We start from the raw sequence: 56296 nt of genomic DNA on the forward strand, positions 1-56296 counted from the left end.
ATGCGTCGGCTGGGTGGCGAGCTGGCGGGCCAGCGCGCCGGCCTCCTCCGCCAGCTTGTCGTCGTCGACCGCTTTCCAGATCATGCCCCAGGCTTCCGCCTGCTCGGCGGACAGCTTGTCGCCCAGCATGGCGAGGCCCATGGCGCGGGCATGGCCGACCAGACGCGGCAGGGTCCAGGTGCCGCCGCTGTCGGGGATCAGCCCGATCTTGCAGAAAGCCTGGATGAAGCTGGCCGAGCGGGCCGCCAGCACGATGTCGCAGGCCAGCGCGATGTTGGCGCCGGCCCCGGCGGCGACACCGTTCACCGCGCAGATCACCGGCATCGGCAGTTCGCGGAGCGTGCGGACCAGCGGGTTGTAGTTGGTCTCGATGGAGGCGCCGAGGTCGGGCGCCTCCTGCCCCGGAGCCACCGCGCGGTCGGACAGATCCTGCCCGGCGCAGAAACCGCGGCCGGCGCCGGTCAGCAGCAGGCAGCGGACCGACTTGTCCTCGCGCACGGCGGCCAGCGCCCCGCGCAGCTCCTCATGCATCGTCGCGGTGAAGCTGTTCAGCCGGTCCGGCCGGTTCAGCGTGATGGTGGCGACGCCGTCGGCGATGTCGAGGAGGATGGTCTTGTCGCTGCTCCCCATTTTCTCGCTCATTGAGCGGCCTCCAGCACCGGAACGCGGCTCTGCACCACGCGGAAGCGGTTGGCGACGAAGGCGAGGTCGCACAGCGCGGCATTGGCCGCCGGGTTGGCGCCGGTGCCGTGGAAGTCGCTGAAGGCGGCCGACTGGTTGACGAAGACGCCGCCGGTCAGGTTGACCGACAGGGCGACGCCGGCCTCGACGAACAGGTCGGTCGCCTGCTCGATCAGCTGCGGGTCGGTGCTGTAGAGGCCGGTGGTCAGCGCTCCCTTGGTCCGGGTCAGGCGGGCGGCGCGCTCCAGGCTGTCGGCGGTGCTGTCGGTCTTCACGATGATGGAGATCGGGCCGAACAGTTCATGGCCGTACTTGTCCTCATCCGTCGCATCCATGGTCAGGATCAGGGGCGTGCGGATGCGGGCGTCCGGGAACTTGGGATGGGTGATGGCGCGCGACGGCAGCACGACGGTGCCGAGCTTGGCCGCTTCGTCGATGCGGGCCAGCGTGGCGTCGGACTGGATGGCGCCCAGCACCTCCACCGCGCGTTCCGGGTCGGACAGGAACTTGTCGACGCCACCGGCCAGCGCCGAGACGACCTGATCGAAGCTCATGCGGTCCGCGCCGGCCTGGATGCCGTCCTTGGGCACGAAGATGACCTGGGTCGTCGTGCACATCTGGCCGGAATAGAGGCTGAGCGTGAAGGCGAGGTTGCGCACCATGCCCTTGGGATCGTCGGTGCCGTCGATCACCACCGTGTTGACGCCGGCCTTCTCGGTGTAGACCTGGGCCTGACGGGCGTTCTGCTCCAGCCAGTCGCCGAAGCCGGTGGAGCCGGTGTAGTCGATCACCGCCACCTCCGGCCGCAGCGCCAGATCCTTGGCGACGGTGTCGCCGATGGCCAGCGTGACGAGGTTGGGATCAAGCCCGCACTCCGCCAGCACCTCGCGGGCGATCTTCACGGTGATGGCCAGCGGCAGGATGGCGGTGGGGCCGGGCTTCACGATCACCGCGTTGCCGGTGACGAGGCTGGCGAACAGCCCGGGATAGCCGTTCCAGGTCGGGAAGGTGGCGCAGCCGATGACCAGCCCGACGCCGCGGCCGACCACCTCGAAGCGCTTGTCCATCACCAGCGGCGGGTTCTTGCCCTGCGGCTTCTCCCAGCGGGCGGCCGGGGTCTGGTCGGTCATCGCCTTCCAGCCATAGGCGACGGCCTCCAGCCCGCGGTCCTGGGCGTGCGGGGCGCCGGCCTGGAAGGCCATCATGAAGGCCTGACCGGTGGTGTGCATCACCGCGTTGGCGATTTCGAAGCTGCGGGCGTTCAGCCGCTTCAGGATTTCCAGGCAGACGCCGGCGCGGCCGTTCGGCCCGGCCTTGCGCCAGCCCGGCATCGCCGCCTTGGCCGCCTTCACCAGCGCATCGACGTCCGACACCGGATAGCTGATGCCGAGGTCGAAGCCGAAGGGCGAGCGCTCACCGCCCACCGTGCCGGTCACGCCGGGCTGGTCCAGCTCGAAGGGCTTGTCGCGGTAGGCCGCGAAGGCCGCCTCGCCATCGGCCGCCGCCGTCTCGCCATAGGTGCGCGGGCTCGGCATTTCGGGGAAGGCCGACCAGTAGGCGCGGCTGCGGCAGGCCTCCACGGCCTTCTGCAGCGTCGCCTCATGCGTTTCGAACAGCGCTTGCGGGGTGGTGGTCATGGCGGGGCGTTTCCTTATTGTCGTTGGCTGGTCGGCGTTGGGTTAGGCGGCGTCGAAATCGATGACGACCCGCTCGGTCAGCGGGCGCGACTGGCAGGTCAGGACATAGCCGGCCTCGACCTCCCACGGCTCCAGGGAGTAATTCTCGGCCATCTCGACCTTGCCTTCGCGCACCTTGGCGCGGCAGGTGCAGCAGACGCCGGACTTGCAGGAATAGGGCAGGTCGGCGCCATGCCGGTGGGCGGCGTCGAGGATGCTGTCGCCGTCGTAAGGCAGGGTGAATTCCTTGCGCTTGCCGTCCTGCAGGATGGCGATGGTCGCGGCGTCGGTGGGCGTGTCGGTCGCCACCTTCCTGACCGCGGGGCGGGCGGCGGTCGTGGTGCCGAACAGCTCGACATGGATGTTGGCGGGCGGCGTGCCGCAGGCGGCCAGCGCGTCGCGCACCTCCTCCACCATCGGCTGGGGGCCGCAGAGGAAGGCGGCGTCGATGTCCTCCGCCTTCAAGGGGCCGGCGCACAGCTCGCGCACCAGACCGGCGCCGATGCGGCCGCCCAGCAGCCCGGCCTCCTCCGGTTCGCGGCTCAGCACATGGTGGATCACCAGCCGGCCCATGTAGCGGTTCTTCAGGTCCTCCAGCTCTTCCCGGAAGATGATGGAGGTGACGGTGCGGTTGCCGTAGACCAGCACGAAACGGCTCTTCGGCTCCTGCGCCAGCACGGTCTTCAGGATCGACATCACCGGGGTGATGCCGCTGCCGGCGGCAAACGCGACATAGGTTCGGGATGCCGCCGGGTCGATGGGGGTGTGGAAGCGCCCCATCGGCGTCATCACCTCCAGCACGGCGCCCGGCGCCAGCGACTGGTTGGCGTGGGTGGAGAACAGGCCGCCATCGACCTTCTTCACCGCCACGCGCAGTTCGCCGTCCCCAACGCCGGAGCAGATGGAGTAGGAGCGCCGCACCTCCTCGTCGCCGATGCGGGTCTTGAGGGTGAGATACTGGCCCTGCACGAAGCGGAAGCGGTCGGCGAGATCGGCCGGCACGTCGAAGGCGATCGACACGGTGTCCGCGGTCTCCCGGCGGCACTCGCGGATGGTCAGCGGGTGGAAGCTGGGGGTGGTCATGGGGTGGTCCTCGGTCGGGCCGGGTGAGTGGTCGTCGCACTTGCCCCCACCCCGACCCTCCCCGCTGGGCGGGGGAGGGGGCCAGGAGCTTTGCGGGAATGCGGCGGAGTTCCCTCCCCTGCGAAGCGGGGGAGGGTTAGGGTGGGGGCATCGCGGCCGGCGCTTCCACTCAATGGCATTTGAACACGTCGAACGGTTCGAGGCAGGCGTTGCAGGCGTGCAGCGCCTTGCAGGCGGTGGAGCCGAAGCGGCTGATCTGGCGGGTGTCCTCCGACCCGCAGCGCGGGCAGGCGATCACCTCGTCCGGCGCCGTCAGCGACCGCTTGCCGGAGTGCGGCGGCGGGACGATACCGACCTCCGCCAGCTTTTCGCGGCCGGCGTCGCTGATCCAGTCGGTCGTCCAGGGAGGGGCGATCACCACCGAGACACGGGCGTCGAGCCCAGCACGGGCCAATGCCGTTTCCGCCTCCAGCACGATCACGCCGGTCGCCGGGCAGCCGGAATAGGTCGGCGTCAGCGCCACCGACAGCCGGCCGTCAGCATCCGCCGACACCGCGCGGACGATGCCGAGATCGACGATGCTCAGCACCGGAATCTCCGGATCCATCACCCCGGCCAGCGCGTCCCAGGCGGCCTTCACGACCGCATCGGCGCCCGGTTCCGGTCCCCAGCAGCCCGCTGCATCCGGCATTTCGGCCTCACCAGTTCGCGTCGGGATAGGCGCGCGGCAGGAACTGCATCTCGGCCAGCAGATAGCCCAGATGCTCGCTGTGCTCGCCGCGGCGACCGCCCTTCTGCATCCAGCCGTCGGCCGGGCGGTCGAGGGTGGCGTCCTCCAGCACCGCTTCGACGCGGGCGGTCCAGGCGGCCTTCAGCTCGGCCGGGTCGGGGACGATGCCGGCGGCGACAAGCGCCTGTTCGGCCTCGTCGCGCTCGAACATCTCGCCGGTGTAGGGCCAGAGCCGGCCGAGCGCGTCGGCGACCTTGGCGTGGCTGACGTCGGTGCCGTCGCCCAGCCGCACCAGCCAGTCGCCGCTGTGGCGGACATGGTAGCGCACCTCCTTCACCGCCTTGGCGGCGATGCCGGCGAGCGTGGCGTCCGTCGAGGCGCACAGCCGCTCGTACAGCTCCACCGCCCAGGCGTCGTGCAGGAACTGGCGGACGATGGTGTGGCCGAAATCGCGGTTGGGCTGCTCGACCAGCAGATGGTTGCGGTAGTCGAAGACGTCGCGCCGGTAGGCGAGGCGGTCCTCGTCGCGGCCCTTGCCTTCCAGCTCGCCGGCATAGGTCAGCAGCATGCGGGCATGGCCGACGAGGTCGAGCGCGACGTTGGTCAGCGCGATGTCCTCTTCCAGCTCCGGCGCATGGCCGCACCATTCCGACAGCCGGTGCCCCAGCACCAGCGACGTGTCGCCCAGCCGCAGCGTGAAGGCGAACAGCGCTTCCTTGAGATCCGTGCTCATCAGATGTTCTTCACGTCTGCGGGGATGTCGTAGAAGGTCGGGTGGCGATAGACCTTGTCGTCGGCCGGATCGAACAGGCTGGCCTTCTCCGACGGGTCGGAGGCCGCGATGCTGGAGGCCGGGACCGCCCAGATGCTGACGCCCTCGCCGCGGCGGGTGTAGACGTCGCGGGCGTTGTCCAGCGCCATGCGGGCGTCGGCCGCGTGCAGGCTGCCGACATGCTTGTGCGACAACCCGTTCTTCGGCCGGATGAAGATCTCGAACAGCGGCCAGTCCTTGCGATCCATGGTATCGTCCCCTCGGAATTCTTGTGTCAGCCGGCCTTCTTGAGGGCGCGCTGCTTGCGTTTGGCGGCGTGGGCGACGGCGGCTTCCCGCACCCAGGCGCCGTCGTCCCACGCCTTGCGGCGGGCCTCGATGCGCTCGCGGTTGCAGGGGCCGTTGCCCTTCAGGATCTCGTTGAACTCGGTCCAGTCGATGGCGCCGAATTCGTAATGGCCGGTCTCGGCGTTGAAGCGCAGCTCCGGGTCCGGGATGGTCAGGCCGAGGAACTCCGCCTGCGGCACGGTGGCGTCGACGAAGCGCTGGCGCAGCTCGTCGTTGGAGAAGCGCTTGATCTTCCAGGCCATGTTCTGGGCGGAGTGGGCGGACTGCTCGTCAGACGGGCCGAACATCATCAGCGACGGCCACCACCAGCGGTTCAGCGCGTCCTGCGCCATCCGTTTCTGGTCGGCCGTGCCCTGGGCCAGCGCCAACATCAGCTCGTAGCCCTGGCGCTGGTGGAAGCTCTCCTCGCGGCAGATGCGGACCATGGCGCGGGCATACGGCCCGTAGGAGCAGCGGCAAAGCGGCACCTGGTTCATGATCGCCGCACCGTCGACCAGCCAGCCGATGGCGCCGATGTCGGCCCAGGTCGGGGTCGGGTAGTTGAAGATGCTGGAATATTTGGCCTTGCCCGACAGCAGCTGGCCGATCAGCTCGTCGCGCGACACGCCCAGCGTCTCGGCGGCGCTGTAGAGGTAGAGGCCGTGCCCGCCCTCGTCCTGCACCTTGGCGAGCAGGGCCACCTTGCGGCGCAGGGTCGGCGCGCGGGTGATCCAGTTCCCTTCCGGCAGCATGCCGACGATTTCCGAATGGGCGTGCTGCGAGATCTGGCGGACCAGCGTGCGGCGGTAGCCCTCCGGCATCCAGTCGCGCGGCTCGATCTTCTCCTCGGCATCGACGCGCTCCTGGAAACGGCCCTGGAGAGCGGCTTCCTGCTCCGTCACCAGCCGGGGGGACGGTTGAGCGCCCTGCTCGGTCTTGGCATCCAAACCCTGCGTGTACATCGGCATCCCCGAGATGGATTGCGCGTCCAGCGAACAATTTCTGAAGGAAAAATATGATACAGATCAACGACTGTAAAGAGGATTTGTGTGTCGCTTTAGGGGTGGATTGGTGGATGCGGAAAGTCTGACTTAAAATCAATGGGTTGAGTTGGTAATCCCGGCTGGCTTTGGGGTGTGTGGTGCCGGGAAACGTGCGTGCTTCCCCGTCCGCCGATACACGGACGGCTCGGTCTTGCAGATTTTGTGCAATGCGGAAGAGGGCGGAGGAGGAGAGAAGGGCGCTGCCGGGGAGATAGCCGACAGAAGCACTCCGGCTTACGCGACACGGCGGCCTGGGGCCGCCGTGCGCGCGTTCCGGAGTCATCCTGGTTTGGAAGCCATGCGCATCCCGCAGCCTTGCGCGGGAGTGGGCGTGACGGTCAGCCCACCTCGACCATCAGCGTGGTCGGGTAGCCGGCGTCCTTCATGCGGGCGATCAGCGAGTCGACATGGGTCTGGTTGCGGGTTTCCAGCACCACGTCGACCTCCGCCATCTTCACCGGCACATTGTGGAACAGGCGCTGGTGGTGGACCTCGACGATGTTGGCGCCGGCCTCGCCCAGCAGGCGGGTGACGCGGGCGAGCGCGCCGGGGGCGTCGGTGATGCCGATGCGCAGGCGGACGATGCGGCCCTCATAGACCAGCCCGCGCATCAGCACCTGCGCCATGATGCGGGAATCGATGTTGCCGCCCGACAGCACGATGCCGACCTTGCGGCCGCGGTAGCGCTCCGGCTCCTCCAGAACGGCGGCGAGCGCCGCGGCGCCGGCCCCTTCGGCGACCTGCTTCTGCACGGTGGCGAGGCGGTAGACCGCTTCCTCCAGCCGCGCTTCGCCCACCTCCACCACGTCGTCGACCAGGGAGCGGATGATCGGCAGGGTCAGGGCGCCGGGCGCCTTCACCGCGATGCCCTCTGCCACCGTGGCGCCGCCGCAGGTGATCGGCTGGCCGGCCAGCGCCTGCCGCACGGCGGGGTAGAGGCTGCACTGGACGCCGATGATCTCAAGGTCCGGCCGCAGCGCCTTGGCCGCCGTCGCCATGCCGGCGATCAGCCCGCCGCCGCCGATGGGGATCACCAGCACGTCGAGATCCGGCACATCCTCCAGCAGTTCCAGCGCCGCGGTGCCCTGGCCGGCGGCCACCAGCGGGTCGTCGTAGGGATGGACGAAGGTCAGCCCGTCGCGGGCCGCCAGATCATGGGCGAAGGCGGCGGCCTCGCTCAGCGTCTCGCCATGCAGCTCGACGGTGGCGCCCAGATTCTCGGTCCGCTCCACCTTGGTGAAGGGGGTGAAGCCGGGCATGACGATGGTGGAACGGATGCCGAGCCGCGTGGCGTGGCAGGCCACCGCCTGGGCATGGTTGCCGGCGGACATGGCGATGACGCCGGCGTGGCGCTCCGCCTCGCCCAGCGACAAAAGCTTGTTCAGCGCGCCACGCTCCTTGAAGGAGGAGGTGGCGTGCTGGTTCTCCAGCTTCACGTGCAGCCGGCATCCTGCCATGTCCCCCAGGCGGGGCGCCTCCACCGTGGGCGTCCGGGGCAGGTGCCCCGCGATGCGCGCCGCGGCGGCGCGCACGTCCTCCAGAGTTATGGTCATTTGTTGCTTGTCCCGGTGTTGCGTGGTGTGAGTGTCAGCACCTCCGCCCCTGCCGAGATCAGCGTGCCACGGTCGCCGGCCAGACGCAACGCGCCGCCGTCGCGCCACATCTCCACCAGATCGCCCCAATGGCGGGACCAGATGTTGCCCGACTGGCCGGTGGCGATGACGAAGCGGGAATTGTCCAGGTCGGCCAGATCATAGACCGCGCGGAAGCCGGAGCCATGGACATGGCGGAACGGGTTGGCGGAATCGCGGATGCTCGTCGATCCGCGGTTGACGGTGAAGTAATCGCCGTCGGTCTCCACCGACAGATCGGCCGTCCCGCCGATCAGCGGCAGGCGGCTCAGCATCCGGTGGGCCAGCGCCACCTTGTGCTCGTCGCCCCAGCGCCAGCTCTTCGGGCTGGAGCCGTGCCGCTCCGCCAGCGTCGCCACGGCGGTCTCCAGCGACCGGCCGATCATGTCGGCGCAGCTTTCCTTCTGCGGGGTGGTGACGTCGTCGCACCACTCCGGCCGCTCGTGGATGACGCGGCGCAGCGCCTCCGGCCGCAGATCCCAGTAGGAGGCGAAATCGGCGCCCAGCTCGTCGGCGAAGACCGCCCGCACCAGCTCCCGCAGCCACATGGAGAAGATCAGCGGTTCCGGCCGTTCGCGGTCCATCCGGCCGTCCCAGCCGCGCAGCAGCGCCGCGGCGTCGCCGGGGAGGCCGGGCGGCGTCGGGTACTTCAGCAGCTCCGGCAGGAAATCGCGGGCGGGCAGCGAGACGATGTCCATCTGCTGGCGCGCCACGTCCTCGACGGAATGGCGCCCGGCGCCCAGCATCTCGACGATGCGCCGGGCGCGCGACGGGTCCGGCCATTCGGTGGCGAGGCGATAGGGATAGTCGCGCCCGACCACCGCGTTGTTGGCGTTGACGAACTGGCCCGACGGCGGGTTCACCGCCTGCGGCAGCGCGTAATAGGGTAGGAAGCCGGTCCAGTCATACTCGCCGGTCCAGCCCGGAACCGGCACGCGCCCGTCGCCCTTGCGGCGGATCGGCACCCGGCCGGGGCTGATGAAGCCGACCTCGCCGGTCACGTCGGCATAGACGACGTTCTGCTGCGGGGCGACATGCAGGCGCAGCGCCTCGCGTGCCGCCTCTGCCGTCGCGGCATGGTTCAGGCGGTAGAGCGCCTCGGCGCTGGTGTCGTCGTCGGCAAGGCCGGGGAAGGACAGCGCCAGCACGGGGCCGGGCGCGGTCCCGCCGGCCGGCGGGGCATCCAGGTCGGAGATGACCGGGCCGTGGCGCGTGCTGCGCACCGTCAGCGTCTGCGACGCCTCCCCGGCGACGGCGATGGTCTCTGCCCGCGTCTCGAAGGGCTCGCTGCCGTCGGGGGTCAGGTAGCGGGCCGTGTCCTGCGGGTCGGGCTTCTCGACGAACAGATCCTGGGTATCGCTGTGGGTGGTGGTGAAGCCCCAGGCGACCTTGCCGTTGTGGCCGAGGATGGTCAGCGGCACGCCCGGCACGGTGGCCCCGGCGCTGGTGAAGCCGGGCGTCACGATGCGGGCGAGATACCAGAGGATCGGCGCCTCCAGCCCCAGATGCGGGTCGTTGGCGAGGATCGGCTTGCCGGTGGTGGTGCGGGCGCCGGTCAGCACCCATTCGTTGGACGCGGTGTCGAAGCCCATCTGCGGCAGGGCCGCCAGGGTTCGGCGCACCATGTCCCGCATGTCCATGCCGCGCAGCTCGCCGGCCAGCGTGGTGGGCGATCCCGGGGCGTCGGGCGGGAACAGATCGTCGATCTGCTGCGGCGACAGCCGCTCCATCACGCGGGAGCGGAACAGCTCGTCCCGGTGGTTGGCGGACAGCTGCAGCGCCATCAGCTTCGCCCAGACCAGGCTGTCGGCGACGGTCCAGGGCTCCGGAGTGTGGCGCAGAAGCTGGAATTCGAGCGGCAGCGCTTCGGAGCGGGTTTCCAGATAGGCGTTCACGCCCTCGGCATAGGCGTCGAAGGCGGCGCGGGCGTCGGGCGACAGGGTGCCGACCATCGCCTCGGCGGCGCGGCGGACGCCCAGCGTGCGCATCAGCCGGTCGGTGCGCAGCGCGAAGTCGCCGTATTTGACGCCGATCAGCTCGGCCAGCCGGCCGGCGCCGGCCCGGCGCATCGTTTCCATCTGCCACAGCCGGTCCTGGGCGTGGGCATAGCCCAGCGCGCGGTAGGCGTCGCGCTCCGTCGCCGCGAAGATGTGGACGACGCCCTGGCCGTCACGGACGATCTCCGCCGGGGCGCCGCTGCCGGGGATGGCGACGGTGCCGCTGGTCTGCGGCTGCTGCGCCCGCATCCACAGATAGGTGCCGAGCAGAGCCACCGGCGGCAGAAGCACCAGCACCCCGGCGACCGCGGCGACCTTGCCCCAGCGCCCGCGCGGCAGGCGGAAGCGCGGACGGTTCGGCGGCGGTGGAGGCGCATGGTGGGCGTGCGTGCCGTAGGCCGGCTGGCCGGCATAGGGCGGAATGGGCGGCGGAACCGGCTGCTGCGGCACCTGCGGATAGGGCGGGGGGCCGGGATAGGACGCGCCCGGATACTGGACCGGCGGCTGCTGCGTCTGGTACGGCGGATAGCCGGTGGGGGGCGGTGCGGCAGGCGGGGAGGCGGGGCGGGACAGCGCACGCGCCAGGGCGGCGCGGAGGTGGAAAGCGCAGGTCTCGCCGGCGCGGATCAGGGAACGGCGCAGCATCACGGTCCGTGGGAGAAAATGGGGCGGCGACGGGCGGGGGCCGCCGGGGGGCTCGTTCGGGTGGCGGATGCTAGTTCCCGGCCGCCTGTGCGTCCAGGGCTGCATGGGTGGAGTAGAGCGCTTTTTCGGACCTGAACCCTCGGGTCGCCCCTCAGGCCGCCGAGGTCAGGATCTCCCGCAGCATGGGGGCGGAGACCGGCTTGTGGATCAGGCGGTGGCCGCTGCGCTGGACCTCGGCGATGCGGGCGGGGTCGGTGTCGCCGGTCAGAACCACGGCGGGGACGCGCACGCCGCAGACGCCGTAGATGTCGCGGATCGCCTCCACGCCGGTGCGGCCTTCGCGCAGGCGGTAGTCGGCGACGATCATCGCCGGCTGGCGACCCAGGTTCAGCAGCGATTCGATCGCCTCGTCGGCCGACACGGCGGCGACCACGTCGTATCCCCATTCCTCCAGCATCGCGCGCATGCTCAGCAGGATGATGGTGTCGTCGTCCACCACCACGATCAGGCCCCTGGCGCGGGCCGGCTCCACCGGCAGGCGGACCGGCTTCGGGATCGGGCGCGGCACCGCCGCCGGCAGGTCGAGGAAGAAGCCGCTGCCCCGTTCGGGCGTTGAGCGCACGTCCACCGCATGGTCCAGCAGCCCGGCCAGCCGGCGCACGATCGCCAGCCCGAGGCCAAGGCCCTTGCGGCGGTCCCGCTCCGGGTTGGCGAGCTGGGTGAACTCCTGGAAGATGTCCTGGGTCTTGTCGGCGGGAATGCCGATGCCCTGGTCCAGCACCGCCAGCCGCAGCCCGCCGCCGCGGTGCAGGCAACCGACCAGGATGTGGCCGCGCTCGGTGTAGCGGATGGCGTTCTCGATCAGGTTGCGCAGGATGCGCTCCAGCAGGGCGGGGTCGCTGCTGGTCCAGGCGGAGGTCGGGACATGGCGCAGCGTCAGCCCCGATTCGGCGGCGCGGAGGCGGTATTCCTCCGCCAGCCGGTCCAGCAGGGGGCCGAGTGCGAAGTCGGTGACGCTGGGCTTCACCACCCCGGCATCCAGGCGCGAGACGTCCAGCAGGCTGTCCAACATCACCCGCAGGCCGGTCAGCGATTCGGTCATGCTGGCCAGCAGCGGGGCGGTCGGATGGTCCTCCAGCTTGTCCGATAAGGCGTGGGCGAAGAAGAACAGCGACTGCAGCGGCTGGCGCAGGTCGTGGCTGGCGGCGGCCAGGAACTTCGTCTTGGCGCGGTCGGCGCGCTGGGCGTCGTCGCGGGCGCGCACCGCCTCGATCCGCGCGGCCTCCGCCTCGTCGCGGGCGCGCAGGATCGCCTCCTCCGCCGCCTTGCGGGCGGTGATGTCGCGCATGATCCCGGTGTACATGCGCCGCTTGCCGACATGCCATTCGCCCACCGACAGGTCGAGCGGGAAGGTGGTGCCGTCCTTGCGCAGCCCCTCCACCTCGCGGCCGATGCCGACGATCCGCCGCTCGCCTGTGCGGTGGTAGCGGTCGAGATAGCCGTCATGGGCGGTGCGGTAGGGCTCCGGCATCAGCATCTTGACGTTGTGGCCGACCACCTCGGCGGCGGCGTAGCCGAAGGTCTTCTCCGCGGCATGGTTGAAGGACTGCACGGTGCCGTGGTCGTCGATCAGGATGATGGGATCGACCGCGGTGTCGACGATGGCGCGGTAGCGCGCCTCCTGCTCCGCCGTGCGGTCCGCCTGCTGCCGGCGGCCCAGCAGGGAGGACAACAAGGCGAGGCACAGGAGCAGCAGCGTCCCCAGCCCGGTCATGATGGCGAGAAGGGTGGAGGACAGCGCGATCCCTTGTCCCGTGGCAGCCATGCCCGATTGATGTGCGGCCTGATGGGCGGTCGCCAGGCCCGGTCCGGCGGCGCTCAGCTCGGTCACCGGCTCCATGCCTGCGGCGGCCATGCCGGTGTAGTGCATCGTCACCACCCCCAGCCCCAGCAGGACGGCGCCGGCGGCGCGCTGCAGCGGACGGTGGGTGCGGAAGGCCATCCACAGGGCCACGGTCGAGGCGACGATGGCGACGACGACGGAGACGGCGACCAGAAGGACGTCGTAGGACAGGTCCATGTCCATGCGCATGCCCGCCATTCCTACATAATGCATGCTGACGATGCCGAGCCCGGTAAGGGTTCCGGCGACAGCAAGCGTGAACCGGCGCGGCCGGTTGCGTGCCACGGCGAACAGCCCGGCACCCGATACGGCCACGGCGAGCAGGAAGGACAATGCCGTCAGCCCGGCGTCGTAGCCGATCGGCACGTCGCTGTGATAGGCCAGCATGCCGATGAAATGCATCGACCAGATCCCGGCACCCAGCGCCAGCGCGGCACCGGCCAGCCGGCGCACGTCGCCGCTGCCGCCGTCCCGGCCTTCATTCCGGGGACCGCCCTCGCCGACGCGGGCATGATTCGCCAAATCCAGGGCGACGTAACCACCGAACACGGCGATGACGTAGGACAGGGCGACGAGCAGTGGGTCGTAATGGCCGGGCACGGGAGTCGTGGTGGGTTGTACGGACTGATCGGGTTTGTAGCGATATCGTTTGCATATGTGCGGAGACAATTCAGGGGACAGTGCCAGTCCCCTTCCACGAACGAAAGGCTGGCCTTGGTGGTAGACTGCGACCTACGACGTCCGGCGGGATATGACGGATGAACGGGCATTCCTCTTCCGGGGAACCGGACGCCCCCGATTCATCCGAACGGCCGCCGCGTCAGCACTCTGCCCTGCACGCGGCGGTGAGTGGCCTGCTGCGTCCTGTGGGAATGCTGGCGGCGCTGGCGTACTTCCTTGTGGATGCGCTGGCCTACTGGGTGGTGCGGCCCGTCCTGCGCCGGATCGCGCATGTTCCGGTCTTCGCGCGCATCGGCCGCCGGGTCGCCGATTGGATCGCCGGGCTGGGGCCTTACCCGTCGCTGGTGCTGGTCCTGGTGCCGCTTGCCCTGCTGGAGCCGGCGAAGCCGGTCGGGGCGTGGCTGTTCGCCACCGGGCGCCCGCTGGCCGGCGCCGTGGTGATCGCCGGGGCGGAGCTGGTGAAGATCACCCTGGTGGAGCGGCTGTTCCACCTCGCCAAGCCGAAGCTGCTGACCATCGGCTGGTTCGCCCGCGGCTATGGCCGGGTGACCGCATGGCTGTCCTGGCTGAAGGAGACCGCCCCCGTCCGCGCCGCCCGCCGCCTGCTGCGCGGCCTGCGGCGGGTCGCGCGCCGGATATCCCTGATGGTGCGGCGGGCGGCGGGGCGGTGACGGATCGGAACGGAGGATCAGCCCAGCAGCGCCAGCACCAGCGCCCCGCCGATCAGCAGAAGGCAGGCGCGGCGGTAGAGCGCAAGCGCGCGGCGGATGTCGGACGGGGTCGCGGCGGTGCGGCCGGTGCCGAGCCAGACATCCTCGATGCGGGTGTCGCCGTAGACGCGTGGGCCGCCCAGCCGCAGGTCGAGCGCGCCGGCCATCGCCGCCTCCGGCCAGCCGGCGTTGGGGGAGCGGTGGCGGTGGGCGTCCTGACGCACGGAGCGCCACGCCTGCCGCGGGTCGGCCCCCGCCATCATCCAGGCCGCCCCGACCAGCAGCAGGGCGGTCAGGCGGGAGCCCGGCAGGTTGACCAGATCGTCCAGCCGCGCCGCCGCCCAGCCGAAGGCCTCGTGCCTTGGCGTGCGGTGGCCGATCATGCTATCGGCGGTGTTGATCGCCTTGTAGAGCGCCAGACCCGGCAGCCCGCCCACCAGAAGCCAGAAGGCCGGCGCCACCACCCCGTCGGAAAAATTCTCCGCGAGGCTTTCGATGGCGGCGCGGGCGACGGCCGGCTCGTCCAGCGTGGCGGGGTTGCGGCCGACGATCATCGACACCGCCTTGCGCGCGCCCTCCAGGCCGCCGCTGCGGAAGCCGTCGGCGACCGCCGCCACATGGTCGTGCAGGCTGCGCTGGGCCAGCAGGGTGGAGGCGAGCGCCGCCTCGACCAGCCAGCCGAAGGGCAGCAGCCGGCAGGCCCAGGCCACCGCAACCGCCACGCCGCCCACCGTCAGCAGCAGCACCACCAGCGCCAGCACGCCGAACGCCTTGCGCCGGGCGAAACCGTCCTCCTCGCGGTTGAGCGCGCGGTCGAGCTGCGCGATAAGCGCACCGATCCACACCACCGGGTGGCGGATGCGGGTATAGAGTGGGTCCGGATAGCCGGCCACCGCCTCGATCACGAGCGCGGCGGCGAGCAGGAAGGGATGAAGCGGCACGGGCGGGACGTTCCAGCGGATGGGGCGGCCGGCTGGCCGCGCGAGGGTGGACGTGAAGGAGGCGCGATCATGGCCGAAGACTGCATGGCGACCAAGCCGCGCGTGACGGGTGGGGGAGGTGCGGAGAAGGGCGGCCTGCTGCATGGCGGCGACCTGGACGGCGCCCGCGCGGCCTTCCCCGTGGCGCCTGGGCCCTGGGTCGATTTGTCCACCGGCATCAACCCCTGGCCCTACCCGCTGCCGCCGGTTCCGTCCGACGCCTGGACCCGGCTGCCCGGCCGGGCGGAGGAGGAGGCGCTGCGTGCGGCGGCGGCGGCCTGCTACGGCGCGCCGTCAGCGGAGCTGGTCGCCGCCGCGTCGGGCTCGCAGGCGCTGATCCAGCTGCTGCCGCGCCTGCTGCCGCCCGGCCGGGTGGCGGTCGTGGAGCCGACCTATGCCGAGCATGCCCGCTGCTGGGCGCTGGCCGGACACGAGGTGCGCAGCGTGGAGGGCACGGACAACCTGGTCCCGGATGTGCTGGCTCCGGATGTCCTGGCCCCGGATGTCCTGATAGTTGTCAACCCCAACAACCCCGACGGCCGCATCCTGCCGCCCGAACGGCTGCTGGAACTGGCGCAGGCGCAGGCGGCGCGCGGCGGCTGGCTGGTGGTGGACGAGGCTTTCGCCGACATGGAGCCGGAGCGGAGCGTTGCCCGCTTCGCCGGCCGGCCGGGGCTGGTGGTCCTGCGCTCCTTCGGGAAGTTCTTCGGGCTGGCGGGCCTGCGGCTGGGGATCGCGCTGGCGCCGGCCGGGCTGGCGGCGGGCTTGCGCGACGCCGTCGGCCCCTGGGCGGTGTCCGGCCCCGGCCTGTCCATCGCCACGGCGGCGTTCGCCGACGGGGAGTGGATCGCGCGGACGCGCGGCATGCTGGACGACGCGATGGCGCGGCTGCACCGCCTGCTGTCCGGCGCCGGACTGACGGTGATCGGCGGCACCGCTCTGTTCTGCCTTGTCGAGGAACCGCGGGCGCCCGACCTGTATCGCGCGCTGGGGGAGGCCGGGATCCTGGTGCGCCGGTTCGAACGGCGGCCGGACTGGCTGCGCTTCGGCCTGCCCGGCCCGGAAGAGTCCTGGCAGCGGCTTAGCGTCGCACTGGGAAGCCATCGCGCCGCAGAGCAAGGCGGCGGCAAGGTCGGCGCGGTGCAACCACACAAAAAGTCAGCACCTTGAACAATCGCCGAAAATTTTATACACTCAACCGTTCTTAGAAGTCCGGCCGGAGCATTTCGACCCCCTTGGGTCGCGTCGGCATTGCAGGGAAATAAAATTCTATGGGACACTGTGTGCCATGCTGGTTTCGGATAGCATGGCAATGATCTCCGACCGTGGCGTGCAGGACATGCGGAACACCGCGTGGTCGGCCTACGACCGTCTTCCGGTCGGGGTGTGCATCGTCACGGCATCGGGGATGATCCGCTACGCCAACCCCGCGTTGCATGGGCTGCTCGGCTGCGAACCGGGCGGGCTGCCGGGGCGGAGCCTGTGCGAGTTCGATCTGGACCGCGGCCTGCCGCAGGCATGGCCGGCGCGGCGGGCCGACGGCGCCGCCCGCTGGGTGACGGTGGCGGAAACGCTCCTGCCTGCGGATTCCGACGCCGCCGACGCGCAGGCGGACCCGCTGCGGATGCTGACGGTGACGGATGTCGAGGCCCTGTGCCGGCCGCCGACGGGGGCCGGCGAGCCGCCCCCGCCCCCGCCGAGATGCCGGCCAGGATGCCGGCCAGGATGCCGATAGTCGATGCCCTGCTGCAGGCGGCGCCGGTGCCGCTGTTCGTCAAGGATGCCGACGGCCAGTACATCGCGGTCAACGACGCCTTCTCGCGCCTGACCGGCATCGACAGGGGCGACATGCTGCGGCGGACCACCTTCGCCCTGACCAGCCCGGACATGGCGCGGGAGCATGTCGGCCAGGACCGCGCGGTGATGGAGCGCGGGGGCAACGTCCACTACGAGGCCCCGGTCTGCACGGCGGAGGGCGCGATGCGTCTGGTCAACCTGACCAAGACCGCCATCCGCGACGAGGCCGGCAACCCGATGGGCATCGTCGGCGCCATCCATGAGCTGGCGGAATGCCGCCCGCACGAGGAGCGGCTGGAAGCGATCCTGGAGCAGAGCCCGGTCGGCGTTTCCGTCTCCCGCCGCGACGACGGGCGGATCATCTTCGTCAACACCCGCTTCGCCGAGCTGATCGGCCTGCCGCGCGAAAAGCTGATCGGCAGCCGCGCCCGCGACTATTACCTGGACAGCCACCAGCGCCTGCGCGTCCTGGAACGGCTGCGCGGCGGCGGCGGGGTCACCAACATGGAGGTCCAGTTCAAGCGCGCCGACGGGTCGCCCTTCTGGACGCTGTTCACCGTCAACCAGGCGGTGATCCAGGGCGTGCCGGTCAATCTGGCCTGGATCTACGACTACACCGAACGCCGCAGCATGGAGGAGGCGCTGCGCGACATGGCGTCGCGCGATCCGCTGACCGGCATCTACAACCGCCGCTCCTTCATGGAGCTGGCGCGCTCGCAGCTGGCCCGCGCCCACCGCTTCCACGAGCCGCTGTCGGTCTTCGTGCTGGACGTCGACCATTTCAAGCGGATCAACGACACCTTCGGCCATGCCACCGGCGACGACGCGCTGCGCATGGTCGCCGCCGGCTGTCAGGCGATCCTGCGGGAATACGACCTGCTGGGCCGGCTGGGCGGGGAGGAGTTCGTGGTGGTCCTGCCCGGCGCCACCGCCGACGAGAGCCGCGTCGTGGCCGAACGGGTGCGCCGCCATCTCGCCCGCATGCCGATCGAGGCGCCGGACGGCACCTTCCGCCTGACCGCCAGCATCGGCATCGCCGGGCTGGAGGGCGCCACCGACACGCTGGAACGGGCGATCCACCGCGCCGACCTCGCGCTCTACCGCGCCAAGCATCTCGGCCGCAACCGCGTGGCGGTGTTCGAGCCGGGGATGTAGGAGCCCAGCCCTATACCCGGCCCTATCACCGGTCGAGATTGACGATCCCCACCACCCGGTTGCCGGTGCCGACGAAGGTCAGCTGGTCGAATCCCACCATGCGGGCCAGCGCGATGCCGCGGCCATGGGTGGCGTGCGACTGCGAGGCGTCGACCGACAGGTAGCGGTCGAAGTCGAACCCCGGCCCCATGTCGGTGACGGTGAAGATGACGCGGCTGTCGCTGCGCTCCACATGCAGGGTGGCGTATTTGTCGCGGTGCTCGGACGATGCCAGCCGGGCTTCGATCTCGCGGGCCAGCATGCCGCTGGCCTTCAGCCGGCCCTTCGCCTCGAACCCGATCCCGAGGTTGCCGTGCTCCACCGCGTTCACCAGGATCTCCGACAGGCCGAAGGTCAGGCTGTGTCCGGTGCAGGCGACCGACGACAGGGCGATGGCGAGGTTCTGCGCCTCCTGCGGGGTGCGGAAGCGGAAACGGGCGTCGCGCAGCAGCGCGATGGCGTCGGACCGGGACCGCAGGTCGCCCTGCAGGCTCCTCAGCCGGCCGGTGCTCTCCTCCGCCGCCCGGACGACGGAGCGCAGCAGCGCGCCGTCATAGGGCTTTATCAGGTAATAGAACACCCCGGCGCGGATGGCCGCCGCGATTTCCGCACTGCTGTCGGAGATGGTCTGGACGATGACGGGGATGTCGGCCAGTTCCGGCACCGCCTTCATCCGTTCGTAAAGCTCCAGCCCGTCGCCGTCGGAAAGGCGGCGGTCGAGCAGCACCACATGGATCGCAGCGCCGCCGGACGACAGGATGTCCCAGGCCTGCGCCTTGGTCTCCGCCTCCAGCGTCCGGTAGCCGATGCGGGAAAGATACCCGGCAACGATGGCGCGGGTCATTTCCTCGTCGTCGACGACCAGAGCGGTGACGGCATCGGCCATGGGCGGCATCACTCCAGCGCTGCGCGGGACGGGATAGAGGTGAATTCCGCCGCATTTTACTGAAACTGCGATTATCGCACAATCACCGGCGGCATTGCGCCGCAGTATGCCCGGCGATCCGGGCCGCCTGTCAGCCGACGGGCGCCTCCAACGCCGCCGCCGCCCGGCGGGCGCCCTCCAGCTCCTCCGCGACGCGGGTGCCGGCGGCGGGCGTGAGCGCGTCCAGTTCCCGTTTGCGGGCGGCGGCGACCAGATGATGGGCGGTGTCGGCCAGCCGGTCGAAGCCGACATTGGCGGCGGAGCCCTTCAGGATGTGCGCCTCCCGCTCGATGCCGGCGCAGTCGCCGCGCTCGATGGCGCGGCACAGCAGGTCGAGATGCGCCGGGCTGTCGCTGAAGAAGGTCTCCAGCAGCAGGGCGAAGCCGTCCTTGCCCAGGGCGTCGCGCAGCTCCTCGATCTTCTCCATGTTGACGGTCGCCGGTTCCAGAGGGGCAGGAGGGGAGGCAGCCGCGCCGGCGGGCTCGCCGCCGGGGCCGCCATCCTCTCCGCCGGCCGGCTTCACGGTGCGGGCGATGGTGTCCAGCAGCTTGCGGGCGTTGATCGGCTTGGACAGATAGTCGTCCATGCCGGCTTCCAGGCAGATGGCGGAGTCGCCCTGCATGGCGTTGGCGGTCAGCGCCACGATGGGGATGCGCGCGGCCGGCCCCGACAGCCGGCGGATGCGCCGCGTCGCCTCCAGCCCGTCCATCACCGGCATCTGGACGTCCATCAGAACCAGATCGTAGCGGCGGGCGGACACCGCCTCCACCGCCTCCTCGCCGTTGGACACCGCCTCCGCGCTGTGACCGGCGCGGCGCAGCAGAGCCAGCGTCAGCTGCTGGTTGACCGGATTGTCCTCCGCCACCAGGACGCGGACGCGCGGCTTGCCGTTGGCCTGCGCCGCCGGGTCGGCCGGTGCCCGCGCAGGCAGGGCGATGACGGTCCCGGACCGCGCCGGCCATGCCGGGACCGGGTCTGCCGGCTTCGTCTCCGGCCCCGATCGGCCCGATGTCGATTGCGGCTCCAGCAGGCGGGCGAGGCACTGGCAGAGGGTGCTGAAGCGGATCGGCTTCGGCAGATGGGTGTCGACCGGCGCCCGCTCCGGCTCCTGCCCCTCCAGCCTCTGGGAGGAGGCCAGCGCCAGACGGATCCCTGCCAGCGCCGGGGTGGCGCGGATGCGCTGCGCCAGCTCCGGCCCGGTCAGGCCCGGCATGCGGTGGTCGAGGATCGCGGCGTCGAAGGGACGGCCGTCGCGGGCGGCGCCGACCAGCCGGTCCAGTGCCTGTTCGCCGTTCTCCGCGGTCTCGGTCACGATGCCGAACCCGTCCAACTGCCGGGTCAGCAGGTCGCGGTTGACCGCGATATCGTCCACCAGCAGCAAGCGGCGGCCGGCCCAGTCGCCGGTGGGGGCCGGCGGATGGGCGCTGCCGGTGCCGCGCTTCAGCGGGATCGACACCCAGAAGGTGCTGCCGACGCCCGGCTGGCTTTCCACCCCGATGCGGCCGCCCATCAGCTCCACCAGCCGCTTGCAGATCGCCAGCCCCAGCCCGGTGCCGCCATGGCGCCGGGCGGGCGAGGAATCGACCTGGGTGAACATGGCGAACAGGCGGGGCCGCTCCTCCTCCGGGATGCCGATGCCGGTGTCGCGCACCTCGAAGCGGACGCGGACGCCGTCCCCCGCCGCCGGCAGGCCGGGATCGGGCGGCTCCTCGCTCAGCAGGATGGTGACGCTGCCGCTGTCGGTGAACTTCACCGCGTTGCCGGCGAGGTTCAGCAGGATCTGGCGCAGACGCCCGGCGTCGCCCAGCAGGGTGCCGCGCAGGCCCGGCGGCACGAAGCTGGCAAGGTCCAGCCCCTTGGCCGCGGCGCGCGGCGCCAGGATCTCCGCCACGCTTTCGACCATCGGCACCAGTTCGAACTCGCCGACCTCCAGGTCCAGGCGGCCGGCATCGATCTTCGAGAAATCCAGGATGTCGTTGATGATGACCAGCAGCGATTCGGCGGAATCGCGGATGGTCTCGGCATAGGTGCGCTGTTCGGCTTCCATCGGCGTGTCGAGCAGCAGCCCGGCCATGCCGATCACCCCGTTCATCGGCGTTCGGATCTCGTGACTCATGGTCGCGAGGAATTCCATCTTGATCCGCTGCCCGTCCTCCGCCCGCTCCTTGGCGTCGCGCAGCGTGTGCTCCAGCCGCTTCTCCTCCGTCAGGTCGCGCAGGATGGCGGCGAAGAGCGGCCCGGCCGCGGTCCGCACCAGGGCCATGGAGTAGGCCAGCGGGAAGCACTCCTCGCCCCCCGCCTTTCCCGCCTCCGGCCTCACCGCGACGGTCTCTCCGCGGATGGCGGTGTCCATGGGGCGGCCGCCGCCGGCGATTTCCGACAGGCTGCGGGCGGTGGCCTCGCGCCTGTCGGCCGGCAGCAGGTCCGTCACCGGCTGGCCGACCAGCCCGCCCGGGGCGCAGCGGAAGATGGCATGGGCGGCGGGGTTGGCCGCTTCGATCACCCCGTCGGGCCGGGCGGTGACGATGCCCTCCGCCGCGGTGTCCACGATGGCGGACAGGCGGGCGTTCGCCTCCTCCAGCTCCTCGCCCTGGCGGCGCTGGGCGGCCAGCGACCGGGCCAGCAGCAGGCCGAACAGGCCCAGCAGCAGGATCATGCCGCCCGACAGCAGGGTCGCCGTCCACAGATTGTCGCGCCAGTCGGCGAGCACGGCGTCCTGCCGCACGCTGACCGTCAGCACCAGCGGCCAGACCGGGGTCGTCCGGTAGGCGACGATGCGCGTGTCGGGGCCGGCGCCGATGTCGGTGCCGGAATGCCTGAACACGCCGTATTCGGCCTGGGGCAGGCGCTGGCGGAATAGCGGCGTCGCGGCGAAGGATTTGCCGATGTCCTCCCCCGCCTGCGGCTGGACGGTCAGCAGCGTGCCGTCATAACGGTAGAGCGCGATGCGGTCGCCCACCCCGGCCGCGTCGCCGCCCTGGACCGCGCGGTACAGCCCCTGGAAATAGTCCGGGTTGACGGTGGCGACGACCACCGCCTGCAGCAGGCCGTCGGCGTCGCGCAGCGCGCGGCTCATCGGCAGCAGCCAGCGTCCGGACCGTTCGCTCCCGGCGGCGCGGTCCAGCAGGCCGCGTCCCGGCCGCGGATCGCCGATCACCAGACCGCTGCCCTGGCCGGCCGCCTGCAGGCGGAAGGCGTCCAGCTCCGTCAGGTAGGCGTCGGCGGGATGCGCGCCCTCGGTCGTGGCGAGGATGCGGCCGGTGCGGTCGAGCAGGGTCAGGCCCCGCAGATGCGGCGACCGCCGCAGCCGGTCGGTCAGAAGCGCCGCCAGATCGGGGCCGGGCCGGCCGTCCTCGCCCGTCCAGCTGGCGTCGGACAGGGAATCGACGATGGCCGACAGCGTGACGTCCACCGACTGCACCGTGCGGGTGGTCGACACCTCCAGCGCCGCGGCGAGGCTGGCGAGGTTGATCTCCGCGGTGTCGAGCGCCGCCTTGCGCGCGGCGATCAGCTGCTGCCCCTGATTGATCAGCAGGGCGAAGACGGCCAGAAGGGCAAAGGCGATGATGCCGCCGCGCTTTTGGGAAAGACCCTTCAGATCCGCTTTTGCTGGGGGAGGGGACAGGGCTTGCGTTCCGGACGGTCAGATGTGGTCGAACGGGTTAGGTCGGGCAGCGTGGTCATCCGCGTTCGGCCCGGCGGCGCTGTCCGAAATCGACGCTCGCGACAATAGCAGGTACGCGGACCATACGCCAAGCATCCACTGCCGTTTGCAACCGGTCGATGCTAAGATGCCGCTTCCCCCGCATGGCATTGCGCGGCGGCGATAAAGAACAGGCTCGAGTGGTTAACGAAAGGTGTGACATGGCGACGCGGCTCCTTTTGGCTGTCTGCTGTACAATTCTCTCCCTTCTGGCTGCCGGCAACACCGCTCCGGCGATGGCGCAGGAGGGGAGACTTCAGAAAATTGCAGCACAGAAGCAACTTCGTGTCTGCTCCTGGCCTGATTACTACGCGATCTCGTTCCGGAACCCGCGGACCGGCGCGCTGGAGGGGCTGGACGCCGAGATGGCGCAGGCCTTCGCCGACGATCTCGGCGTGCAGCTGACGGTGGTGGAGAGCAGCTTTCCCCGCTTCATCGACGATCTGCTGGCCGACCGCTGCGACATCGGCATGTTCGCCATCGGCGCCACCCCGGCGCGGGCGCAGCGCGTGGCCTTCAGCCAGCCCTACCTGCGCAGCGGCATCTATGCGGTGACCACCCAGACCAACGACACCATCCGCCGCTGGGAGGATCTGGACCGCAGCGGCAACGTCGTGGCGGTGCAGAAGGACACCTACATGGACGGCTACGCCCGCAGCGCGATGAAGGCCGCCCGCATCGTCGCCGTCACCCGCCCGCAGGAGCGCGAGGAGGAGGTGCAGGCCGGCCGCGCCGACGCCTTCCTGACCGACTATCCCTATGGTCAGCGCATGCTGGCCTTCCATCCCTGGGCGCGGCTGGTCGTGCCGGACATGCCGGTGCAGCCCACGCCCTACGCCTATGCGGTGGCGCCGGGCGACGCGGCGTGGCTGGAGCGGGTGAATGCCTTCGTCGCCGCGATCAAGGCCGACGGACGGCTGGAGACCGCCGCCGCCCGCTACAAGCTGACCCCCATCGTGGCGCGGGACTGAGGCGCGCCCCGCGAATGCGGCGGCGGGACCGATCCGGGTTAGGATATGTGCCGAGGTCCAGCATTGTGGACGACACCATCCTGGGGAAGCCGTCGATGATCCTGATCGGACAGTATGATTCGCCCTTCGTCCGCCGCGTCGCCGTCGCCCTGCGGCTCTACGGCATGGACTACGAGCACCGGCCCTGGTCGGTCTTCGCCGACGCGGCGGAGCTTGCGCGCTTCAACCCGCTGAAACGGGTGCCGACCCTGGTGCTGGACGACGGGGAGGTGCTGATCGAGAGCGGCGCCATCCTCGACCATCTCGACGAGGCCGCCGGGCCGGACCGCGCCCTGATCGCCCGCCGGGGTGCGGAACGCCGCCGTGCGCTCAAGCTGTGCGCGCTGGCGACCGGGCTGGCCGACAAGGCGGTCAGCCTCGTCTACGAGCGGGTCCTGCACAAGGAAAGGTCGGACCTGTGGATGGAGCGCTGCACCGGGCAGATCGGCGCCGTCCTCGACGTGCTGGAGGCCGACCGTGCCGCCGCGGCGGGTCCCTGGTGGTTCGGCGGGCGGATCGGCCATGCCGACATCGCCGCCGGCTGCGCCCTGCGCTTCATCGGCGAAGCGCATCCCACCGTCTTCGACCGCGCCCGCTGGCCGGCGCTTGCCGCCCATTCCGACGCCTGCGAGGCGATGGCGGAGTTCCAGGCGGTGGTGCAGCCCTTTTCGATCAGCGCCTGAAGAAGGGAGGTCGTGGGGCATCCCCGCGAAGGCGGAACACGGTCATGTTCGGCGGGCGGGCGGCTTCGAGGCCGCCTTCATTCCAGCGTCCCCGCCGCCTCGCGCCGGTCCTCGGCCGTCGTCAGGATGGTTTCCACCGCGATGCGCAGGCCGGCGACCACCTGTTCGACCGCCATCGACGGCGAACCCGGATGGCGCACCGCCTGTCCGGGAGCCAGCGGGATGTGCAGGAAGCCGACGCGCAGGGCCGGGCGCCGGACCGCCCGCAGATGGCAGGCGCCGTAGAACAGGTGGTTGCAGACGAAGCTGCCGGCGCTGTGCGACAGGCCGGCGGGGATGCCGGCATCGCGCAGGGCGGCGGCGATGGCCTTGACCGGCAGGCTGGCGAAATAGGCCGCAGGGCCGCCCGCCACCACCGGCGCGTCCACCGGCCGGTTGCCGGCGTTGTCGGGAATGCGGGCGTCGTCCAGGTTGACGGCCACCCGTTCCAGCGACAGCTCCGCCCGGCTCTGCGCCTGCCCGACGGCGAGCAGGACCACCGGGTCGGTCTCCGCCACCGCGCGGTCGAGCGCGTCGAGCGACGCGCCGAACACGCAGGGCATCAGCCTTGCGGCGACGCGGTGGCCGCGGCATTCCCAGCCGTCGAGTTGCCGCACCGCCTCCCAGGACGGGTTCACGGCCTCGCCGCCGAAGGGCTCGAAGCCGGTGAGCAGGATCGTCGGCATCAAGCCCCCTCGGGTCAGGCCGGGTCCTTCTCCCAGGACGGGGTCTGCAGCGCCATGCCGTGGTTGCCGCGGTAGGCCGCGACCTCCGGCGACGACCAGCCTTCCAGCAGGGCCGGGTCCAGCCGGTAGACCTCGACGCCCAGCGGCCGGCAGACCTCCAGCGGGTCGCGGGCGTCCGGCCCCCACAGCGGCACGCTGAGGTCGCCGCCGGGGCAGGTCGACAGGGCGCAGAGCAGGTCGATCTCGGCGAAGAACTCCAGGAAATCGCCCTTCTTGGCCGGGCAGGCCTTCATGAAATACTTGTCCTCGGCATTCAGCCCGGTGACCTGGAAGACGTTCAGCACGTCATGCACGTCGAACTCGGTCAGGCCGTAGGGGGCGACGGCGCGGGTCAGGTTGGAATGGCAGTGGTGGTGGAAATCCTCCCCCGTCAGCATGCGGTTGACGTAGGGATCGCAGCGGGTGCCCAGCAGGTCGTGGACCCGGCCGCCATACTCGTCGATGCCGTAATCGGCCAGCGTGTCGTGGGTGATGGTCGCCAGCGGCCGCAGATAGGGCAGGGTCGACCACAGCCGGTCGAAGGTGCTGACATGCGCCTGCTGGAGCTGCCGCGTCCGCGAGGCCCAGAAGCGTTCGCGCGGGTTGTGGCGGTTCCAGATGTTCAGGTCGGCGACCTGCGGCCCCTCGACGGTGACGATGCGGAAGACATGGCCGGCCGGCACCGTCCAGGCGCGGCCGGAGCGGATCGGCACGACGAAGCTGTCCACCAGTTCCCGCCCTTCGGTCTGCGACCCGATGCGTCCGTAGAAGGCGCGGTCGACATCGAGCGCCGACCCTTTGCTGGCCTGGTAGGCGGCGGGATAGCTGGGCATCGCGGTCTCCTCAGGGGGTGATCGGGCCGGCCGGGCCGGAGGGCCGATCATGGCGAGGGAGGAGCGCCGCGTGCAACAGCTGTTCGCAGGGCAGCCAATCGCAGGGCTGCTATTGGCTGGGCCGCCCTCAGGCCGCGGCGGCGGCCAGGACGCGGGTCTGGCGGGCGACCTTCTCGAAGGCGCGTTCCTCGATCTGGCGGATGCGCTCGCGGCTGACGCCGTAGCGGACCGACAGGTCTTCCAGGGTCAGCGGGCTGTCGGACAGGCGGCGGCTGGTCAGGATGTCGCGCTCGCGGTCGTTCAGCACGCCCATCGCCTCGTGCAGCAGGGCGCTGCGCTGGCGGGCCTCGCCGCGTTCGACCAGCGACTCCTCCACCGACGGACGGTCGTCGGCCAGCAGATCCTGCCATTCGGCCGAATCGCCGTCGGCGCTCATCGGGGCGTTGAGCGAGGCCACCGGCGCCGACAGGCGGCGGTTCATGGCGACGACGTCGTCCTCCGGCACCGAAAGGTCGGTGGCGATGCGGGTGACGTTGTCGGGCTGCAGGTCGCCGCTGCCGTATTCGCCCAGCTTCCGCTTCAGGCGGCCCAGGCTGAAGAACAGCTTCTTCTGCGCGGCGGTGGTGCCAATCTTCACGAGGCTCCAGGACCGCAGGATGTAATCCTGGATCGACGCCTTGATCCACCACATCGCGTAGGTGGACAGGCGGAAGCCGCGCTCAGGCTCGAATTTCTTGACGGCGGTCATCAGGCCGAGATTGCCCTCGGCGATCAGGTCGGACAGCGGCAGGCCGTAGCCGCGATAGCCGCCGGCGATCTTGACGACGAGACGAAGGTGGCTGGTGACCAGCTTGTGGGCCGCATCGACATCGCCATGCTCGGTCCAGGCCTTGGCCAGCATGTATTCGTCCTCGGCCGTCAGGACCGGGTAACGGTGCGTGTCGTTGATGTAGCGGGACAGCGATTCGCCGGAATCGGGCGAACGGAGGGCAATGGCGGTGCTCATGTCACATCCTCATGCAAAGCGATATGACGGATGCAGGACCCCCGGGAACGGCAGGCCCAGGCCTCTCCGGCGGAGCAGGCAGGCATATAGTACAAAATCGGTGCTGAAAGTCAAGCGCGGCGGTCGGGTATAGCGCCGGGCGTCCGCGCCGATTGACCTCGCTCAGTGCGGGGCAAGCCGAAACATGGCAGGACCGGGATGTCGCCGGGCACCATCGCGAGGGAACCGCATGCCATGAAGATCGCCGTCGGCACCAAGGATTTCCAGACCATCGCCACCCATGGCGGCCGCACCCGCCGCTTCCTGGTCTATGAGGCGGAGGCCGGGGCCGACCCGGTCGAGACCGGCCGGATCGAGCTGGGGGAGGAGGAGGTGCTGCACCTCTGCGGCGACGGCCGGCCCCACCCGATCGACGCGGTGCGGGTGGTCGTCACCGGATCGTCCGGCGCCGGATTCGTCGCGCACATGAAGCGCCGCGGCATCGAACCGGTGACGACGACGGAGACCGATCCGGTCCGTGCCATCCGCGGCTGGTTCGCCGGCACGCTGGAGCCCGCCCCCGAGCCGGAACACCCGCATGAGCATCATGATGGCCATCACGACGGTGACGGGCACCGCCACTGAGGCGGCGGGAGACCGCCTCAGACCGGGAAGCTGACGCTGGCGGTGGTGCCGGCGGCGTCGCTGTCGGTGGACAGCGTGTCGCCCAGCTGGCCGGCCAGCGCCTCGGCCAGCATCAGGCCGTCCTCGGCGGTGGTGTCGAACCCGGCGGGCAGGGCGCGGCCGTTGTCCTCCACCGTCAGGCGGGCGCGGCCGCCGTCGCCCTGGCGCACGGTGATGCGGATCCAGCCGTCGTCGGGGAAGGCATGGTGCAGGCAGCTGGTCACCAGCTCCGCGATGATCAGGCCGAGCGGCATCGCCTCGTACAGGCCGATCTGGATCGGGTCGGAGTTGACCGTCACCGGCACGCGGGACAGGGCACCCGGCGTGCCTTCGCGCACCGCCTCGCACAGGGCGGTGACGTAGCGGCCGAGATCGACATGGGTGCCGGCGCCGCTCTCGTGCAGCTGGCGGTAAAGAATCGCCAGCGCCTCGATGCGCACCATGGTCTGTTCGTAGGCGGCGCGGGCGTCGGGGTCGCGGATGCGGCCGGCCTGCAGCTTCAGCAGGCTGATCACCAACTGCAGGCTGTTCTTGGCGCGATGCTGGAGTTCCCGAAGCTCGGCTTCCAGCTCCTGGATGCGCGCCGTCAGCCGGTCGGCCGGGGACGCCCCGGACGCGACGCCGTCGCCCGGCTGGTCCGGAGGAGAGTAGGCGGCCTGGGACCGCGGAAGCATCGGCATGGGAACGGACTCGGCTCGGTCATCACAGGTAAGCATCATCGAAAACATTCGTCAATCTAAGCGCTTGTCCGGCCGGCCCCACCGGTTCTGAGGGAGTAACCCGCCGCGCCTAACCGTTATGACCGAGGTGCGGCGGCGGTCCCGGCGCAACCCGCCGGTCCCGGATGGGCGGGCGGCGGGGGCGGGCGGGTGCCCGCCGAAAGATAGGTTGTATCCCTCGGTTGCACTGGCAAGAGTGGCCGCATGACGATGCGAAAGATGCTGGTGTGGGGCCTGCTGCTGACGGCCCTGTCGGGCGGCTGCGCCGCGATGGTCGGGGCAGGCGGCGGCTCCGCAGGCCCGGAAATTGTCACCGCCAGGGAGGTGCCGCTCGACCGCGGCCGGCCGGAGAAGGCGGCGGTCGGGCCGCTGCGCTTCCTGGGCGGCCTCGAGATCGCCGGGGGCGAGCAGGTCGGCGGGCTGTCCGGCCTGTGGGTCGATCCGGAGGGCGGGCGATTCGTCGCCGTCGGCGACACCGGGCTGGTGGTGGACGGCCGGCTGCGGACCGACGCCGCGGGTCGCCTGACCGGGGTTGCCGGCGTCCGCGCCCGCCCCTTGCCGGTGGAGGAGGGGATTTCCCGGCGCAAGCGCCGCACCGATGCCGAGGATCTGGCGCGTCTGGCCGACGGCAGCTGGCTGGTCTCGCTGGAACGCGACCACCGCATCCTGCGCTATTCCGGCGGCGACCGCGGGCCGGAGGGGACGCCGACGCCGATCCCCCTTCCGCCGGGGATGGAGGGCGCCCCGGAGAACAGCGGACTGGAGGCCCTGACCCGCCTTCCCGACGGCCGGCTGCTGGCCATCGAGGAGGGCGGGGACGACGGCCGGCAGGAGCGCCGCGCCTGGGTCTCCGGCATGGGTTCGCCGGGCATGGCCGTGCCGCGCGGTGCCGCGGACTGGCAGCCTCTCACCTACCGCGCGGCGCCCCGCTACCGGCCGACGGGCGTCGCGCCGCTGGCCGACGGCGGCGTTCTGGTGCTGGAACGGCGGGTGTCGCTTCTGGGCGGCTGGTCGTCGCGGCTGGTCCGGGTGGCGCCGCGCCAGCTGACGGCCGGCGCCGTCATCGAGGGGGAGGAACTCGCCCGGCTGGAGTCGCCCCTGGTGAACGACAATTTCGAAGGCATCGCCACCCGCCCCGGACCGGCGGGGGAAACGCTGGTCTACCTGATCTCCGACGACAATTTCAGCTCGCTCCAGCGCACCTACCTGCTGCAGTTCGCCCTGGACGGCCCGTCTTCCTGACATCCCGTCCGCATCCGACCAAAGTCGCACGGGGCGATGCCTGCCGCGGGTTTGACAGCGGGGCGGCCTTGCGGCTAGCTGCTCCTGATGTTTACAAAGGAAACAATCATGGCGGCAAGCGATAGACCGGGGGCGGCGCAGGCCGGCGTCGCTCCGGCGGTTCCGGCGGCGGCCCCCGGGCTGAGGCGGGCGGCGCTGCTGACCCTGCTGGCGATGCTGGCCTTCGCCGCCAACTCCATCCTGTGCCGGCTGGCCCTGACCCAGACCGCCATCGACCCGGCCGGCTTCACCCTGGTGCGGATCGCCTCCGGCGCCGCAAGCCTGTGGCTGATCGCCCGCGCGACCGGCCATGCGAAGTCCGGGGCGGGCAGCTGGCGCGGTGCGGCGGCGCTGCTGGCCTATGCGGCGGCCTTCTCCTTCGCCTATCTGACCATGACCGCTGGGACCGGGGCGCTCCTGCTGTTCGGGGCGGTGCAGGCCACCATGATCCTGGTCGGGCTGTATCGCGGCGAACGGCTGGTGCCGCTGCAATGGGGCGGGCTGGTTCTGGCGCTCGGCGGGCTGGCGCTGCTGCTGGCGCCGGGGCTGTCGGCGCCCGACCCGCTGGGGGCGCTGCTGATGGTGGCGGCCGGCGCCGCCTGGGGCGTCTATTCGCTGCTGGGGCGGGCCGGCCGCAACCCGATCGCCACCACCGCCGGGAATTTCCTGCGCGCCGTCCCGATGGCGGCGGCGCTGGCCCTGCTGGTGGCGCTGGCCGGGCCGTTCACCGGCGGCGGGCTGCGCTGGGATGCGGGCGGCCTGCTTTATGCCGTCCTGTCCGGGGCGCTGGCGTCGGGCGTGGGCTATGCGATCTGGTATGCCGCGCTGCCCGCCCTGACCGCCGCCCGCGCCGCCTCCGTCCAGTTGAGCGTCCCGGTCATCACCGCGCTGGCCGCGGTGCTGGCGCTGGGCGAGCGGATCACGCCGACGCTGGCGGTCTCCTCCGTCGCCGTGCTGGGCGGCATCGCCCTGGTCATCGTCGGAAAGCGGCGGGCCTGACAGGAGGTCCCCTCCCCGAATTCTCACACGGCGACCGTCCGCGCCCGGTCCAGCGCCGTCAGGTCGGCGGGGCGGTTGCGCAGGCGTCCGGGCGGGAACAGGACGGTGGCGGTGGTGCCGCGCCCCAGCACGCTTGTCAGGACGAAGCGCCCGTCCTGCATTTCCACCAGCGACTTGACCAGCGGCAGCCCCAGCCCGGTTCCGGCATAGCGCCGGCTGTGGGAGTTGTCGACCTGGTGGAAGGGCTCCATCACCTGGTCCAGCTCGGCGGCGGGAATGCCGATGCCGGTGTCGGAGATCCGCAGGCGCAGGCTGCGCGCCGCCCGGTCGGCCTCCACCGCGATCCGTCCGCCGGGCGGGGTGAACTTCACGGCGTTGGACAGCAGGTTCAGCAGGATTTGCCGAACCGCGCGGGCGTCGGCGTACAGGATGGGCAGGCAATCGTCCAGCCTGGCCGACAGGGTCACGCCCTTCTCGGCCGCCAGCGGCTCCATCTGGCGCAGGCATTCGCCGATCAGATCCTCGACCGCCAGCTCCTCCTGGTGCAGGACGTATTTGCCCGATTCGATCTTGGTGGTGTCGAGGATGTCGTTGATGAGGCTGAGCAGATGCTGGCCGGAACGGCGGATGTCGCCGACATACTCGGTCTGCTTGGGCGTCATCGCGCCGAAGATGCCGCTTTCCAGCGCCTCGGCGAAGCCGATCACCGCGTTCAGCGGCGTGCGCAGCTCGTGGCTCATGTTCGCCAGGAACTGCGTCTTGGCGCGGTTGGCGGCGTCGGAGACCTGCTTGGCGGCGATCAGCTCCGCCTCGATGCGGTGGCGGGCGGCGATGTCCTCGATCAGCCGGTGCTGGCTGTCGCGCAGCGCCCGCTCGCTGTCCTGCAGGTCCGTAATCGCCCGTTCGCGCCGCCCCGCCTCGCGCATCAGCGCCAGCATCATCAGCCCGAGCAGCAGCGTGCCGGCGAGGCCGGCCGCCGACAGCATGATCGCCTTGGACCACCAGGGGGCCAGCACCGCATCGCGCGACGACGACACCGTCACCACCAGCGGCATCTCCGCCGAGGAGCGGTAGGCGAGGATGCGCCGCGGCCCGTCGCCGGCGCTGTCCAGCAGTTCGGTGCCGGCCGGCGCCCCCTTCAGCAGCCGGGCGAACAGCGGCAGATGGCGGGCCGAGCGGCCGATGTGGGTGTCGTGGTCGGGGAAGCGGGCCATCACCGGCCCGTCGGCATGATAGAGCGTCACCACGGCGTCGCCGGAAAGCGCCAGCGTCCGGTAGAATCCGCGGAAGGCCGTCGGTTCCATCACCGCGACCACCACCCCGGCGAAGCGGCCGTCGGGGGCGTTCAGCCGCCGGCTCATGCCGATGAACCAGGTGCCGGAGGTGCGCCCCCGCGCCGGATTGCCGACGAAAATTCCGTCCGCTCCGCCGGCCACCAGCCCGTCACGATGGGCCATCAGGTAATCGCGGTCCGACAGGTCCAGCTGGGCGGGGTTCAAGGTCTGGGTATCGTGGACCAGACTGCCATCGGCGGCGACCACCAGCACGGCGCGGATCAGCGGTGACTGGGCGGCCTGGCGGCCGAGCAGGGCGTGCACGTCGGCATCGCCCCGCTCCCAGCTGTCGCCGCGGACGGCCAGCACCTCCGCCGCGCCGGCGAGGATTTTCGACACGCCGGAAAAGCTGTCGGTCGCATGGCGCTCCAGCACCAGCGCCATTGCAGCATTCTCTTCCCGCGCCCGGTTTATGGTCTCGGTGCGTTCATGCAGGAGATCGTAGCCGATCATGGCGTTGAAGCCGACGATCAGCGCCACGCCGAAAGCGCCCATTCCCCCTTTGAGACGCGAGATCAACCGACGGCCCGCCGTGTCCGGTCATGGATCGGCCGATGCTACACCGCGAACCGCGGCGCCGGAAGTCGCCTTTTCGTGGAACGGGCGAGGGGGTTGTTCCCTTAAAGCCTGACAGTGGAGCTGGAGAAGCGCTCCGCGGTCGAGTGACCGATGGAGTTCAACGCCACGGCGGCACCCAGCGCGATCACCGCGGCGGCGGCGAAGCCGAGGATCATGGCCTTCATCTCGTATCTCCCTGGTTTGGATTCGGCATGTTCGGATTTGGCGCATAAAAGCAAAGCGGCCCCGGCGGCGCAATCCGCGCTTTCCCGGAGCGGCGGCTTGCGGATGCGCAGCCGCCATCAGCCCTCGTCCGGATCCACCACCGAGAGCGAGATGACGTCGCTGTCGATCAGCACCTTGCCCGCATGCTCGAAATTCACGGTGATGCGGTTGCGGATGGCCGACTGCACCTGCCCCAGCCCCCAGTCGGGCCGGTCCGGGTGGCGCACCCAGGCGCCGGGCACCAGCGAATCGTCCATGTCGCGTCCCATCCGTCAGTCTATTGTACATAGGAAATGCGACCGCCTGTGCGGCGGCGCCGGGAGAGTATAGAATCGCCGGCACCGCGCCGTCGCCGCTCCTTTTCCCACCGGAGACCGTCTCGTGACCGAATCGCCTTCCCAACCCGTCAGCGTCGACATCCGCGTCCTGGAACTGCTGGCGTCGAAGCTCTGCCACGATCTGGTCAGCCCGGTCGGCGCCATCCGCAACGGCCTGGAACTGATCGAGGAGATGCAGGAGGACGAGGACGGCGGCGGTGGTCTGGCCGGCGGTTTCCTGGGCGAGGCGGTGAAGCTGATCGACCATTCCTCCGGCCAGGCCGACCGCCGGCTGCGGGTGTTCCGGCTGGCCTACGGGCTGGCCGGGCGCGACCAGAAGGGCTTCGGCGACGCCCGCGCCTCCGCCGCCGGCTATGTCGAGGGCGGCCGCACCCGGCTGGACTGGCCGGAACGGGTGCCGCACGACATGACCGCCCAGCGCCGCGGCGTCGTGAAGCTGGTGCTGAACCTCGTCCTGCTGGCGGACGAGGCGTTGACCCATGGCGGGCTGGTGTCCGTCGCGGCCGACGGCGACGAGACGGCCGGCCGCATCACCGTGACCGCCGCCGGGCGCCCCGGCACCCTGAACCCGGACGCCGCCGCCGCCCTGGCCGGCACGGCGTCGGCCGAGGCGCTGACGCCCCGCACCATCCACGCCTATCTGGCCGGCCGGCTGGCCGAGAGCGACGGCTTCCGCATCTCCGCCGCCACCGAAAGCAGCGAGCGGCTGGTCTTCACGGCGGAGTGGTGAGGCTCCGCACGTCCGTTTTCACAGCTGTTTGAAAATCCGCGGTTCCACCACGACCTGCTCCACCCCGCCGGTGGTCTGGTGGGACGTGGTGCGCAGCGTGACGGCCAGATTGTGGCGCGCCGCCTCCGCCAGGGCGGCGTTGAGGCGCTCCACGGCGTCGCGCACGGATTGGGCGAGTTCGGCGTCGGTCATCGATCCTCCCTGTGACAACGGATCCCTTATCCTACCGGTGGAAGCTTCCGGAAGACTCCCTATCGGAAGAGGTAAGGTTCTCTTAATCAGTGTTTGACAGGCTCCCGCCCTACCTGGACTGGAGCGCAACCGGCGGCCCTTCGATGCTGCCCGTTCGAGCCGCAGGCCGGCGCGGACCATAAACATTGGGCCTGGGGAATGCGACATGGATGATCTGCTGTCCGAATTTCTGACGGAGACCAACGAAAACCTCTCGGTGCTAGACGTCGAGTTGGTCCGGTTGGAGCAGAATCCCAACAATCCGGAACTGCTGTCGAACATCTTCCGGCTCGTCCACACCATCAAGGGAACCTGCGGCTTCCTCGGCCTGCCCCGCCTGGAAAAGGTGGCGCACGCGTCGGAGAACGTGCTGGGCAAGTTCCGTGACGGCGAACTGACGATCAATCCGGAAGCGGTGTCGCTGATCCTGCAGGCTCTGGACACCATCAAGAGCCTGCTGGCGGTTCTGGAAGCGACCGAGGCGGAACCGCCCGGCGACGACCTGCCGCTGATCGAGCGGCTGAACCTGTGCGCCGAAGGCAAGCTGGGCGGGCCATCTCCGGCCGCCGCCGCTCCGCCGCCGCCGCCCCCGCCGCCGACCGCGCCTGCGGTCGCGGCATCGGAAGAGCGGCCGGTGACGCTGGACGAGCTGGAGGCGCTGTGGAACTCCACGCCCGGCCCCAACGACATTCCCGCTCCGGCGGCGAGCACCGCGGTCGCCACCCGCGCACCGGAGCCGGCGGATGAGCCCGCCCCGTCGCAGGACCTCGTCGTTCCCGACGCCGAGCCGGCTGCCGCCAAGGTGCCGGCACCGGTCGCCCCGATGGCGGGCGCTGGTGGTTCGGGCGGCGGTTCGGCCGGCGGCGGTGCCGCCGATGCGGGTGCCGAGGCCGCGACCAAGGAATCGGCGGTCGCCGCCCAGACCATCCGCGTCAACGTCGACCTGCTCGAAAACCTGATGACCATGGTCTCGGAGCTGGTGCTGACCCGCAACCAGCTGCTGCAGATCCTGCGGTCGCAGAAGGAGAGCGAGTTCGCCGCCCCGCTGCAGCGCCTGAACCATGTGACGTCGGAGCTGCAGGAAGGCGTCATGAAGACGCGCATGCAGCCCATCGGCAACGCCTGGGCCAAACTGCCGCGCCTGGTGCGCGACCTGGCGCACGAACTGAACAAGAAGATCGACCTCCAGATGCTCGGCGCCGACACCGAGCTGGACCGCCAGGTGCTGGAGCTGATCAAGGACCCGCTGACCCACATGGTGCGCAACAGCGCCGACCATGGCCTGGAGATCCCGGCGGAGCGCCTGAAGGCCGGCAAGTCGGAGACCGGCCGCATCACGCTGAACGCCTATCACGAAGGCGGCCACATCATCATCGAGATCCAGGACGACGGTAAGGGCCTTGCCATCGACCGGATCAAGCAGAAGGCGATCCAGAACGGGATGGCGTCGGAGATCGAGCTGGCCTCGATGACCGACCAGCAGATCATCCAGTTCATCATGAAGCCGGGCTTCTCCACCGCCGCCAAGGTCACCAACGTGTCGGGCCGCGGCGTCGGCATGGACGTGGTGAAGACCAACATCGAGAAGATCGGCGGCACGATCGAGATCAAGTCGGCCCAGGGCAAGGGTTCGACCTTCGTCATCAAGATCCCGCTGACGCTGGCCATCGTCTCCGCCCTGATCGTTGAATGCGCCGGCGAGCGCTTCGCCATCCCGCAGATCAGCGTGGTCGAGCTGGTGCGCGCAGCATCCGACAGCGAGCACACCATCGAGCGCCTGAAGGGCACGCCGGTCCTGCGCCTGCGCAACCGCCTGCTGCCGCTGGTCTCGCTCCAGCAGCTGCTGCGGCTGGACGACAGCGAGGACGCCAAGAAGCCGGCGGACGAGACCTTCATCGTCGTCACCCAGGTCGGCACCTACACCTTCGGCATCATGGTCGACCGCGTGTTCGACACCGAGGAAATCGTGGTGAAGCCGGTGGCGCCGATCCTGCGCCACATCGAGATGTTCTCGGGCAACACGATCCTGGGCGATGGCTCGGTCATCATGATCCTGGACCCCAACGGCATCGCGTCGGCCACCGGCGAGATGGCGATGGGCGAGGCCGCCGGGAAGGAGACCACCGCGGTCCAGACCCAGCGCCAGGAGGACAAGATGGCGCTCCTGCTGTTCCGCGCCGGCGAGGGCGCGCCCAAGGCGGTGCCGCTGTCGCTGGTCGCCCGCCTGGAGGACGTCGATCTCGCCACGGTCGAGCTGTCGAACGGCCTGCCGGTGGTCCAGTACCGCGGCAAGCTGATGCCGCTGGTGCCGATCGACCCGAACTTCATGCTGGGCAGCGAAGGCCGCCAGCCCGTCCTGGTGTTCGCCGACGGCGACCGCTCGATGGGCCTGATCGTCGACGAGATCGTCGACATCGTGGAGGAGAAGCTGAACGTCCAGCTGGCCGCGGAGCGTCCCGGCCTGATGGGGTCGGCCATCATCGCCGGCAAGGCGACCGAGGTGATCGACGCCGGCTTCTTCCTGACCCAGGCCTACAAGGACTGGTTCGGCTCCTCCACCCAGGAGGGGTTCGAGGAGGAGAAGCTGCAGCGCGTGCTGCTGGTGGACGACAGCCCCTTCTTCCGCAACCTGCTGACGCCGCTGCTGTCGGTCGCCGGCTACGACGTGACGGCGGTGGAGAATGCCGGCGACGCGCTGGCGCTCTGCGAGGCGGGCGAGGACTTCGACGTCATCGTCTCCGACATCGAGATGCCGGGCATGAGCGGCTTCGACTTCGCCGAGGCGGTGCGCCACGGCAGCCGCTGGCAGGGCGTGCCGATGGTGGCGCTGTCCAGCCACGCCAGCGCCCGCGATCTCGACCGCGGCCGAATCGCCGGTTTCAACGACTATGTCGCCAAGTTCGACCGTGACGCGCTGCTCTTCGCGCTGCAGCAGACGCTGACCGAACAGAAAGGTGCCGCATGAGCAACGCCAAGCTGCCGTCCACCGTCCGAAAGTCGAAGGGCGACGACATCGTCGTCTCCGGCAACCAGGACTATGTGACCATGACGATCGCCGACCAGATGTTCGGCATCCCGGTCCTTCAGGTGCAGGACGTGCTGGGCCATCAGCGGATCACCCGCATCCCGCTGGCCCCGCCGGAGGTCGCCGGATCGCTGAACCTGCGCGGCCGCATCGTCACCGCCATCGACGTCCGCCTGCGGCTCGGCCTGACCGGCCGGCCGAAGGACAAGCCGGGCATGTCGATCGTCGTCGACCTGCGCGGCGAGCTGTACAGCCTGATGGTCGATTCGGTCGGCGAGGTGCTGAGCCTGACCAAGGAGGACTTCGAGCGGAACCCGGCGACGCTGGATCCGCGCTGGCGGGAGGTCTCTACCGGAATTTATAGGCTGAACGGCCAGTTGATGGTTGTGCTGGACGTGCCTCGTCTGCTCAACTTCACAACCATCGAGACGGCCTGACGGTCTTCGGCGCCATCCCCGGGGACGGCGCCGTTCCGGCCGGCCGGCTTTTGCCGACGAACAGATGACCTGAGGCCCTGCCGCAATGAAATCCTGCCTGGTGGTCGACGACAGCCGCGTGGTCCGCAAGGTCGCGCGCAAGATCCTGGAAGAGCTGAACTTCACCTGCACCGAGGCGGAGGACGGCAAGCAGGCGATGGAGGCCTGCGCGGCGCAGATGCCGGACGCCATCCTGCTGGACTGGAACATGCCGGTGATGACCGGGATCGAGTTCCTGCGCCGGCTGCGCAAGATGAGCGGGGGCGAACAGCCCAAGGTGGTCTTCTGCACCACCGAGAACGATCTCGCCCACATCCAGGAGGCGCTGTCCGCCGGGGCCAACGAGTACATCATGAAGCCCTTCGACAGCGACATCATCCAGACCAAGTTCGCGCAGGTCGGCCTGCTGTGACGGCTGCCGCAGCGTCCCGTCGCGACGGCATGTCTTGACCGGGATGGAGTGCAACCGGATGGTTACCAGCCGGTCCTGGCGCGGGAGCCCCATCGGGGCGCAGGACGAGCCGCGCAGGGCATGCCGCGTTGAACCCGTCGCGTCGAACCAGTCGAGTTGAAAGGCGAACCGCCGTTATGTCGGACAGTTTTGGCAGAGGCCCCCTCACCACCGCGCGACCGGCCAATCCGGATCCCGTCCGGGTCATGGTGGTGGACGACTCGGCCGTCATCCGCGGCCTGCTGACCCGCGCGCTGGAAGGGGACCCGGACATCCGCGTCGTCACCTCCGTCGGCGACGGCCAGATGGCGGTCAATTCTCTGCAGCGCAACTCGATCGACGTCATCGTTCTCGACATCGAGATGCCGGTGATGGACGGGCTGACCGCCATCCCGAAGCTGCTGGCGGTGGCGCCGCAGGTGAAGATCATCATGGCCTCCACGCTGACGCTGCGCGGGGCCGACGTGTCGATCCGCTGCCTGTCGGCGGGTGCCGCCGATTACATCCCGAAGCCGACCTCCACCCGCGAGATCGGCGGGGCGGAGGACTTCAAGCGCGAGCTGGTCGCCAAGGTCAAGGCGCTGGGCGCCGCCGCCAAGCGCGCCGGGTCGCGCTCGCGCGGCGAAATCCGCCCGCTGACCCCGGCGGCTCCGGTCGGGCTGCTGAAGCGCGAGGTCGGGCCGATCGTCACCCGCCCGGTCCCGGCCGGCGCCATGGCGGTGAAGCCGGACGTGATCGCCATCGGCAGTTCCACCGGCGGCCCGCAGGCCCTGTTCGAGGTGCTGTCGCACCTGAAGGCCGGCGTCAGCCAGCCGATCCTGATCACCCAGCACATGCCGGCGACCTTCACCACCATCCTGGCCGAGCACATCACCCGCCAATGCGGGATCGACGCGCGCGAGGCCAAGGACGGCGAGCCGATCGTGCAGAACCGCTGCTACATCGCCCCCGGCGACTTCCACATGCTGGTGGTTCAGCGCGGCGGGGCCAACGTGATCGCGCTCAGCAAGGATCCGCCTGAGAATTTCTGCCGCCCGGCGGTCGATCCGATGATGCGGTCGATCCTGAAGGCTTATGGCGGCCGCAAGATCCTGGCCTGCATCCTGACCGGCATGGGGCAGGACGGGTTGAAGGGCTGCACCGACGTGGTCAACGGCGGCGGCACCCTGATCGCCCAGGACGAGGCGTCGAGCGTGGTCTGGGGCATGCCGGGTGCCGTGGCGCAAGCCGGCATCTGCAACGCCATCCTGCCGCTCAAGGAAATCGGTCCCCACATCCGCAAGCTCGCTTCGAGGGCAGCATGAGAGTCGAAGATTTCGACATGTTCTCCACGCTGCTCAAGCAGCGTTCCGGCCTGGTCCTCACCCGCGACAAGGCGTACCTGCTCGAATCCCGGCTGATGCCGGTGGCGCGCAAGTGGAACATGAAGGGGCTGGAGGAGCTGGCGACCACCGTCCGCACCCGCAAGGACGAGGCGCTGCTTCGCGACATCACGGAAGCGATGACGACCAACGAGTCGTCCTTCTTCCGCGACCAGAAGCCCTTCGACCAGTTCAAGCAGCTGGTGCTGCCGAAGCTGATGGAGGCGCGGGCGGCCAAGCGGTCCTTGCGCATCTGGTCGGCCGCCTGTTCGTCGGGGCAGGAAGCCTATTCGCTGTCGATGCTCCTGAATGACGACGCGGCGAAGCTGGCCGGCTGGCGCATCGAGATCGTCGGCACCGACATCTCGGCCGAAATGGTGGAACGGGCGAAGTCCGGCATCTACACCCAGTTCGAGGTGCAGCGCGGCCTTCCCATCACCATGCTGGTGAAGCATTTCAAGCAGAACGGCGACAAGTGGCAGATCAGCCAGCAGCTGCGCCAGATGGTGTCGTTCCGCGAATGGAACCTGCTGGGCGACCTGTCGGCGCTGGGCCAGTTCGACATCGTCTTCTGCCGCAACGTGCTGATCTATTTCGACCAGCCGACCAAGGCGAAGGTGCTCGAGTCCATCGCCCGCCAGATGCCGCAGGACGGCGTGCTCTATCTGGGCGGTGCGGAAACGGTGCTGGGCATCACCGACAAGTTCAAGCCGGTGGAGGGCCAGCGCGGTCTCTACAGCCTGGGCGGCTTCTCCGCCGCCGGCGCCAAGGTGGCGTGAGGCCGGAGAGCGAAGGGGGCGGGAAAGCCGCCCCCACTCGAGCAGGAATCAGGCCGACGGCGTGATCGACTTGATCGGGCCACGCGGGTTGCCGGACATTTCGGCGATCTTGCGGTCCTGCGCCTCGATGAAGGCGCGGATGGAATTCTCGCGGTCGAACTGGTCGATGTCGGACGTCGGCACCTTGCGGTTCGAGGTGCGCGCACCATCCTGATAGATCACGTCGAACAGTGCGAAGGCATTTTCGACGGGCTGCTTCTTCTGACGGGCCATGGCCTGTCCTCCGTATAGTCGCGCTCGGCCGATGGATCGGCCTTGCGGTCAAGCATTGTTGATATCGGTCTTGGTCTCGCCGTCCGGCGCGGCGCCGGTCGCCTGGACATCGTCCTGCGTTTCCGTTCCGTCCGGTTCCGTCTGCTCGCCGGCGCGGCGGGCGGCGACGCCTTCCTCGCGGCGCTGCAGCTTTTCCTGCTTCTTCTGTTCCTTGGCCCGGTTGCGCTCGGCCCGCTGCTGGTTGTAGTTCGGTTTGAAGGCCATAGCGGTTCTCCTCTGGGCAGGACCCTGCATCTGGGCGACAGGGGTTCTTACAACAGCGATCTGGGCAACACGGAAAAAGGGCACCGGTTTCCCGATGCCCCTTTTTCCGCAGGTCGGCGGTCAGGCGGTCAGACCGCCTTCAGATTTTCCGCCGAGGTCTTGCCGCGCTTGGGATCGCGCTGCTCCTCGTAGGAAATCTTCTGGCCATCGACCAGGCTGCGCAGCCCGGCGCGTTCGACAGCGGAGATGTGAACGAACACATCCGGGCCGCCGCTTTCCGGCTGAATGAAACCGAAGCCCTTGGTGCTGTTGAACCATTTGACGGTGCCGACGGGCATGTCTGTCTCCCATAACGCGAAGGGCGCCGCACCACCGGTGCGGCGCATCAGACTGGGTGTGGGATTGGCGGCCCCCCGAAGTCCGTGCCGGCGGAAATGAACCGCAAGGGCGAACAGGTCCGAAGAATGGGGAGGCTGAGCGTGGGGGCGGTTGAGAACCCCGCAGTCCGAAGCAGAATGACCCACCACACATGGGAACGCCCGGTCCGGCTTTCAAGGCGAAAGACGGCCGGGCGCATGATGGAGGGACGATAAGGAAAAGCCGAACCGCCTTTGGCGGTCAGCCGGCCGCCTGCTGCTGCGGCACGCGCGGCGGCGGCGGGGGATTCGCTTCCGAGATCTCCTCGTGCGGGTCGCGCAGGACGTAACCGCGGCCCCACACCGTTTCGATGTAGTTGTCGCCCTGGGTGGCGGCGGCCAGCTTCTTGCGCAGCTTGCAGACGAAGACGTCGATGATCTTCAGTTCCGGCTCGTCCATCCCGCCATAGAGATGGTTCAGGAACATCTCCTTGGTCAGCGTCGTGCCCTTGCGCAGGCTCAGCAGCTCCAGGATGCCGTATTCCTTGCCGGTCAGGTGCAGCGGCGACTGGTCGACCTCCACCGTGCGGGTGTCGAGGTTGACGGTCAGGCGGCCGGTGCGGATGATGCTGTCGGAATGGCCCTTCGACCGGCGGACGATGGCCTGGATGCGGGCGATCAGCTCGCGCTTGTCGAACGGCTTGGTCAGGTAATCGTCGGCGCCGAAGCCCAGCCCCTTGATCTTGTTGTCCATCTCGGTCAGGCCGGACAGGATCAGGATCGGGGTGGTCACACGCGCGGCGCGCAGGCGGCGCAGAACCTCGTAACCGTCGATGTCCGGCAGCATCAGGTCGAGAATGATGATGTCGTAGTCATAGAGCTTGCCGATCTCCAGCCCGTCCTCACCCAGGTCGGTAGAGTCGACGATGAATCCTTCCGTGTTCAGCATCAGCTCGATGCTTTTGGCGACGGAGGAATCGTCTTCAACCAGCAGAACCCTCATGGCGATATCCCGACGTTTGATGGCGCGCTTTCGCTACCCGACCCCGAAGATGGTCCCCGATCCTTGATGACCGATTTCAACCATCCCGTTTACACAAGTTAACAGACGATTCAGCTTAACGCCAGTGCCAAGCGCTTACACAACGTTAATCCTTCCATCGCAAGATGCGATCATGGTGGTTAACGTCGCCTCCGTCCACTGAACTACCACTTAATAGGAGCGCGTCCCGTCTTGGGGATGCCGATATCCGATCCATGCCGTTCGATTTCGATCAGCTGATCCGCGACATCGACCAGATTCCAGACTGCAGCCGCTACGGCCGCGTCACCGCCGTGTCCGGCCTGATGGTCGAGGTCGGCGGCATCGAGAAGGAGCTGTCGGTCGGCGGCCGCTGCATCGTGGAGACGCGCGACCGCCGCCGGATTCCCTGCGAAGTGGTCGGATTTCGCCAAGGCCGGGCGCTCGCCATGCCCTTCGGTGCGCTCGACGGTGTGGGGCTGGGCTGCCGGGCGCTGGTGGCGGGCGACCAGGCGATGATCTACCCGACCGACGCCTGGCTCGGCCGTGTCGTCAACGCGCTGGGCGAGCCGGTGGACGGCAAGGGGCCGCTGCCCAAGGGGCCAACCGGCACGCCGATCCGCAACAACCCGCCCAACGCCCATTCCCGCGCGCGGGTGGGAGCCAAGCTGGATCTGGGCATCCGCGCCATCAACGCCTTCCTCACCTGCTGCCGCGGCCAGCGCATGGGCATCTTCGCCGGCTCCGGCGTCGGCAAATCGTCGGTGATGTCGATGCTGGCGCGTTTCTCCGCCGCCGAGGTGGCGGTGATCGGCCTGATCGGCGAGCGCGGCCGCGAGCTGCAGGAATTCATCACCGAGGATCTGGGCGAGGAGGGTCTGGCCCGCAGCGTCGTCGTCTGCGCCACCTCGGACGAGGCGCCGCTGATGCGCAAGCAGGCGGCCTACATGACGCTGGCGGTGGCCGAGCATTTCCGCGACCAGGGCCGCGACGTGCTGTGCATGATGGACAGCGTCACCCGCTTCGCCATGGCCCAGCGCGAGATCGGCCTGTCCGCCGGCGAGCCGCCGACGACCAAGGGCTATCCGCCGACCGTCTTCGCCGAGCTGCCGCGCCTGCTGGAGCGCGCCGGGCCGGGGGTGGTCGGATCGGGCAGCATCACCGGCCTCTTCACCGTGCTGGTGGACGGCGACGACCACAACGAGCCCATCGCCGACGCCGTGCGCGGCATCCTGGACGGCCACATCGTGATGGAACGCCAGATCGGCGAGCGCGGGCGCTATCCCGCCATCAACATCCTGCGCAGCGTGTCGCGCACCATGCCCGGCTGCAACACGCCGAACGAGAACGAGCTGGTCGGCCACGCCCGGCGCCTGCTGTCGTCCTACGACAACATGGCGGAGATGATCCGGCTGGGCGCCTACCGCCGCGGCTCCGACCCGCAGGTGGACGAGGCGATCCATTTCCAGCCGGCGCTGGAAGCCTTCCTGAAGCAGGGCAAGCGCGAGGCCACCGATCTGGAGACCAGCTACGCCATGCTCGCTGAAATCTTTGGGGTGCAGTGGCCGCAATGAGCCTGAAGACGATCATCCGCCTGCAGAAGCTGCAACTGGACGAGAAGCGTCGCGTCCTGGCGGAACTCCACACGCTGGCCGACCGGCTGCGCAACGAGATCGAGAAGGTCAAGCAAGAGATCGCGCACGAACAGGATACCGTGCGCGACGATTTCTCCGTCTCCTTCACCTATTCCAACTTCGCCCAGGCGGCGCTGGAGCGCGGCCGGCGGCTGGGCGAGTCTTTGGCCCAGGTGGAGGCGCAGATCGAGATCGCCACCGACGAGATGGCCGAAGCCTTCCAGGAACTGAAACGCTACGAACTGGCGGAGGAGGAGCGGCAGAAGCGCGAACGCGACAAGCAGAAGCGCAAGGATGCCGCGATGCTGGACGAAACCGCCCTGGTCGGCTTCCGCCGCCGTCAGGCGGAGGAGGAAGCGACCGGCGGGTGAGCGTTCCGTCGGCGCTTGTGAAAACCTCGCCCGCCGGCCCTTACAGCTCTGCTACCTCGACCACGCCCGGCACCGCCTTCAGGGCCGAGCGGCTCTGCGCGGTGATGGTGTAGCTGCCGGGCAGTTCGATCTCGACCTCCTTCAGCGGGTCGATCTCCACCAGCACGTTGATCCGGCTCTTGCCGCGCGACAGCCGGTCCAGCGTGGCGCGCAGATTCTCGATCGGGCCGGGGTCGCGCAGCACCACGCGCAGGCCGGCGCTGACCGAGGCGACGGCCTCCTCCAGCGGCTTGATCTCCTGGCAGGTCAGGCGGACCTCTTCGCCGTTCAGCTGGGCGTCCACCGTCATCAGCACCGGGCGGCCGGGCTCCAGCAGGTCGCGGTTGGCGGCCAGCACCTCGGAGAACAGCGTCACCTCATAGCCGCCGGTGGCGTCGGACAGCTCGACGAAGGCGAAGCGGTTGCCGGACTTGGCGGTCTTCTCCTTCTTCGACACGACGATGCCCGCCATCTTGTAGCGGGTGGAGCCGCCCTTCGCGATGGCGGTCTGCAACTCCGCCGAGCGCACCACCTTCATCCGGCCGAGCGGGCCGGAATAGGCGTCCAGCGGATGGGCCGACAGGTAGAAGCCGATGGCGCCGAACTCGTGCTTCAGCTTCTCCAGCGGTTCCCAATCCTTGACCTTGGGCATGTCGGGTTCGGGCAGGCCGCCGCCGCCACCGCCGAACAGGTTGCCGATGCCGCTGTCGCGCTCCGCCGCCTCGGCCTGGGCATAGCGGATGATGGTTTCCAGCGCGGCATGGACCTGGGCGCGGTTGGGGTTCAGCCCGTCGAAGGCACCGGCGCAGGCGAGATTTTCGAGCTGGCGCTTGTTGATGGTCTTCAGATCAAGCCGGCGGGCGAAGTCGAACAGGCTCTTGAACGGGCCGTTCTTGCGCCGCTCTTCCACCACCGCCTTCATGGCGGGCAGGCCGACGCCCTTCACCGCGGCCAGAGCGTAGCGCACCGCCTTGGTCCCGTCGGGCAGCTGCTCCACCCCGAAGATGGAGTCGGATTTGTTGATGTCCGGCGTCAGCAGCTTGATCCGCAGGCGGGCCAGTTCCTGCCGGAAGACGTTCAGCTTGTCGGTGTTGCCGAGGTCGAGCGTCATCGACGCCGCCATGAACTCCACCGGATGGTTCGCCTTCAGATAGGCGGTGTGGTAGGCGACCAGCGCATAGGCGGCGGCGTGGCTCTTGTTGAAGCCGTAGCCGGCGAACTTCATGACCTGATCGAAGATCAGGCTGGCCAGATCGGCCTTCACGCCGCGCGCCTCTGCGCCGTCGCAGAAGATCTTGCGCTGGTTGTCCATCTCCTCCTTGATCTTCTTGCCCATGGCGCGGCGCAGAAGATCGGCGCCGCCCAGCGAATAGCCGGACAGCACCTGGGCGATCTGCATGACCTGTTCCTGGTAGATCATGATCCCGAAGGTCTCCTTCAGGATGCCTTCCAGGCTGTCATGCATGTAGTCGGCTTTTTCCTCGCCGTTCTTCACCCGGATGTATTTCGGGATGTTGTCCATCGGGCCGGGGCGGTAGAGCGACACCAGCGCGATGATGTCCTCCAGCCGGTTCGGCTTCAGCCGGCGCAGCACGTCGCGCATGCCCGAGCTTTCCAGCTGGAACACGCCCGTCGCCTCCGCCCGGCTGAGCAGCTGGTAGCTCTTCTCGTCGTCCAGCGGGACGGTGGTCAGGTCCGGCTTCTCCGGGATCAGGTCGACCGCCGTCTTCAGCACGGTCAGCGTCTTCAGGCCGAGGAAGTCGAACTTCACCAGACCGGCCTGTTCGACATACTTCATGTTGAACTGGGTGACCGGCATGTCGGAGCGCGGGTCTCGGTACAGCGGCACCAGCTCCTGCAGGGGCCGGTCGCCGATCACCACGCCGGCGGCGTGGGTCGAGGCGTGGCGGTACAGACCCTCCAGCTTCAACGCGATGTCGATCAGGTGGCGCACGGTGTCGTCGCTGTCGCGCGCCTGCCGCAGCATCTCCTCGCTGTCCAGCGCCTGCTGCAAGGTCACCGGGTTGGCCGGGTTGTTCGGCACCATCTTGCAGATCTTGTCGACCTGACCGTAGGGCATCTGCAGCACGCGGCCGACGTCGCGCAGCACGGCGCGCGCCTGCAGCTTACCGAAGGTGATGATCTGGGCGACGCGGTCGTAGCCGTACTTGTTCTGGACGTAGCGGATGACCTCTTCGCGGCGGTCCTGGCAGAAGTCGATGTCGAAGTCGGGCATCGACACGCGTTCGGGGTTCAGGAAGCGCTCGAACAGCAGGCCGAAGCGCAGCGGGTCGAGGTCGGTGATGGTCAGCGCCCAGGCGACGACGGAGCCGGCGCCCGAACCGCGGCCCGGCCCGACGGGGATGTCGTGGTTCTTCGCCCATTTGATGAAGTCCGACACGATCAGGAAGTAGCCGGGGAACTTCATCTTGACGATGACGTCCAGCTCGAACTCCAGCCGCTCGAAATAGGTCTTGCGGGTCTCCTCCCGCTGGTCCGGCGTCATGTCCGGGGTGTAGACGACCTTTTCCAGCCGCATCTCCAGGCCGGCGCGCGACTGGGCGCGCAGCTCGTCGTCCTCGGTGCGGCCGCCTTCGCAGGCAAAGGGCGGCAGGATCGGCTTGATCGGCTTCAGCAGGAAGGAGCAGCGCCGGGCGATGGCGACGGTGTTGTCCACCGCCTCCGGCAGGTCGGCGAACAGCAGCCGCATCTCCTCCGCCGACTTGAAGCGGTGGTCGGGCGTCAGGCGGCGGCGGTCGTCCTGGCTGAGATAGGCGCCCTCGGCGATGCAGAGCAGCGCGTCGTGCGCCTCATACATGTCCTCGGTGGCGAAATAGCAGTCGTTGGTGGCGACCAGCGGCAGGTCGTGCGCATAGGCGAGGTCGATCAGCGCCGGCTCGATGGCGTTCTCGATGGCCGCGAAATGGCCGCGCCCGCCCTCGTGCCGCTGCAGCTCGACATAGAGGCGGCCGGGGAACAGCCGCTTCAGCTTTTCCAGCACGTCGAGCGCCAGATCCTTCTGCCCCTCGTGCAGCAGCCGGCCGATGGAGCCGCCGGGACCGCCGGTCAGCGCGATCAGCCCGCCGGAATGCCCTTCCAGCGCATCCAGCGGCACCTGCGGACCGGCCAGCGGGTCCGATTCGAGGAAGGCCTTGGACACCAGCGCCGCGAGGTTGCGGTAGCCCTCCTCGTTCTGGCAGAGCAGGACGAGCTGGTCGGGGGTGGCCGCCGCCTTGCCGGGCAGGCCGGGCTTAGTCTGGGCCGGGCCGACGCGGGTGATGCCCAGGACGGTGCCGATGATCGGCTGCACGCCGGCATCGGACGCCGCCAGCGCGAATTCCAGCGCGCCGAACAGGTTGCCGGTGTCGGTGACGGCGACGGCCGGCATCTGCTGTTTCAGGCAGAGCTTGACCAGCTCCTTCACCTTGATCGCACCTTCCGACAGCGAATAGGCGGAATGGACGCGCAGGTGGATGAAGTCGGCGTGGGGCATGGCAACCGGGGGCTTGCTGCGACAGGGCCCCCGGTTCTAGCACAGGCGGGGCGGTCGCCGCGACGGTCGCGCGGATGCATGCGAACGTGGTATGGGAGTCGCCGCAACGAGACCCCGTAACGAAATCAGGGATGGGGAGGACGCCGCGATGGATCGGCTGCACCTTGCACCCGTCGCCCGACCGCTGCCGGCCATGGGCCGATGCCGCGCCGTCCGGGCGGCGACGCCTTTGGCCCTGCTGACCGGCCTTGCGCTGGCGCTCGCCGCCTGCGAGACGGTGCCGCCGCCCCCGGCCCCGCCGCCGCCCGCAGCCGGGCTGCCGGATGGACCGGCCAAGCCCTTCAGCGCCGGCAAGGGCTGGACCGTCACCATCCACACGCCGCCCGGCGGCAAGGCCTTCTGTGTCGCGGAGCGCGGCATCCCCGTCGGGCAGGACGCCGCCCCGCGCCTGACCTTCCGCACCGCCTCCGCCGAATCGGGCTTCATCCTGTCCGGCTTCACCCCGTCGGACAGCGGAGCGACGGTGAAGCCTGGCGAGCGCTATGACCTGACGGCCAGCCTGGACCAGGGAACACGGATGTCGCTCGGCGCCCGCGGCCTGCCCAACGGCAGCCTCTATGTCGCCATCCCGACCAAGAGCTACCTTGAGGATCTGGAGCCGCTCGCCCGTTCCCGCCGCGTCAGCTTCCGCAGCACCGGCCTGGGGGATATCGGCGCGATGGTGCTGTCGGGATCGTCCTGGGCGATCAACGCGTCGGACGAATGCCGGATCCTGCACGCCGATCCGTGACGGGACTGCGCAGGTCAGCCCCGCGGTGGGAACGCCCCGCCGCCGATTGACCGGCCCGTCGGCGCCCGTTTAGCCTTCGCACCATGCGTGCTTCCCACATTCTGCTCGCGGTGGCGGTCGCCGCCGTCTGGGGCTTCAACTTCGTCGCGATCAAGGTCGGGTTGCGCGATTTCCCGCCGCTGCTCTTCTCCTGCCTGCGATTCGCGCTGGCCGCCCTGCCGGTCCTGGTGCTGGGCTGGGTCAAGGGGCCGCCGGTGCCCTGGCGCTTCGTCATCGGCATCGGCGTGATGCTGGGCGTGGTGAAGTTCCCGCTGCTGTTCCTGGGAATCGACGTCGGCATGCCGGCCGGGCTCGCCTCGCTGGTGCTGCAGGCGCAGGCCTTCTTCACCGCCATCTTCGCCGCCTTGATGCTGGGCGACCGGCCGGGACCGCGGCAGATCGCCGGCATGGCCGTCGCCTTCGCCGGAGTCGGAGTGATCGCGCTGGAGATGCCGGCGGGCGACTCGCTGCTCGGCCTCGCCCTGACACTGGCGGCGGCGGCGGCCTGGGGCGTGTCCAACATCGTGATGAAGCAGGCCAAGGCGCCCGACCTGTTCAGCCTGATGGTCTGGGTCAGCCTGATCCCGCCGCTGCCGCTGCTGGCGATGTCGCTGGCGCTGGAGGGGCCGGATCGCATCCTCCACGCCTTCACCAGCCTGACGGTCGTCGGCGTCGGCTCGCTGGTCTATATCGCGGCGGGGGCCACCCTGTTCGGCTTCGCCGCCTGGGGCTTCCTGATGCGGCATTATCCGGCCAGCCTCGTCGCCCCCTTCTCCTTGCTCGTGCCCATCTTCGGGATGAGTTCCAGCGCGCTCCTGCTGGGCGAGACCTTCACCGCGATCAAGCTGGCCGGCGGGCTGCTGGTCTTCGCCGGGCTTGCCCTGTCGGTGCTGAAGCTGCCGGGGGCGGTGCGGGCGCGGGCCTGATCCGGCATTTTGCAGGTTGCGGCTGTCAAGGTCCTATTAACCTTGACTGTCTTGACGGATCGGTAGGGCGTCCGGAACATTCCGGCTGAACGGTTAGACACTACACCATAGGCGTGCCTTGATCTCTTCCGACAGGATGGCGCAACCGGACGGTGGGCTGCCGAAGTCCGCGGTCGGGCATTGGCTGGCGCATCTGCGCGCCAGCCGGCCGCTGCGCCTGCTGCTGCTGATCGGCGGGCTGTCGGTCGCCGTTCTGCTGGCGGCGACGGTCCACTATATCGACAGCATGCACGAGCACGAGTTGCAGGGGGCGGAGCGCGAGCTGTCGACCCTGAACCTGTCGCTGGCCGAACAGACCACCCGTGCGATGCAGAGCGTCGATCTGGTGGTGACCACCATCATCGACCAGATGAAGACCGAAGGGATCGCCACCCCCGCCGACTATGTCCGCCGGATGGGCGGGCGCGACACCTACCAGATGCTGCGGGCGCGGATCTCCGGCCTGCCGCAGCTGGACGCGGTGACGATGATCGCGGCCGACGGGCATCTCATCAACTTCTCGCGCTATTACCCGATCCCGCCGGTCAATGTGGCCGACCGCGATTACTTCGCCTATCTGCGCGACCACGACACCGCTGAGCCCTTCATCAGCGAACCGGTGCAGAACCGCGGCAACGGCAGCTGGACCATCTATCTGGCCCGCCGCATCAGCGGTCCGGACGGCAGTTTCGTCGGCCTCGTCCTGGGGGCCATCGAACTCAGCTATTTCGAAAGGCTGTACAAGGCGCTGCAGCCCGACGGCGACGGCAGCATCAGCCTGTGGCGGCGCGATGGCATCCTGCTGGCCCGCTATCCCTTCCTGCCCGACATCGGCCGCCCGCTGGGCCCGCGCCGCTTCCTGGAGGTGCTGCAGAAGGCCCGGTCCGGCGTCTACCTGTCCACCCTGGGGCAGAACGACGTACCGCGGATGGTGGCGACGCGGGCGCTGGCCGATTACCCGCTGGTCGTCAACGTCACCCGCAAGCTGGACGCGGTGTTGGGCGAATGGCGCATCCAGGCCTGGACCATCGGCGCCGCCGGCACCATCGGCGTCGCCGCGCTGCTGCTGTCCTTATGGGCGCTGGCCCGCCAGTTCAGCGCCTACGAGGCGGCGGCGCAGGCGAAGGACGCCGCCCGCCTCGCGGTGGAGGGGCGCGAGAAGGCGGAGCACGCCCTGCGCCAGAGCCAGAAGATGGAGGCGATCGGCCAGCTGACCGGCGGGGTCGCCCATGACTTCAACAACCTGCTCCAGGCCATCGGCATCAACCTGCACGTCATCGAAAGCCGCAGCGACGACGAGCGGATCACCGGCCCGGCCCGTCTGGCCCTGCAGGCGGTGGACCGGGGCGCCACCCTGACCCAGCATCTGCTGGCCTTCTCGCGCCGGCAGCAGCTGCGGCCGATCCCGGTCGACGTCGCCGGGCTGGTGGAGCGGGTCAGCCGCCTGCTCGGCCGCACGCTGGGGCAGTCGGTGCGGATCGAGCCGGAGGTCGCCCCCGGTCTGTGGCCGGCGATGATCGACCCGACCCAACTGGAAATGGCCCTGCTGAACCTCGCGCTGAACGCCCGCGACGCCATGCCCGGCGGCGGCACCCTGTGGATCATGGCCGCCAACCGGGCGGTCGCCGCCGACGCGGTGCCCAACCTCGGCGCCGGCGACTACGTCGTGCTGCGGGTGTGCGACACCGGTACCGGCATGCCGCCGGAGATCGCCGCCCGCGCCTTCGAGCCCTTCTTCACCACCAAGGAGGTCGGGCGCGGCACCGGGCTGGGGCTCAGCATGGTGCATGGGCTGGCGACCCAGTCCGGCGGCGGGGTGGAGCTGGACAGCCGGCCGGGGCGGGGCACCACGGTGACGCTCTACCTGCCGCGCGCCCTGGAGGAACCGGACGCCGCGCGGGCCGGGCAGGGGAAGGCGGAGGACGCGGCCGCCGGCCGCACCGGGGAGGATGGCGGGGCCGGGGCTGAAGCCGGGACCGGGGTTGGGGCCGGCTGCGCCGTTCTGCTGGTGGACGACGAGGAACTGGTGCGCACCGCCACCGCCGAGTATCTGGCGCAGGCCGGCTTCGCGGTGCGGGAGGCGGCCGACGCGGCGGCGGCGCTGTCGCTGCTCGACGATGGCTTCCGGCCGGACGTGATCGTCACCGACCACATGATGCCGGGGATGACCGGGCTGGACATGGCCCGCGCCCTGCGCGCCAAGGACGACGCGACGCCGATCCTGATGGTCACCGGCTATGCCCAGGACCTGACCACCGCCGCCGCGGCGCAGGAGGTGGAGCTGACCGTGCTGTCCAAGCCGGTGGAACCGTCGCGGCTGGCCCGCTCCATCCGCCAAATGGCGGGGGTGGGGGCGGGAGCCGAGGACTGAGGCCGGGGAACAGACCGGGCTGCGGCGGCGTTGGAAGGGCATCCGATTCCTCCCATTGCCTTCCGGAGCAGTCATGAACGCCCAATCCACCATCCGCCATGCCTATGACAGCGTGTTCGAAGGCCAGACCAACCTCAGCATGGGCGAGCGCATCGTCTCCACCGGCCTCGGCCTTGCCGTCGCGGCGGGCGGCCTGCGCAAGGGCGCCAGCGTTCCCGGCGCCATCATGGGTCTGGTCGGCGCCGCCCTGGTCGCCCGCGGCATGAGCGGCCATTGCCCGATGAAGGAGCGCCTGTATGGCGGCCGCCAGGACTCGCTGGGCCATCACGGCTCCCACGGGTCCGCCGACGCCGGTTCCGACCGCATGAGCCGGTCGCACATGGCGGAGTCCTACTGACGGGCACGCCCTTAACCGCGTCCTGGGACCCGTGCCCTGAGACCCGTGTCGCAATCCATTCACCGGCCGTCACAGGCCATTCACGGGAATGAGCGACGCCATTAACCCTGATGGTGAATTGTTGGGCAGACCAGCGACGGGGTGAAGACCGGGCGCCGTGGGTGTGACATCCTGCGGGACCCGGGCTGCAGCCCCCGACCTGTCGTCCCGCTCAGGAGATTCACCGCATGTGGTTTCCCGCTTTCCGGCCCCGTTCCTCCATTGCGGCGGTGGCGGCGCTCTGCGTCGGCTCGGCCCTGGTCCTGCCCCTGGTCCTGCCGGCGCCGGTCCTCGCCCAGAAGGCTCCCCAACAGGCCCCGGCTGCCGCGCCCGCCGGCACCTCCGCTCCCGCGTCGGTCCGCTACGACATCGGCTACGACATCTTCTATCCCGTCCGCTCGCAGAACGGGATGGTGGCCTCGGAACACCGGCTGGCGACGGAGGTCGGCGTCGACATCCTGAAGCGCGGCGGCAACGCGGTCGATGCGGCGGTGGCCGTCGGCTTCGCGCTGGCGGTGGTGCTGCCCAACGCCGGCAATGTCGGCGGCGGCGGATTCATGATCGTCCATGACGCCGCCAGCGGGAAGGACGTCGCCATCGACTTCCGCGAGATGGCGCCGGCCAAGGCCTTCCGCGACATGTATCTGGACGCGCAGGGCAAGGTGGTGCCCGACCGCTCGCTCTACACCCATCTGGCGGTGGGCATCCCCGGCACGGTCGCGGGTTTGGCCCACGCGCTGGAGAAATACGGCACGATGACGCTGGCCGACGTGATGGCCCCGGCGATCCGGCTGGCGCGCGAAGGCTACACCGTCACCCCGCAGCTGGCCGGCCTGCTGGAGGTCGAGCGCGATCATCTGGCCAAGTGGGACGCCACCCGCGCCATCTTCTTCAAGGGCGACCGCCCGCTGACCGCCGGGGAGACGCTGGTCAACGCCGACCTCGCCAACTCGCTGGAGATGATCGCCCGCCAGGGGCCGAAGGCCTTCTACGAAGGGGAGATCGCCGAGAAGATCGCCGCGGAGATGGCCCGCAACAGCGGCTACATCACCAAGGAGGACCTGAAGGCCTACAAGGTGGTGGAGCGTGAGCCGGTCAGCGGCAGCTACCGCGGCTATACGGTGAAGTCGATGCCGCCGCCCAGCTCCGGCGGGACGCACATCATCCAGATGCTGAACATGCTGGAACGCTGGCCGCTGAAGGAATACGGCCCGGCGAGCGCCCGGTCGATCCACCTGATGGCGGAGTCGATGAAGCTCGCCTATGCCGACCGCTCCGAATATCTGGGCGATCCCGACTTCACCAAGGTGCCGGTGAAGGGCCTGACCTCGCGCAAGTATGCCGACGAGCTGGCGGCGAAGATCGATCCGGAGAAGGCCACCCCGGCCAGCAGCATCAAGCCCGGCAAGCCGGCCCCCTACGAGAGCGACCAGACCACCCATTACTCGGTGGCGGACAGCCGCGGCAACGTGGTCAGCACCACCTACACGCTGAACCTCAACTTCGGCAGCGGCATCGTCGCCGCTGGCACCGGCATCCTGCTGAACAACGAGATGGACGACTTCTCGGCCAAGCCGGGCGTGCCCAACGCCTTCGGTCTGGTCGGCGGCGACGCCAACGCCATCCAGCCCTACAAGCGGCCGCTCAGCTCCATGTCGCCGACCATCGTGCTGAGGGACGGCAAGCCCTGGCTGGTCACCGGCAGCCCCGGCGGCAGCCGCATCATCACCACCACCATGGAGACGGTGATCAACCACATCGACTTCGCGATGAACCCGGCCGAGGCCGCCGCCCTGCCGCGCGTCCATCACCAGTGGACCCCCGACGAGCTGCGGGTGGAGAAGGGCCTCAGCCCCGACACCGTCCGCCTGCTGGAACAGATGGGCCACAAGGTCGCGGTGAAGCCGACGATGGGCCGCACCCAGACCATCCAGCTGCGCGAAGACGGGCTGTACGGCTATTCCGACCCGCGCAACCCCGACGGCATGACGCTGGGATACTGACGGGCCGGCGGCCGGTCGGCCGGACGGCATGTGCCGGAAGGAAAGAAGGACGCCCGGCGCAGGCCGGGCGTTACAATTCCCGTGTACAAAGAAAAAGCGCCGTGCTTTGGTAACCTTTGATCCGCCGTGCCGGGGGGCACGGGATCGCGAGGGCTAGGGGCTCGTTCGGATAAGGCAACGGAACAGTTGGCTTAAGGCGGGCCGGTCGGTTAGCCTTTGCAGGAGTGAACCGGAGCATTTGCCGTGGACAAGGCCTTGGTCGAAAAGAACCGCGAGTGGACCTATCAGCGTGAGGGAAAGCAGCCCGTCACCATCCGGGTCGCCGATTTCGAACGCGAGGGGAAGCGCATCGTCGCCTTCCTGGAACAGACCGACATCGCCAAGGCGGCCGGGTCGCCCCAGCCTGCCGTGAACGACTGGCCGGGCATCGCCGAAGCCTATGCCAAGGAACAGGGCGTGGCGCTCGGCGACATCTATTGGTACGAGCTGCACCCGCGCCGTTTCGCCAACGGCCGCCCCAACGTGTCGGAATACCGGCCGGGCATGGCCGAATGGCGGTTCGAGACCAGCATCCCGCTCGCCCGCGCCATCGTGGAGCAGCTGGGCTTCGACCCCGACAACCTGCCGCTCGACATCTGATCCGTCCTCCGACCGCTTCGCAACGCTCCCCCGCGCGCAGCCCCTGTGATGCGCCGCGGGAGCGGTGTATGATGTCCCGTCGGGCATGCCGGCGGCCGGGCCGCTGCCGGGTTCCGCGAAGGGATGTGCCGCGACCGGGAGACTGAGGATGAAGACGGTGCGGAGGGCGCTTGCCCTGGGTGCGGTGATGCTGGCGACCGCGGCGGCCGCTGCGGTGGCCGTGGTTCCTGGACCGGCGCAGGCGCGCACGTCGGTGTCGGTCGGCATCGGCTTCGGGCCGGTATTCCCGGCCTACGGCTATTACCACCCCCACCGCTACTACGCGCCGCCCCCGCCGGTGGTCCAGTATTACGCGCCGCCGCCGGTGGTCTACGCGCCCCCGCCGCCGGTCGTGCAGTATTACAATCCGCCGCCGGCCGCGGTCGGCGTCGATCCGGCCGGGCCGGTCTATTACTCGCGCAGCGGCCAGCAATGCCGCGAATACCAGAGCCGCGCCATCGTCGGCGGCCGGTCGCAGCCGGTCTACGGCACCGCCTGCCTGCAGCCCGACGGCACTTGGCGTATTGTTAACTAGGGGCGCATCGTCAACTGACGGCGTTTGCGCCGTTTCACGCCCATCCGCTTCACGACCAGCCGCTTCACGTATGCTCCGCGCAGAGCGCCGGCAGTTCGTCGGCATTCTCGCGGTGGATGGCGCAGACCTCGTCCCAGCGCGACAGGAAGGCGTCGAGCAGGCCAGGGTCGAAATGACGGCCGCGCTGCTCGACCATGAAGCCGCGCGCCTCCTCCAGCGTCCAGGACCGCTTGTAGGGCCGGGTGGAGGTGAGCGCGTCGAACACGTCGGCGATGGCGACGATGCGGCCGGACAGCGGGATGGCGGTGCCGGCCAGACCGTTGGGGTAGCCGCTGCCGTCATACTTCTCGTGATGGCTGAGCGCGATCTCCGCCGCCAGCCGCAGCAGCGGGATGTCGCTGTTCGCCAGGATGCGGTGGCCGATGGTGGCATGCTGGCGCATCACCGTCATCTCCTCCGGCGTCAGCCGTCCCGGCTTCAGCAGGATCATGTCGGCGATGCCGATCTTGCCGATGTCGTGCATCGGCGCCGCCTTGCGCAGTTCCTGGGCATAGGCGGCGCCGCAGCCCGCCGCCTCGGCGATCAGGCGGCAATAGAGCGCCATCCGCTCGATATGGGCGCCGGTCTCGGGGTCGCGGTATTCGGACGCGCGCGACAGACGGTTGACCAGCTCCTCCCCCTGGCGCTGGAGGGCGGCGGTCACCCGTTCCACCTCGTCGGCCAGCAGGGCGGCGCGGTCGCGCAGCAGGGCGCGGCTCTGGCGCAGGGCCAGCAGGTTGCGCAGGCGGGCCTGCACCTCCGGCACGACGATCGGCTTGGTCAGGAAGTCGCTGCATCCCTCGTCGAGCGCCCGCACCCGGATGTCCACCGCGGTGTTGGCGGTGATCATCACCACCGGAACCGTGTCCAGCCGCGAATCCTCGCGGATGTGGCGCAGCAGCTCCATGCCGTCCATCTCCGGCATCATCTGGTCCAGCAGGATCAGGTCGGGCTCGTTCCCGCGCAGCCACTCCATGGCGTCCAGCGGGCTTTCCATCGCGACGGGCTCGGCGTCGTCCAGGCGGCGGACAATGGCGCCCATGATG

Annotated in this window: 51 protein-coding genes (2 of these 51 running past the window's edge); 24 read left to right on the forward strand and 27 right to left on the reverse strand. The window is 69.6% G+C overall.

The window, feature by feature from the left end:
- From paaG to AB8P05_RS28315, 10 genes are all read right to left on the reverse strand, one after another.
- A protein-coding gene (gene paaG / locus AB8P05_RS28270) for a 2-(1,2-epoxy-1,2-dihydrophenyl)acetyl-CoA isomerase PaaG (protein ID WP_472761373.1) crosses the window boundary here: on the reverse strand, nucleotides 1–642 show its 5' portion. 168 nt of this gene lie to the left of the window's left edge; only the first 642 of its 810 coding nucleotides appear in the window; the start codon lies at nucleotides 640–642; its stop codon lies off the left edge, out of view.
- Nucleotides 639–2318 (reverse strand): phenylacetic acid degradation protein PaaN, encoded by a 1680-nt coding sequence (paaN, locus tag AB8P05_RS28275; RefSeq protein ID WP_472761374.1) that lies wholly within the window; start codon nucleotides 2316–2318, stop codon nucleotides 639–641. The genes paaG and paaN overlap by 4 nt, the downstream gene beginning before the upstream one ends.
- A gap of 42 nt (nucleotides 2319–2360) precedes the next feature.
- Nucleotides 2361–3440: a 1,2-phenylacetyl-CoA epoxidase subunit PaaE gene (paaE, locus tag AB8P05_RS28280; protein ID WP_472761375.1), complete on the reverse strand. Its 1080-nt coding sequence runs from the start codon at nucleotides 3438–3440 to the stop codon at nucleotides 2361–2363.
- Between the two features lie 169 nt (nucleotides 3441–3609).
- Entirely contained in the window at nucleotides 3610–4131 is a 522-nt protein-coding gene (gene paaD / locus AB8P05_RS28285; RefSeq protein ID WP_472761376.1) for a 1,2-phenylacetyl-CoA epoxidase subunit PaaD, read from the reverse strand.
- Nucleotides 4132–4138: 7 nt separating this feature from the next.
- Nucleotides 4139–4903 (reverse strand): 1,2-phenylacetyl-CoA epoxidase subunit PaaC, encoded by a 765-nt coding sequence (gene paaC, locus AB8P05_RS28290; protein WP_455175245.1) that lies wholly within the window; start codon nucleotides 4901–4903, stop codon nucleotides 4139–4141.
- Entirely contained in the window at nucleotides 4903–5190 is a 288-nt protein-coding gene (paaB, locus tag AB8P05_RS28295; protein ID WP_085092120.1) for a 1,2-phenylacetyl-CoA epoxidase subunit PaaB, read from the reverse strand. The genes paaC and paaB overlap by 1 nt, the downstream gene beginning before the upstream one ends.
- Before the next feature lie 26 nt (nucleotides 5191–5216).
- Nucleotides 5217–6230 (reverse strand): 1,2-phenylacetyl-CoA epoxidase subunit PaaA, encoded by a 1014-nt coding sequence (gene paaA / locus AB8P05_RS28300; RefSeq protein WP_472761377.1) that lies wholly within the window; start codon nucleotides 6228–6230, stop codon nucleotides 5217–5219.
- 419 nt (nucleotides 6231–6649) lie between these two features.
- On the reverse strand, nucleotides 6650–7864 hold the full coding sequence (locus AB8P05_RS28305; RefSeq protein ID WP_472761378.1) for a threonine ammonia-lyase: 1215 nt from the start codon (nucleotides 7862–7864) through the stop codon (nucleotides 6650–6652).
- A complete protein-coding gene (locus AB8P05_RS28310; protein ID WP_472761379.1) occupies nucleotides 7861–10584 on the reverse strand; it encodes a penicillin acylase family protein in 2724 nt (907 codons plus the stop codon). The genes AB8P05_RS28305 and AB8P05_RS28310 overlap by 4 nt, the downstream gene beginning before the upstream one ends.
- Nucleotides 10585–10735: 151 nt before the next feature.
- On the reverse strand, nucleotides 10736–13087 hold the full coding sequence (locus AB8P05_RS28315) for a hybrid sensor histidine kinase/response regulator (RefSeq protein ID WP_472761380.1): 2352 nt from the start codon (nucleotides 13085–13087) through the stop codon (nucleotides 10736–10738).
- A 245-nt stretch (nucleotides 13088–13332) separates the two neighbouring features.
- Between AB8P05_RS28315 and AB8P05_RS28320 the strand changes: the two genes are divergently transcribed.
- Nucleotides 13333–13839: a hypothetical protein gene (locus AB8P05_RS28320; RefSeq protein ID WP_472761381.1), complete on the forward strand. Its 507-nt coding sequence runs from the start codon at nucleotides 13333–13335 to the stop codon at nucleotides 13837–13839.
- Nucleotides 13840–13856: 17 nt separating this feature from the next.
- Here the strand turns inward: AB8P05_RS28320 and cbiB are convergent, their stop codons facing one another.
- Nucleotides 13857–14819: an adenosylcobinamide-phosphate synthase CbiB gene (cbiB, locus tag AB8P05_RS28325; protein WP_472761382.1), complete on the reverse strand. Its 963-nt coding sequence runs from the start codon at nucleotides 14817–14819 to the stop codon at nucleotides 13857–13859.
- A gap of 69 nt (nucleotides 14820–14888) precedes the next feature.
- Here cbiB and cobD point away from each other — a divergent pair, with 69 nt between their 5' ends.
- From cobD to AB8P05_RS28340, 3 genes are all read left to right on the forward strand, one after another.
- Nucleotides 14889–16028, forward strand: coding sequence for a threonine-phosphate decarboxylase CobD (gene cobD, locus AB8P05_RS28330; protein WP_472761383.1), 1140 nt, complete (start codon nucleotides 14889–14891; stop codon nucleotides 16026–16028).
- A gap of 142 nt (nucleotides 16029–16170) precedes the next feature.
- Complete coding sequence (locus tag AB8P05_RS28335) at nucleotides 16171–16593, forward strand: PAS domain-containing protein (protein WP_472761384.1); 423 nt, start codon at nucleotides 16171–16173, stop codon at nucleotides 16591–16593.
- Nucleotides 16584–17810, forward strand: a complete 1227-nt coding sequence (locus AB8P05_RS28340) for a sensor domain-containing diguanylate cyclase (protein ID WP_472761385.1) — start codon at nucleotides 16584–16586, stop codon at nucleotides 17808–17810. Before AB8P05_RS28335 ends, AB8P05_RS28340 begins: the two co-directional genes overlap by 10 nt.
- A 25-nt stretch (nucleotides 17811–17835) precedes the next feature.
- On the opposite strand, the gene AB8P05_RS28345 is transcribed toward AB8P05_RS28340, so the two are convergent.
- Together AB8P05_RS28345 and AB8P05_RS28350 are read right to left on the reverse strand one after the other, a co-directional pair.
- Entirely contained in the window at nucleotides 17836–18735 is a 900-nt protein-coding gene (locus tag AB8P05_RS28345) for a response regulator (protein WP_472761386.1), read from the reverse strand.
- Nucleotides 18736–18865: 130 nt separating this feature from the next.
- Nucleotides 18866–22213 carry a response regulator gene (locus AB8P05_RS28350; protein ID WP_472761387.1) on the reverse strand — a complete coding sequence of 1116 codons (3348 nt, stop codon included), beginning with the start codon at nucleotides 22211–22213 and terminating at the stop codon, nucleotides 18866–18868.
- A gap of 425 nt (nucleotides 22214–22638) precedes the next feature.
- On the opposite strand from AB8P05_RS28350, the gene AB8P05_RS28355 reads away from it, so the two are divergent.
- Entirely contained in the window at nucleotides 22639–23448 is an 810-nt protein-coding gene (locus AB8P05_RS28355) for a substrate-binding periplasmic protein (RefSeq protein WP_472761388.1), read from the forward strand.
- A 95-nt stretch (nucleotides 23449–23543) separates the two neighbouring features.
- Entirely contained in the window at nucleotides 23544–24170 is a 627-nt protein-coding gene (locus tag AB8P05_RS28360; RefSeq protein WP_472761632.1) for a glutathione S-transferase family protein, read from the forward strand.
- Between the two features lie 77 nt (nucleotides 24171–24247).
- Here the strand turns inward: AB8P05_RS28360 and pcp are convergent, their stop codons facing one another.
- The 3 genes from pcp to rpoH all read right to left on the reverse strand — a co-directional run bounded on the left by pcp (nucleotide 24248) and on the right by rpoH (nucleotide 26773).
- Complete coding sequence (gene pcp / locus AB8P05_RS28365; RefSeq protein ID WP_472761389.1) at nucleotides 24248–24895, reverse strand: pyroglutamyl-peptidase I; 648 nt, start codon at nucleotides 24893–24895, stop codon at nucleotides 24248–24250.
- Between the two features lie 14 nt (nucleotides 24896–24909).
- Complete coding sequence (locus AB8P05_RS28370) at nucleotides 24910–25767, reverse strand: urea carboxylase-associated family protein (RefSeq protein WP_472761390.1); 858 nt, start codon at nucleotides 25765–25767, stop codon at nucleotides 24910–24912.
- A 127-nt stretch (nucleotides 25768–25894) separates the two neighbouring features.
- Complete coding sequence (rpoH, locus tag AB8P05_RS28375) at nucleotides 25895–26773, reverse strand: RNA polymerase sigma factor RpoH (protein ID WP_472761391.1); 879 nt, start codon at nucleotides 26771–26773, stop codon at nucleotides 25895–25897.
- Nucleotides 26774–27007: 234 nt separating this feature from the next.
- Here rpoH and AB8P05_RS28380 point away from each other — a divergent pair, with 234 nt between their 5' ends.
- Nucleotides 27008–27397, forward strand: a complete 390-nt coding sequence (locus tag AB8P05_RS28380; RefSeq protein WP_472761392.1) for a NifB/NifX family molybdenum-iron cluster-binding protein — start codon at nucleotides 27008–27010, stop codon at nucleotides 27395–27397.
- Nucleotides 27398–27414: 17 nt separating this feature from the next.
- Here the strand turns inward: AB8P05_RS28380 and AB8P05_RS28385 are convergent, their stop codons facing one another.
- Complete coding sequence (locus AB8P05_RS28385) at nucleotides 27415–28116, reverse strand: sensor histidine kinase (protein WP_455175262.1); 702 nt, start codon at nucleotides 28114–28116, stop codon at nucleotides 27415–27417.
- 243 nt (nucleotides 28117–28359) lie between these two features.
- Between AB8P05_RS28385 and AB8P05_RS28390 the strand changes: the two genes are divergently transcribed.
- Together AB8P05_RS28390 and AB8P05_RS28395 are read left to right on the forward strand one after the other, a co-directional pair.
- Complete coding sequence (locus AB8P05_RS28390) at nucleotides 28360–29397, forward strand: esterase-like activity of phytase family protein (protein WP_472761393.1); 1038 nt, start codon at nucleotides 28360–28362, stop codon at nucleotides 29395–29397.
- 108 nt (nucleotides 29398–29505) lie between these two features.
- Nucleotides 29506–30435, forward strand: a complete 930-nt coding sequence (locus AB8P05_RS28395; protein WP_472761394.1) for a DMT family transporter — start codon at nucleotides 29506–29508, stop codon at nucleotides 30433–30435.
- A gap of 23 nt (nucleotides 30436–30458) precedes the next feature.
- On the opposite strand, the gene AB8P05_RS28400 is transcribed toward AB8P05_RS28395, so the two are convergent.
- The 3 genes from AB8P05_RS28400 to AB8P05_RS28410 all read right to left on the reverse strand — a co-directional run bounded on the left by AB8P05_RS28400 (nucleotide 30459) and on the right by AB8P05_RS28410 (nucleotide 32809).
- The gene (locus AB8P05_RS28400; RefSeq protein WP_472761395.1) at nucleotides 30459–32264 is read right to left on the reverse strand and encodes a sensor histidine kinase; all 1806 of its coding nucleotides are present in this window, start codon (nucleotides 32262–32264) and stop codon (nucleotides 30459–30461) included.
- Between the two features lie 125 nt (nucleotides 32265–32389).
- A complete protein-coding gene (locus AB8P05_RS28405) occupies nucleotides 32390–32512 on the reverse strand; it encodes a hypothetical protein (RefSeq protein WP_310115319.1) in 123 nt (40 codons plus the stop codon).
- A gap of 117 nt (nucleotides 32513–32629) precedes the next feature.
- Nucleotides 32630–32809, reverse strand: coding sequence for a DUF3553 domain-containing protein (locus AB8P05_RS28410; protein WP_455175266.1), 180 nt, complete (start codon nucleotides 32807–32809; stop codon nucleotides 32630–32632).
- 124 nt (nucleotides 32810–32933) lie between these two features.
- Between AB8P05_RS28410 and AB8P05_RS28415 the strand changes: the two genes are divergently transcribed.
- Nucleotides 32934–33620, forward strand: coding sequence for a histidine phosphotransferase family protein (locus AB8P05_RS28415; protein WP_455175267.1), 687 nt, complete (start codon nucleotides 32934–32936; stop codon nucleotides 33618–33620).
- 18 nt (nucleotides 33621–33638) lie between these two features.
- Here AB8P05_RS28415 and AB8P05_RS28420 read toward each other — a convergent pair whose 3' ends face one another.
- Nucleotides 33639–33812 carry a hypothetical protein gene (locus AB8P05_RS28420; RefSeq protein ID WP_455175268.1) on the reverse strand — a complete coding sequence of 58 codons (174 nt, stop codon included), beginning with the start codon at nucleotides 33810–33812 and terminating at the stop codon, nucleotides 33639–33641.
- A 205-nt stretch (nucleotides 33813–34017) separates the two neighbouring features.
- Between AB8P05_RS28420 and AB8P05_RS28425 the strand changes: the two genes are divergently transcribed.
- The 5 genes from AB8P05_RS28425 to AB8P05_RS28445 all read left to right on the forward strand — a co-directional run bounded on the left by AB8P05_RS28425 (nucleotide 34018) and on the right by AB8P05_RS28445 (nucleotide 39943).
- A complete protein-coding gene (locus tag AB8P05_RS28425) occupies nucleotides 34018–36816 on the forward strand; it encodes a hybrid sensor histidine kinase/response regulator (RefSeq protein ID WP_472761396.1) in 2799 nt (932 codons plus the stop codon).
- Nucleotides 36813–37313 (forward strand): chemotaxis protein CheW, encoded by a 501-nt coding sequence (locus tag AB8P05_RS28430; protein ID WP_111070250.1) that lies wholly within the window; start codon nucleotides 36813–36815, stop codon nucleotides 37311–37313. Before AB8P05_RS28425 ends, AB8P05_RS28430 begins: the two co-directional genes overlap by 4 nt.
- Before the next feature lie 85 nt (nucleotides 37314–37398).
- Nucleotides 37399–37764 (forward strand): response regulator, encoded by a 366-nt coding sequence (locus AB8P05_RS28435; RefSeq protein ID WP_014189670.1) that lies wholly within the window; start codon nucleotides 37399–37401, stop codon nucleotides 37762–37764.
- A gap of 176 nt (nucleotides 37765–37940) precedes the next feature.
- Nucleotides 37941–39107: a protein-glutamate methylesterase/protein-glutamine glutaminase gene (locus AB8P05_RS28440; RefSeq protein ID WP_472761397.1), complete on the forward strand. Its 1167-nt coding sequence runs from the start codon at nucleotides 37941–37943 to the stop codon at nucleotides 39105–39107.
- Nucleotides 39104–39943, forward strand: coding sequence for a CheR family methyltransferase (locus AB8P05_RS28445; protein WP_472761398.1), 840 nt, complete (start codon nucleotides 39104–39106; stop codon nucleotides 39941–39943). The genes AB8P05_RS28440 and AB8P05_RS28445 overlap by 4 nt, the downstream gene beginning before the upstream one ends.
- Nucleotides 39944–39991: 48 nt before the next feature.
- On the opposite strand, the gene AB8P05_RS28450 is transcribed toward AB8P05_RS28445, so the two are convergent.
- From AB8P05_RS28450 to ctrA, 4 genes are all read right to left on the reverse strand, one after another.
- Nucleotides 39992–40216 (reverse strand): hypothetical protein, encoded by a 225-nt coding sequence (locus tag AB8P05_RS28450; RefSeq protein WP_014189667.1) that lies wholly within the window; start codon nucleotides 40214–40216, stop codon nucleotides 39992–39994.
- Nucleotides 40217–40264: 48 nt separating this feature from the next.
- A complete protein-coding gene (locus tag AB8P05_RS28455) occupies nucleotides 40265–40480 on the reverse strand; it encodes a hypothetical protein (protein WP_455175272.1) in 216 nt (71 codons plus the stop codon).
- A gap of 128 nt (nucleotides 40481–40608) precedes the next feature.
- Nucleotides 40609–40818: a cold-shock protein gene (locus tag AB8P05_RS28460; RefSeq protein ID WP_012977930.1), complete on the reverse strand. Its 210-nt coding sequence runs from the start codon at nucleotides 40816–40818 to the stop codon at nucleotides 40609–40611.
- Between the two features lie 280 nt (nucleotides 40819–41098).
- On the reverse strand, nucleotides 41099–41839 hold the full coding sequence (gene ctrA / locus AB8P05_RS28465) for a response regulator transcription factor CtrA (protein ID WP_014189665.1): 741 nt from the start codon (nucleotides 41837–41839) through the stop codon (nucleotides 41099–41101).
- 254 nt (nucleotides 41840–42093) lie between these two features.
- Between ctrA and fliI the strand changes: the two genes are divergently transcribed.
- Both fliI and AB8P05_RS28475 read left to right on the forward strand, forming a co-directional pair.
- Entirely contained in the window at nucleotides 42094–43431 is a 1338-nt protein-coding gene (fliI, locus tag AB8P05_RS28470) for a flagellar protein export ATPase FliI (protein ID WP_472761399.1), read from the forward strand.
- A complete protein-coding gene (locus tag AB8P05_RS28475; RefSeq protein ID WP_472761400.1) occupies nucleotides 43428–43862 on the forward strand; it encodes a flagellar export protein FliJ in 435 nt (144 codons plus the stop codon). Before fliI ends, AB8P05_RS28475 begins: the two co-directional genes overlap by 4 nt.
- Before the next feature lie 40 nt (nucleotides 43863–43902).
- Here the strand turns inward: AB8P05_RS28475 and dnaE are convergent, their stop codons facing one another.
- Nucleotides 43903–47394 (reverse strand): DNA polymerase III subunit alpha, encoded by a 3492-nt coding sequence (dnaE, locus tag AB8P05_RS28480; RefSeq protein ID WP_472761401.1) that lies wholly within the window; start codon nucleotides 47392–47394, stop codon nucleotides 43903–43905.
- Nucleotides 47395–47542: 148 nt separating this feature from the next.
- Here dnaE and AB8P05_RS28485 point away from each other — a divergent pair, with 148 nt between their 5' ends.
- The 7 genes from AB8P05_RS28485 (at nucleotide 47543) to AB8P05_RS28515 (ending at nucleotide 55211) form a co-directional block, all read left to right on the forward strand.
- Nucleotides 47543–48184, forward strand: a complete 642-nt coding sequence (locus AB8P05_RS28485) for a hypothetical protein (protein WP_472761402.1) — start codon at nucleotides 47543–47545, stop codon at nucleotides 48182–48184.
- A gap of 83 nt (nucleotides 48185–48267) precedes the next feature.
- Entirely contained in the window at nucleotides 48268–49149 is an 882-nt protein-coding gene (locus AB8P05_RS28490; protein ID WP_472761403.1) for an EamA family transporter, read from the forward strand.
- 136 nt (nucleotides 49150–49285) lie between these two features.
- The gene (locus AB8P05_RS28495) at nucleotides 49286–51559 is read left to right on the forward strand and encodes a hybrid sensor histidine kinase/response regulator (RefSeq protein ID WP_472761404.1); all 2274 of its coding nucleotides are present in this window, start codon (nucleotides 49286–49288) and stop codon (nucleotides 51557–51559) included.
- Between the two features lie 73 nt (nucleotides 51560–51632).
- The gene (locus tag AB8P05_RS28500; protein ID WP_472761405.1) at nucleotides 51633–51956 is read left to right on the forward strand and encodes a YgaP family membrane protein; all 324 of its coding nucleotides are present in this window, start codon (nucleotides 51633–51635) and stop codon (nucleotides 51954–51956) included.
- Nucleotides 51957–52183: 227 nt separating this feature from the next.
- Nucleotides 52184–53998 (forward strand): gamma-glutamyltransferase, encoded by a 1815-nt coding sequence (gene ggt, locus AB8P05_RS28505; RefSeq protein WP_472761406.1) that lies wholly within the window; start codon nucleotides 52184–52186, stop codon nucleotides 53996–53998.
- Between the two features lie 243 nt (nucleotides 53999–54241).
- Nucleotides 54242–54637 carry a hypothetical protein gene (locus AB8P05_RS28510; protein ID WP_014189657.1) on the forward strand — a complete coding sequence of 132 codons (396 nt, stop codon included), beginning with the start codon at nucleotides 54242–54244 and terminating at the stop codon, nucleotides 54635–54637.
- Nucleotides 54638–54785: 148 nt separating this feature from the next.
- The gene (locus tag AB8P05_RS28515; protein ID WP_472761407.1) at nucleotides 54786–55211 is read left to right on the forward strand and encodes a hypothetical protein; all 426 of its coding nucleotides are present in this window, start codon (nucleotides 54786–54788) and stop codon (nucleotides 55209–55211) included.
- 64 nt (nucleotides 55212–55275) lie between these two features.
- Here the strand turns inward: AB8P05_RS28515 and AB8P05_RS28520 are convergent, their stop codons facing one another.
- Nucleotides 55276–56296, reverse strand: partial view of an HD domain-containing phosphohydrolase gene (locus tag AB8P05_RS28520; protein ID WP_472761408.1) — the 3' portion only. 41 nt of this gene lie beyond the right edge of the window; only the last 1021 of its 1062 coding nucleotides appear in the window; the start codon falls outside the window, past its right edge; the stop codon is at nucleotides 55276–55278.

This window comes from Azospirillum sp. VT-I1, assembly GCF_055698305.1.

Bases quoted from the DNA above. Each gene is read 5' to 3' on its own strand.
- paaN (WP_472761374.1), bottom strand. From the start codon at position 2,318: ATGACCACCACCCCGCAAGCGCTGTTCGAAACGCATGAGGCGACGCTG.
- paaE (WP_472761375.1), bottom strand. From the start codon at position 3,440: ATGACCACCCCCAGCTTCCACCCGCTGACCATCCGCGAGTGCCGCCGG.
- paaD (WP_472761376.1), bottom strand. From the start codon at position 4,131: ATGCCGGATGCAGCGGGCTGCTGGGGACCGGAACCGGGCGCCGATGCG.
- paaC (WP_455175245.1), bottom strand. From the start codon at position 4,903: ATGAGCACGGATCTCAAGGAAGCGCTGTTCGCCTTCACGCTGCGGCTG.
- paaB (WP_085092120.1), bottom strand. From the start codon at position 5,190: ATGGATCGCAAGGACTGGCCGCTGTTCGAGATCTTCATCCGGCCGAAG.
- paaA (WP_472761377.1), bottom strand. From the start codon at position 6,230: ATGTACACGCAGGGTTTGGATGCCAAGACCGAGCAGGGCGCTCAACCG.
- AB8P05_RS28305 (WP_472761378.1), bottom strand. From the start codon at position 7,864: ATGACCATAACTCTGGAGGACGTGCGCGCCGCCGCGGCGCGCATCGCG.
- AB8P05_RS28310 (WP_472761379.1), bottom strand. From the start codon at position 10,584: ATGCTGCGCCGTTCCCTGATCCGCGCCGGCGAGACCTGCGCTTTCCAC.
- cobD (WP_472761383.1), top strand. From the start codon at position 14,889: ATGGCCGAAGACTGCATGGCGACCAAGCCGCGCGTGACGGGTGGGGGA.
- AB8P05_RS28335 (WP_472761384.1), top strand. From the start codon at position 16,171: ATGATCTCCGACCGTGGCGTGCAGGACATGCGGAACACCGCGTGGTCG.
- AB8P05_RS28340 (WP_472761385.1), top strand. From the start codon at position 16,584: ATGCCGATAGTCGATGCCCTGCTGCAGGCGGCGCCGGTGCCGCTGTTC.
- AB8P05_RS28345 (WP_472761386.1), bottom strand. From the start codon at position 18,735: ATGGCCGATGCCGTCACCGCTCTGGTCGTCGACGACGAGGAAATGACC.
- AB8P05_RS28355 (WP_472761388.1), top strand. From the start codon at position 22,639: ATGGCGACGCGGCTCCTTTTGGCTGTCTGCTGTACAATTCTCTCCCTT.
- AB8P05_RS28360 (WP_472761632.1), top strand. From the start codon at position 23,544: ATGATCCTGATCGGACAGTATGATTCGCCCTTCGTCCGCCGCGTCGCC.
- pcp (WP_472761389.1), bottom strand. From the start codon at position 24,895: ATGCCGACGATCCTGCTCACCGGCTTCGAGCCCTTCGGCGGCGAGGCC.
- AB8P05_RS28370 (WP_472761390.1), bottom strand. From the start codon at position 25,767: ATGCCCAGCTATCCCGCCGCCTACCAGGCCAGCAAAGGGTCGGCGCTC.
- rpoH (WP_472761391.1), bottom strand. From the start codon at position 26,773: ATGAGCACCGCCATTGCCCTCCGTTCGCCCGATTCCGGCGAATCGCTG.
- AB8P05_RS28380 (WP_472761392.1), top strand. From the start codon at position 27,008: ATGAAGATCGCCGTCGGCACCAAGGATTTCCAGACCATCGCCACCCAT.
- AB8P05_RS28385 (WP_455175262.1), bottom strand. From the start codon at position 28,116: ATGCCGATGCTTCCGCGGTCCCAGGCCGCCTACTCTCCTCCGGACCAG.
- AB8P05_RS28390 (WP_472761393.1), top strand. From the start codon at position 28,360: ATGACGATGCGAAAGATGCTGGTGTGGGGCCTGCTGCTGACGGCCCTG.
- AB8P05_RS28395 (WP_472761394.1), top strand. From the start codon at position 29,506: ATGGCGGCAAGCGATAGACCGGGGGCGGCGCAGGCCGGCGTCGCTCCG.
- AB8P05_RS28400 (WP_472761395.1), bottom strand. From the start codon at position 32,264: ATGGGCGCTTTCGGCGTGGCGCTGATCGTCGGCTTCAACGCCATGATC.
- AB8P05_RS28405 (WP_310115319.1), bottom strand. From the start codon at position 32,512: ATGAAGGCCATGATCCTCGGCTTCGCCGCCGCCGCGGTGATCGCGCTG.
- AB8P05_RS28410 (WP_455175266.1), bottom strand. From the start codon at position 32,809: ATGGACGATTCGCTGGTGCCCGGCGCCTGGGTGCGCCACCCGGACCGG.
- AB8P05_RS28420 (WP_455175268.1), bottom strand. From the start codon at position 33,812: ATGACCGACGCCGAACTCGCCCAATCCGTGCGCGACGCCGTGGAGCGC.
- AB8P05_RS28425 (WP_472761396.1), top strand. From the start codon at position 34,018: ATGGATGATCTGCTGTCCGAATTTCTGACGGAGACCAACGAAAACCTC.
- AB8P05_RS28430 (WP_111070250.1), top strand. From the start codon at position 36,813: ATGAGCAACGCCAAGCTGCCGTCCACCGTCCGAAAGTCGAAGGGCGAC.
- AB8P05_RS28435 (WP_014189670.1), top strand. From the start codon at position 37,399: ATGAAATCCTGCCTGGTGGTCGACGACAGCCGCGTGGTCCGCAAGGTC.
- AB8P05_RS28440 (WP_472761397.1), top strand. From the start codon at position 37,941: ATGTCGGACAGTTTTGGCAGAGGCCCCCTCACCACCGCGCGACCGGCC.
- AB8P05_RS28445 (WP_472761398.1), top strand. From the start codon at position 39,104: ATGAGAGTCGAAGATTTCGACATGTTCTCCACGCTGCTCAAGCAGCGT.
- AB8P05_RS28450 (WP_014189667.1), bottom strand. From the start codon at position 40,216: ATGGCCCGTCAGAAGAAGCAGCCCGTCGAAAATGCCTTCGCACTGTTC.
- AB8P05_RS28455 (WP_455175272.1), bottom strand. From the start codon at position 40,480: ATGGCCTTCAAACCGAACTACAACCAGCAGCGGGCCGAGCGCAACCGG.
- AB8P05_RS28460 (WP_012977930.1), bottom strand. From the start codon at position 40,818: ATGCCCGTCGGCACCGTCAAATGGTTCAACAGCACCAAGGGCTTCGGT.
- ctrA (WP_014189665.1), bottom strand. From the start codon at position 41,839: ATGAGGGTTCTGCTGGTTGAAGACGATTCCTCCGTCGCCAAAAGCATC.
- fliI (WP_472761399.1), top strand. From the start codon at position 42,094: ATGCCGTTCGATTTCGATCAGCTGATCCGCGACATCGACCAGATTCCA.
- AB8P05_RS28475 (WP_472761400.1), top strand. From the start codon at position 43,428: ATGAGCCTGAAGACGATCATCCGCCTGCAGAAGCTGCAACTGGACGAG.
- dnaE (WP_472761401.1), bottom strand. From the start codon at position 47,394: ATGCCCCACGCCGACTTCATCCACCTGCGCGTCCATTCCGCCTATTCG.
- AB8P05_RS28485 (WP_472761402.1), top strand. From the start codon at position 47,543: ATGGATCGGCTGCACCTTGCACCCGTCGCCCGACCGCTGCCGGCCATG.
- AB8P05_RS28490 (WP_472761403.1), top strand. From the start codon at position 48,268: ATGCGTGCTTCCCACATTCTGCTCGCGGTGGCGGTCGCCGCCGTCTGG.
- AB8P05_RS28495 (WP_472761404.1), top strand. From the start codon at position 49,286: ATGGCGCAACCGGACGGTGGGCTGCCGAAGTCCGCGGTCGGGCATTGG.
- AB8P05_RS28500 (WP_472761405.1), top strand. From the start codon at position 51,633: ATGAACGCCCAATCCACCATCCGCCATGCCTATGACAGCGTGTTCGAA.
- ggt (WP_472761406.1), top strand. From the start codon at position 52,184: ATGTGGTTTCCCGCTTTCCGGCCCCGTTCCTCCATTGCGGCGGTGGCG.
- AB8P05_RS28515 (WP_472761407.1), top strand. From the start codon at position 54,786: ATGAAGACGGTGCGGAGGGCGCTTGCCCTGGGTGCGGTGATGCTGGCG.